The organism is Neoluteolibacter marinus (assembly GCF_014904755.1).
Lineage (GTDB): Bacteria > Verrucomicrobiota > Verrucomicrobiia > Verrucomicrobiales > Akkermansiaceae > Haloferula > Haloferula marina.
Window position 1 is genome coordinate 1 of record NZ_JACZFQ010000035.1, and the last position, 54,636, is coordinate 54,636.

Sequence of the window (54,636 nt, forward strand, 5' to 3'; positions counted from 1 at the left end):
CGTTGCCGCCGGTGATGGCGTAGGTCACGCGGGTGCCGGGATCCGCCCAGTCCTTGGCCTCGAGCGTGGTGACGACCTCGTCGCGGTCGAAGACGGTGACCGAGCGGTCGTCGAGGACGGGGGCGCCGTGGTTGTAGAAGTTCTGGGTGACGTGGGGTGCCCCCAGCATCACCTGGCCGAAGTCGGGGCCGGACCAGGAGACCGCGAGGTTGTCGCCGCCGATGCCTTCCTTGTGAAGTACTTCGATGTAGTAGAACTGGCCGCCGACCAGTGACACCGGGGCGGACTTCTGAGAGGCGAACCTGTCCCACTGGCGCGATCCGGTCGAGCCGTCGACGTGGGCGATCCGCACCTTGTTGGCAGGATTGGTGTTCGAGGACAGCCACAGTTCGCCGTCGTCGTCGGAGGCGATCCAGAACGTGAAACTGCCTGTGTCCGGTGCGCGGAGGTAGCCGCTGAGCTTCTGGCCGTAGTTCTCGGCGCTGTTGGTGGGCGTTTCGAAGAACGGGATGTAGGACGTCGAGTTCGGGCTGTTCGGGTAGCTGGCGAGGTTGGTGAGATTGACGATGTCGTTGCCGCCGACGCCGGTCCAGACCTGGCGTTTCACGGCGCGGGCCTCGACTTCCACGGCGACCTGCGCGGTGGTGGTGAGGCCGCCGTTGTCGGTGACGCGGACGTCGAGGAGGTACTTGGGCAAGGTCGCGAAATCCAGCGTGCCGTTGACGGTGAGGACGCCGGTGGCCGGGTTCAACGCGAAGGCGTTGCCAGTATTGCCGCCGGTGATCGTGAAGGCAGAAAGGGTGGCGCCGGGCTCGAAGTCGCCGGCCGCAAGCGTGCCGACGACGGTGCTGGCGGGGCTGCCCTCGGTGACGCGGAAGGTCATGTTGGCAAGCCACGGCGCGCGGTTGGCGGGAGTGCCGGGGTATTCCAGCGCCTCGTTGGGGATCAGGTGGCGGCCGAGGGTCGGGGTCTGCCAGGCCACGGCGAGGTGATCGGGCCCGGTCTGGTCGCGGTGCAAGACCTCGATGTAGTAGCGCTGGCCGGCGGTCAGCGCGATCGGCGCCGACTGCTGGCTGGCGTCGGCGGTCCAGTTGCCGGCGCCGGAGTTGTAGTTGATGTAGGCGACCCGCACCTTGTTCGCCGGGTTCGCGTCGGTGGACAGCCAGACCTCGCTGGCATCGTCCGACGCGGTCCAGAAGGTGTAGTTGCCGGTTTCGGCTGGAAGCAGGTAGCCGCTGAGCTTTTGCCCGTAGTTGTCGGCCGGGTAGGTCGACTGGAAGGTCGGCGAGAAGAGGGTGAGGTTGGGGCTGTTCGGGTAGGACGGCAGCGAGGTCAGCGGGCCGATGCCGTTGCCGCCGAGGCCGGTCCAGATCTCGCGCTTCAGGCCGCGCACCGCGTCGACGCGGACCGGAACCACCGTCGACGCGGGGGAGCCGCCGGCGGTGTAGGCGATGTTGAGATTGAAGACTGCCTGCGATGGCAAGGCGGCAGGTGTCAGCACGCTGAGGGCGCCGGTCGACGGATTGATCTGGAAGGCGGAGCCGGTGTTGCCGCCGGTGATGGAATAGGACGATCCGCTTCCCGGGGCGACCGTGCCGAGCGGGGCGCCGGCCAGGGCGTTGACGGGCACCGCGAAGGTCCAGGACGGCGAAGGGACGGTGCCGGTGATGGTGAAGGCACCGATGGAGCCATAGTCATCGTAGCCGTCGCTCGCCCAGGAGCCGTTGCCGGTGCCGTCGACGGTCACGGTGTAGGTGCCGGCGGCGAGGCCGACGCTCATGGTGGCACTCAGCTGGTTGGCGGGGCTCGCGGTGGTGATCAGCGTGCCGGCGGCGTTGTAGAGTTTCGCCTCGATGTCGAGGTTGGGGCTGCCCGCGCCGCCGTCGAACTGCAGGTTGAGGGCTCCGCCGCCGGTGGTGAAGGTGAAGGCGTCGACGTCGTCCGGACCTTCGATGACCCCGGGATTGAAGACCGCGCCGCCGGCACCCAGCGACAAGGGCGTCGCCCGTGCGGCGGTCGAGGCATGGTCGTCATGACGACGCGGCGTGGAGCTGCCGATGATCAGCAGGTCGTCCTGGTGCTGGTTGGCGTTGTTGTAGTCGCCCTTGCTCCACTGGCAGACGTTCTGGTTGTACGGCGCGCCCATGATCGGGCCCCAGCTGGTGGCGCCGCTGCCGTGGCCGCCATAGTAGCCGGCGGTGGTGGTGTCGTCGTGGGCGAGGTTGAGGGTGTGGCCGACCTCGTGGGAGATGACGACCGCGCCGGCATTGCCGCTGTAGAAATTCCAGCAAACCGGGTCGCCCGACTGCAGGAAGGTGCCGCTGAAGGCCACTCCGCCGGCGGATGCAAAGTTGTTGGTGGTGGTGATGCAGCGGATTCGCCGCCCCTGCGGTGCCCGCAGGTAGGCCTGGAGGTCGGTGGAAACGTTCACCTCGTAGGGTGCGAAGTCTTCCGAGACCCGGCGCCACATCTCGGTCACATCGGCCGCGCTGAGGTTGTAGGCGGGAGCGACAATGCGCGCGCCGCCTTCCCAGCTGTGGCCCTCGATGACCTCGCCGTCGAAGTCGAGGTAGATGGTCGCCGCCGCGCGCGGCAGGCTGTTGAGGACGGGGATCGCTTCGTAGATCAGTCCAACCGAGCGTCCGCCGTTGTAAATGGCCGCTTCCTCGGGCTTGGGCAGCCCCGCGGTTTCCATCGGCGGGCGGTTGGGATCGGGTTCGCAGACCACTTCGCCGATCGGGCGGCGTGCGACCTGCAGGCGGCCGTCGGCATCGCTCGAGTAAACGTAGGCGATGCGATCCTGCTTCTGGAGGATGAAGCCGCGGTAGCCCCATGGCTCGCGGGCGATTTCGAAGGTGCCGCTGCCATCCGCCAGCGTGCCGCCGGCGGCGGTCGCGGCATTGGGATGGGTGGTGGCGTAGTTGATCTTGCCGTGGGCCGAGGCGCCGCCGGGCAGCGGCAGCATCACCGTGTCACCCTTTTCGAGCTGACCGAGGTTGGTGAAAAGCTGCTCCGGCACCTCACCCGCCGGTTCCGGATCGGTGACAGGGAGAGCCGCGGCTTGCTCCAGAGCGGCGGCCACGGGCGTGGGCGCGGCGGGTTCCCGTGCGGCCTCCGGCGCCGGCGTCTGTCCGATATGAAGGCTCAAAGCCGTCACTCCGACGCTTGAAACGACGACGATGGCGAGGATCCTGGCGTTTTTTTTCATGGGCAGCGGGTCGTGGCGGAGGGCAAGGGATCACAAGAAACCAGTCTTGTTCCATCGTCCGGGTTTGATCCGCCAAACTAGGCCCCCTGCTATACCGCGGGTGACGGGAACGCCACTATGAAATCCGGTTCCATCCTGCTGCCAAATTGTCCCGCTTTCCTTGTATGACACATTGCTGGTCAGGCGGTAAGGAATCGATGCTGTTGGGCGTGCTGCATCGCCAGCTTGAGCAGCGGGGCGGCGTCATCGCCGAGCTCTTTGCCCACGATTTCGTGCTCGTTGCGGAGGTTGGTGTGCACGAGATAGGGGTTGTCGGTGTTGATGCAAAACGGCACGTCATGATCCGCGAGGTCGCGGACAAAGAGGCCGATGGCGGCGAAATCCGGCACCACCCGGGTGACCCGGTTCACCGTGGGGCAGATCTCGAGGCAGATGCCTTCGTCCTGCAGGCGGGCGATCAGCGAGCTGCGCAGCCGTCCCTCGGCGCGGCGGAGTTCGATGCCGTGGCCGATGCGGTCCGGGTGGATCGCGTCGATGACGCTGAGCATGCCCTCGGGGCCGGTGCCTTCGCTTTCGCCGACGTGATAGGTGATCTTCAACCCGGCTTCGCGGGCCTTTTCCATCATGGTGGCGATCTCGCTCATCCACGGTTTGCTGAGTTCCAGAGAGCGCGATTCCGGGCCGGCCATGTCGATGCCGACCACGCCGTTGGCGCCGTTGAGGGAACCCCGGCTGCGCCATTTGATCGCCGCCTCGATGATCTGCCAGTTGGCCGAAAGGGGCAGGTCGCGGCCGAGCGAGAGGATGATCCCGGTGGCGACGCCGTAGTGCAGCGAGGCCCGCTCCAGGCCCTGCATCACGGCGAGGATGATGGCGTCCATGGTGTGGAGGCCGTGGCGGACGCGTTTGTAGGGGTTGAAGCGGAGTTCCAGCGCGGTGACCCGGGCCCGGCGGTGGGCCTTGGCGACGACCTGGTAGGCGGAAACGCTGGCGGCGGAAGGCGATGACTGGATCTCCTCGGTGACCTGGAAATAGCGGCCGAGGAAGTCGTCGAGCGACTTCACTTCATCCGGTCGTGCGGTGAGGGACTCGTGGAACGAGGTGAAGTCGCCGTGTTCCGTCCGCAGCCCGTTGTCGCAGAGGATTTCCCACAGGACCGGCGAGGGCACTGCCCCGCCGAGGTGGATGTGGAGGTCGTGCATGAACGATCTAACACAATCGGCGGGGCCGTGGCAATGCAGCGGGCGCGCCGGGATGAAATCTCCCCCTTGAACCGCCCCGAGCTCCTCGGGAAATGGTTCACGCCCAAGCCGTGGACCACCATCTCCTGTGAGATCGACCTGCGGGCCCGCGGCCTTTACAAGACCACCATGCGCAGCCCTGAGGGCCAGGACCTCACCCTCGAAACCTCGCCAAGCGGTATGATCCGCTACACCGCCCGGGCGGTCTACTGGTCCGCCGAAGCCATTGGAAAGCAGGCCGCGATGGGCTTCCCCGAAGGCTGGGGCGCGGCTTCCGATCAATTCGTCAAACTCGTCAAGAATCCGTAAACCAACCCCTACCATGGCCAGAACCAGCACCTACCTCAACTTCCCGCGCAACACCGGGGAGGCTTTCGAATACTACAAGTCGGTCTTCCAGACCGAATACTGCATGCCGGTCGTCCGCTTCTCCGACGCACCGACTTGCGACGGCCGGCCCCTGGCCGAGGAAGACAAGAACCTCGTCATGCACGTCGAGCTGCCGATCACCGGCGGACATGTTTTGATGGGAACCGACGCGCCCGAGTCGATGGGCTTCAGCTGCACGACGGGAAACAATATCCACCTCAACCTGGAGCCCGACACCCGCGAGGAGGCGGACCGGCTCTTTGCCGCGCTTTCCGACGGCGGCAAGGTCGAGATGCCGATGCAGGACATGTTCTGGGGTGCTTACTTCGGCAGCTTCTCGGACCGCTTCGGCATCAATTGGATGATCAACTGCGCCAACGCGGGCTAGGCCTGCGGTACCAGCTCGATCTCAACGAAAGCGCCGGTGGCATTGGCATTTCCCACGAACTGGGGGATGCCATTCACCACGTCCAGCGAGGCGCGATGGATGTGGCCGGCGAACACCCCGAGCAGGTTGGGCGCAGCAAAGACCTCCCGGTGGAAATCGAGCGTCGTCCGCGTGTGTCCGCCCTCGCGCCACTTGGGCCGGCGCTCGACCTCGAAGCCGGTATCGGACGCGGCGCCCCAGCGGGGGTGCCCGCAGCCGTAGCCGGTGTCACGGCCCGGTGCGAAGAGCGGGATGTGAACGAACAGGACCAGCGGCACGCCGCTGGCGACCTGTTCGCGGAAGAACTCCAGCTGCTCCGGAAGGATCTCGTAGGTGGAGTCGTCGATGGTGACGAAGCGGACGCCGTGCAGCTCCCTCACCGACATCAGCGGCGGGGCCTGCTGATAGAGCGGGGCCAGGCGTTGCCGCGACCAGGTCGCGCGCAGTGAGTCGAGGGGGCCGGGCATGCCCTCGTAGTGCCAGTCGTGGTTGCCGGCGGTGTAAATCCACGGGATCGAGGCCTCGCGGAGCCGCGCCACCGCCCACTCGACTGCCGCCTGCGACGGGAAACTGACGATGTCTCCGACCAGGGCCACCAGCTCCGACTTCGACGTCTTGGCGGCCTGCAGCGCCTCGACGAATCCCTGCTCCGGGTTCGTCGGTTGACCGGTCAGGAAGTGGCGGGTCGAATTGTAGGCTCCGGCCATGCGGCCGCTGAACTGCCGGAATGCCTCGTCCCGTTCGTCGTCGCGGAACAAGTGCGTGTCCGCGATCATCGTCACCGTGAAGCCTTTCGCGATGCGCGGCGAAAACAGCCGCACGCGGTTGCCATCGAGCGCGAAGGAGGAAGGTATCTTGTCCGGTCCTGCCGCCGGCGCCGCCGCGGCGGGGGCCGACAGCGCCGTTGCCGCCAGCAGGGAGCGGCTGATGAAATCGCGACGGTCCGGTTGCATGCCCATGATTGAATCGAGCGGCCGGCGCGACGATCTGTCAAACTTGGAAGACTCCCGTTCCGGATCCGGGCAGTGCGCTACTTCCCTGCCATCCAAGCCAGTGCCGCGACGATCCACAGAATCCACCCCGTTAGGCAAATCATCGCGCCCATCACCATGATCCGTTCAACGGTGTCAGCCGCGAGCCGGGCGGCCCTGGCAATCCCGCGGAGAATCAAGGTCCCTAGTGGAAGTGCGGGAATCGGGAGCAGGTTGAAGGCGGTGAACATCATGGCGATGCCTGCCAGGGATTCGGTGGGCGATGCCCGCGCGAGGAACGCGATCCCGTCCGCCACGTGATATCTGCCGACCGCCAGCGGGCTCCAGGCACCAAGCAGAAGTTTCACCATGCCGGTGACCAGCCATTCCATCGTCCGGCCCGGGCCGGCCAGGAAAGCGGCCGTTGCCAGCAGGAACGCCACGCCGGCGAGCGACGAAAGGGCGGATTTCCAGAAGCTCCAGTCGTCGTAAGGGTGTCGCTCCGGCTCCACGAAGCCGCCGATCGGCAGGCAGCCGACCCGGATCGCGACGTGGCCGAGCTTGGCGGAGTAGACCACCGGTCCCATGAAAAACTGGATGGCCAGCACCCGGTTCCCCAGCAGGGCGGTGGTCGCCGCGATCGCGACGAGCGAAAGCATCAGCACGGCCACGAACTTGATCAGGAATGCGAGGAGGATCATGGCGCCGCGATGGCGCGACCTTGGGGCGCACGGGCGACGGGTGGAACCAAAAAACCGGGGCCGCAAGACGACGGTGCCGGGGGCCCGAAGGGATGAACGTGTCCGGGCGGCGGAATCGGGAGTGGGCTCAGCCGTCGTTGCCGATGCTTTGAGTCGGGCAGCTCTCCATCGCTTCAAGGGCAAGTCGATGATCATCCGGCGAGGCCGGTTGCTTCCAGACGTAGCTGAGTCCCTCGTCATCGTCGCGGGTGAAGACGGAGGGCGCGATCTCACGGCACAGATCGCAATCGATGCAGGTGAGGTCGTTGTAAAAAGAGCCCGCCACATTGAGCGGGTTTTTCTCGTTTGGATCGGCCATGAATTGGTTTGGAGTTGCGGGTTCCCGGCAGGCTGCGATCCGTTTGGGATTGTGTGAAATTCATTGATGGAATGAATTGATGCGTAATGAGCATGAAAGAGGGCGCCGGGAGTTCCCCGGAGATTGATCTCCACGGGCTGCACCTGCTCCGGCTGGTGGCCGGGTTCAGGGGATTTACCGCGGCCTCGAAAGCAGCCGGTCTTTCGCAGAGCGCCCTGACGCGCCAGATCCAGAATCTGGAAGCGAGGCTGGGCTTCGCGGTTTTCGAACGCACGACGCGTTCGGTGACCATCACCGAGGCCGGAGCCATCCTTTTGAGGGAAACCGAAGCACTTCCCAACATCCTTGGTGGGGCGCTGCGGCGGGTGCGGGAAGAATGTCTCGGGGCGAGCCGGCGGATCCGGGTCGGGATCTCACGTGAACTGGCGATCGGCCACATTCCCGGATTGTTCCCCGCCAGCCGAGGCCGGCGGAACGGTGTGAGGATCGCCGTTTCCCAAGCCGACGAGGTCGAGGTGCTCGATCAGGTGGGATCCTCCCGCCTCGATCTCGGCATTCTCACTGTTCCCGCGGTCATCCCCGAAACCATCCGGGTGACCCACCGCATGGAAGACCGCTTCGTGGCGATTGCGGGGAGGGAGCTTTCCCCGCCGGACGTTCCCGGAACGCCGGCGGATTTCCGGAAATGGGCCCTTGGCCAGAACTGGTTGCTGCCTCCGCCGAACTGTCGGTCGCGTGGATTGATCAACGATTGGGCGAAAAGGCAGAAGCTGGACCTGCAAGCCGCGATGGAGCTGGAGAGTTTCGACCTGATGATCCAGCTGGTTTCGACGGAGATGGGTTGCGCGCTGGTGCCCCGTCGTGCCCTCGGTCCCTTTCCAAGAAAGGGCCGAATCCGAAGAATCAAGGTGGCCGGGAAACTTGCCCGGGAGCTGGTCGTCGTGACTCCCCGGCACACACACTGCCCGGAGCATGTCGCCGAATTTGCCGACGGGATTCTATTCTCTTGAGGCATCGGAGCAGCCGGGCGAAGCCACGAAAAAGCCCGCCGACCTGATGGCCGGCGGGCTTGGAAGAAGTGGCGACGGAAACAGGTCCGCCGGCCTCAGATGGCGGCCAGGATGCCGTTGAAGGTCGAGCTCGGGCGCAGGGCGGCGGAGGCCTTGGCGTCGTCGGGCTGGTAGTAACCGCCAATGTCGACGGGCTGGCCTTGCACGGCGATGAGTTCCTCGACGATCTTCGACTCGTTGGCAGCGAGCTGCTCGGCGACCGGGGTGAAGATGGCCTTCAGTTCGGCATCGTCATCCTGGCCGGCGAGCTCCGCGGCCCAGTAGTGGGCGAGGTAGAAGTGGGAGCCGCGGTTGTCGATGGTGCCAAGTTTGCGGCCGGGCGAGCGGTCGTTCTCGAGGAACTTGCCGGTGGCGGCGTCGAGGGTGTCTGCAAGGACCTTGGCCTTGGGCAGGCCGAAGACTTCGCTGATCTGCTCGAAGGACGGCGCCAAGGCGAAGAACTCGCCGAGCGAATCCCAGCGCAGGTAGTTTTCCTCGGTGAACTGCTGCACATGCTTCGGTGCGGAACCGCCGGCGCCGGTTTCGAAGAGGCCGCCGCCGTTCATCAGGGGAACGATCGACAGCATCTTGGCCGAGGTGCCGACCTCGAGGATCGGGAACAGGTCGGTGAGGTAGTCACGCAGGACGTTGCCGGTGACCGAGATGGTGTCCTTGCCCTCGACGATGCGCTGCAGGCTGAACTTGCAGGCTTCCGCCGGTGGCAGGATGCGCAGGTCGAGGCCTTCGGTGTCGTGGTCCTTGAGGTATTTCTCGACCTTGGCGATGATCTGGGCGTCGTGGGCGCGGTTCTTGTCGAGCCAGAACACGGCCGGGTCGCCGGTGGCGCGGGCGCGTTTGACGGCCAGCTTGACCCAGTCCTGGACCGGGGCGTCCTTGGTCTGGCAGGCGCGCCAGACGTCGCCGGTCTCGACATCGTGCTCGAGCAGGATCTTGCCGCTGGCGTCGGTGACGCGGACGGTGCCCTTGGCGGGGATTTCGAAAGTCTTGTTGTGCGAGCCGTATTCCTCGGCGGCCTGGGCCATCAGGCCGACGTTGGGCACCGAACCCATGGTCTTCGGGTCGAGCGCGCCGTTGGCCTTGCAGAAATCGATCGTCGCCTGGTAGACGCCGGCGTAGGAGCTGTCGGGGATCACCGCCAGGGTTTCCTGGGTCTTGCCCGCGGCGTCCCACATCAGGCCGCCGGCGCGGATCATGGCCGGCATGGAGGCGTCGATGATGACGTCGGAGGGAACGTGGAGGTTGGTGATGCCCTTGTCGGAGTTGACCATCGCCAGCGCCGGGCGCTCGGCGTAGACCTTCTGGATGTCGGCCTCGATCGCGGCCTTCTTGTCGGCCGGCAGCTTGTCGAGCTTGGCGACCAGGTCGCCGAAGCCGTTTTTGAAGTCGACGCCGAGTTCGCGCAGGGTCTCGGCGTGTTCGGCGATCAGGTCCTCGAAGAACACCTCGACCGCGCGGCCGAAGATGATGGGGTCGGAGACCTTCATCATGGTGGCCTTCATGTGCAGCGAGAACAGCACGCCGTCTTCCTTGGCCTTGGCGATCTGGGTGGCGAGGAAGTCGACCAGCGCGGCCTTGCTCATGAAGGTCGCGTCGAGGATCTCGCCGGCCTTGAGCGGGGTGCTTTCCTTGAGGACGGTGGCGGTGCCGTCGCGGTCGATGAACTCGATCTTCACGTCGGTGGCTTCATCGACGCAGACCGACTTCTCGTTAGAGAAGAAGTCACCCTTGCCGGCCATGGTGCCGACGGTGGTCTTCGATCCGGCGGTCCATGCGCCCATCGAGTGCGGGTGGGCCTTGGCGTAGTCCTTGACGGCCTTGGGAGCACGGCGATCGGAATTGCCCTCGCGCAGCACCGGGTTGACGGCGGAACCCATCACCTTGGCGTAGCGGGCGCGGGTTTCCTTTTCGCCGTCGGTCTGCGGGTTTTCCGGAAAGTCGGGGAGCGGGTAGCCCTTCGACTGCAACTCGGCGATCGCGGCCTTGAGCTGCGGGACGGAGGCCGAGATGTTGGGCAGCTTGATGATGTTGGCTTCGGGCGTGAGGGTCATCGCCCCGAGCTCGGAAAGGGCGTCGCCGATCTTCTGGTCCTCGCCCAGGATTTCCGGGAACTGGGCGATGATGCGGCCGGCGAGCGAGATGTCGCGGGTTTCCACGGTGATGCCCGAATGCTTGGTGAAGGCCTGGACGATCGGCAGGAGGGAGTAGGTCGCGAGCGCGGGGGCTTCGTCGGTCTTGGTGTAGATGATGGTAGGGACCTTGGACATGAGCGTGGCGGGCATTGACGCCCGGGCGTGCGTTTAGGGCATGGGGCGGGAAGGGTCAAAAGCAATCGGGATGCCGGGCGGCGGCCAACTTGCGGACCGCGGGGCCGCGAGAGGTCCGGGCTAACGGCCTGCCCGGTAGCTCGCAGCGCGCTTCGACTCCCGCTCGATGGTCCGCCATGGCACGCCGAATTTCCGGGCGATCGCCCGGACCCGTTGGTGGAGCGAGCCGTGGGAGTCCGACTTCTGGTCGGGCTCGGTCAGGACCCAGCCGAGGAAGGCCTCGATCCGGTAGCCGGCGGCCATCGCGTAGCGGGCTCCGGTGATGTCGGCCTGGAGTTCGTTCTCCGGGCTGGTCGCGGAGTGGGTGCCGAGGTTTTCGGTGAGGTGGGCGAACTCGTGGCCGAAGAGGAAGGCCCAGGTGTTGGGGGGCACCTTGCGGGCGGCGAGCGGGTGGACGAAGATCGTGCAGTCGTTGACCGTCCCGCGGATCCTCACCAGCGGTCCCGGATTGGCGCCGGGCTGGAGCCGCCAGACGATCTTGTGCCCGGAGGCCCGCGCCACCCTCCCCGCGACCGACTGGAGCTCGGTGAATCCGCGCGGCGGCCGGTAGCTCGAATCGGGTCGCTTCTCCGGCGGCCGCGATTTCTGCGTCGGGCTCGTCCCGGCCCCGCCATGGACCGGGGCGGCCGGCTCGGCGCACGATGGCAACGCCCCGAGGACCAGGAGCACGGCGATGCGTGGCAGCAGGAGGTTGTGGAACGGGCGGGTGGTCATGTGGATGAGGCCGACCAACTCCGTGGTCACGACCACGCATCATCGTCTGATCCGAAACAATCGCAAGTACAGCAGACTTGTTCGAAACCGTGTGAGGGCGGAGGAGACCTGGGAGACACGCGAGACCCGTCCGCTTCGACTAATTGAGGCCGTCTCCACCGACATTCGGCGAAGGTGGTTAGAGCGAGGTTTCGCTTTTGCCGGAGCGTTCCGGAACGATCGAGCTCCGCCCCGCCCACTCCCCGTGTTCCTCGATGGCCCGAAAGCGGAGGGTCGTGAACTGGTGATGAAAGTCCTTGCGGTTCCGCTCGACCATCGCCCTGGCGTGGCGGTCTGCGCCGGGGCTGGAGCCATGGCCATGGACCATCTCCGTCATCTCGTTCTGTGATCACCAGATGGTGAAGGTGCTGAATGTGCGCAGGGGACGGATCGCGGCGAGAGCCAAGGTCGTGCCCGGGTGGTCCCGGACGAGTTCCTCCACGGGTTTCCCCCAGCGGATGAAGCGAGCCAGCTGGCGGAGTTTCAGTCGCGCGAGCGTGACCGCCACCACGGGCTCATTCGGGTCGGAGTCCCCGGCCAGAGGTTGGATGTCATCGAGCTGGGAGAAGTTGCCCCACCGGCGGAGCAGATGAAGTCGGACGTGCCAACCCGTGGACAGGGTTCGTCCCAGTCCGGTGCTTCCCAGGAACGCATCCAAGGCGTCGCTGCTTTGCCATGCGGCAAAAACCGCCAGTTTCCGCAGTTGAAGCCTGGCGGGTGAGAAGACCGGCGCCCCGAGTGTCATTGCCGCCATGTATTCCGCGTGACGAAGGCCGGCCACGTGGTCCGCGGCAGGCGGGCTGGAAAAGGCTTTCGCCGTGGTCACGGGTGACGTTTCGACGAGGTGATAGCTGAAAATCTCCATGGAATGGCGTTCCGGATGTCAAGGAAGCGGGCGACGGGCGGTGCGTAAGGCCGAGTGGGATTGCACGCGCCCCAGGACAAAGGCAAGGAGCCCGATCCCAACATGTCCCACGGCGTTCACGACGCCGTGATACCGGACCATTCCGCCCATGTCGAAGACCGGAGTTCCCCACGCCCAGGCGAGTGCGGGAATCATTGTCACGACCGGGACGGTCAGGGCGAAAACGACGAAGATCCCGGGCCGGCGATCGATACGGAGCGGCCGCCCCTTCAAGACCGCAACCAGCTGGACGAGGAAGATGACTGCGTAGCTCGTTGCCGCCACTTCGTCGCAGTAGGCGTACCCGAGTATACCGGCCGCAGTCACCAAGTAGGCGACAGGATGGACTACCAGCAGCACGCGGAGGACTCTCAGAGCTCGCCGGTTGGAAACCACACGACAGCAGAAGGCGGTCACCGTCAGCGCTCCGAATCCCGCGAATGCAAAGTGAGCGGACGTGATCCAGGTCCACGGTGAGCCGAAGCCAAGCAAGGAGGAGTCGCAGAGGAACACTCCCAGCCAAATCAAGCTGCCGACGACGAAAACCCACGCTGCTGCAAAAGCGATTTCCTCCGGAAGCAGCTTCTCGCGAGCGAACGCCCGCCTCAACAAGATGCAGCCCGCCGCGATCGCCATGAGAGTTGGCACCGCGAGCACCGCGATCGCTGCGCCAGGAGTCATTGGGACTTTTCGGGCATTGCCCTCCTCGTCAGCCGCGTCCCGTCTCTCACCGTGTCCGGCGGGTGGACGAGGACTTCGTCGCCTTCCTCCAGGCCGGCGAGGATCTCGGTGTGGTGGCCGTCACTGTGGCCGGCGTCGACGGTAACGGACCTGGCCTCGCCGTCGTCGTAGCGGAAGGTCTTCCAGACGTTGCCCTCGCGGAACAGGGCGCCGGCCGGGATGACGAGGACCTCGTCCTGATGCCAGACGGCGACGCGGACCTCGACGCGGTAGCGGTCGCCGAGGGTCTGCGCGTCTTCCGGCGGGTCGATGAGGTCGCAGAGGACGTAGACGCGCTGCTCTTCCACGCCGAGGGCGGAGAACTTGGTGAAGGCGGCGGGTTCGATGCGCCGGACGCGGGCGGCCAGCGGCACCGGGCCGCCCCATTGCTCGATGCTCACCGCGTCGCCGGGACGGATGGTGACTGCATCGCGCGACAGGATCTCGGCCTCGATCTCGAGGTCGGCGGGGTCGCCGACCTCGGCGATCGGCATGCCGGCGGCGATGACCGTCTCGCTTTCCTGCATCACGTTGAGAATGCGGCCGGAGACCGGCGAGGTGACCTCGATGAGGTTGCCTTCTGTGGAAACAGCCGGGCGTTCGAGTGCCGCGCGGGCTTGTTCGAGCTGGTGGTCGGCGACCTTCAGGGCGAACTCGGCACCGCGCAGGTCGGCGGCACGCATCGAGGCGTTCATCTCGGTGCGGTCGCGGTCAGCCTTCGACACGCCGCCACCGCGGATGGCGCGGACCCGGTCGCGGTCGGCCTCGGCGAGTTCGAGCGCGCTCTTGGCGGCATTGACCGCTTCGGCGGCGCGGTTGAGTTCGGCTTCGCGGCCGGCGACGACCGCCTGGGCGAGCAGCTTGGCCCGGGGGTCGAGCAGCGGCGCGGCGACCGGTTCGATGGTGGTGATGACGGTCTCGCCGGCCTTCACCTCGTCGCCGGGCTTGAACGGGACGCGGTGCATGCGGCCCGAGACCGGGGCGGCGACGACGTAGCGGTTGCGGATGCGGGTCTTGCCTTCCTCCGAAACGTGGACGGTGAGCGGGGCGCGGGCGACGGCGCCGGTTTCCACCTCGACGGGCTGCGGCCGCAAGCCCCATGCGACCGCGGCGATCACCAGGGCGCCGAGCAGCCACGGCAGGAGGCGGCGCAGGGTTCCTTTGGCGGAGGCGGGGCGCTTTTCGTCCCAAGGCGGGGTTTCGGCGGGCTTGTCGGGGCTGGACATCGGGTTCGGTGGCAGGTTGGAGAATCAATCACGGGCCTTCAAGACGCCGACGAGGTCGAGCTTGGCGAGCATGCGGCTGACGAGGGTGAACGAGAACACCGCGGCAAGCAGCACCACGGCGATGGCGATCGAGTAGGTCGACGGGTTGATGACGATCGGCATGCGGATGGTCTCGGTGCTGAACGACGACATGATCAGCACCACCAGGCCGCGGCCGAACAGCAGGCCGGCGGGCAGGGCGCAGACGACTAGCAGGCCGAGCTCGCCGAGCAGCACGCCGCGCACCTCGGCGAGGTTGAAGCCGACGACCCGCAGCGTGGCGAGTTCGCGGCTGCGCTCGGACAGGGCGATGCGGGCGCTGTTGTAGACGACGCCGAAGGCGACGGTCACGGCGAGGACGAAGTACAGCTTGCGTAGTAGCCCGATGCTCTTGGCGGTGGTCTCGCGGAAGGCGGAAAGCTGGTCCCTTTTCACCATCACCGCCGCGGCGCGCGGGGTGTCCTTGACGTCGCGCATGAACTCGTCCCAGCGGTTGTGGTCGATCAGCAGGAAGGCACCGTTGATGGTGTCGTCCTCGTGCATCAGCCGGCGCAGGGCGCGGATGTCCATGTAGGCGGCGACCCCGGCGAAGTCGGTGACGAGCCCGCGGATCGGGATGGCAAGGACCGGCCGGCGGCCCTCCATGACCTCGACCCGGATCTCGTCGCCGATCCCCGCGCCGAGGATCTCCGCCAGCTTCTCCGACATCAGCAAGCCTTCCTCCGGCAGGATGATCGGGTTGCCCTTGTCGTCCAACAAGCGGTTGAGGTTCGAGCCCGGCGCGATGCCTGTGATCGACAGCCGGCGCTCGTGGTGGGCGTAGCCGAGCCGCGCCGGGACGCTGCGGATCGGCTCGGCGCGGATCACGCCGGGGAGGTTCTCGAGGTCGTGCAGGCCTTTGCCCGAGGCGGGTTCGACGAGGAACACGGCGGCATCCTGGCGCTGCTGGCGGTTCCACTGGAAGGTGAGCAGGTAGTCGATGCTGTCGCTCATCGCCCCGGGCAAGACCATCAGGCCGGTGGCGAGGGTCAGGCCGGCGGCGGTGAAGACCGCTTGCCACGGCCGCCGCTCGATGTTCCGCAGCGCCATCCGGAACGACGGGCTGAACAGGCGGGTCAGGCCCATGCGCTCGATCCGCGAGGGCTTGAAGTCGGCGGGCGGTTCGGGGCGCATGGCCTCGGCGGGCGGCAGCTTCACCGCCTGCCAGACGACCGAAAGCACGCCGAGCATCGAGGTCCCGGCGCTGATGCCGAGGGCGAGCCCGAGCGCGCGGTAGTCCATGCGGAACTCGAGCGAGGGGAAGCGGAAGAACTCGACGTAAAGGTTCACCAGTCCGCCGCCCATCAGCCGTCCCGCGATGCCGCCGATGAGGGTGCCGAGCAGGCCGATCACGATGACGAACTTGAGGAAGTGAACCCCGACTTGCCGCGACGAATAGCCGAGCGCTTTCATTTGCGCGATCTGCTCGCGCTGCAGGCGGACGATCCGGGCCAGTACCGCGTTCGCCATGAAGGCGGCGACGCTGAGGAAGACCAGCGGGTAGACGAAGGACAGCGCGTGCAGTACCCTCAGCTCGTCGTCGAGGCGGATTGCCGAGGCCTGGTCCTTGCGCAGGTAGGCCCCGGCGGCCCCGTAGGGCGCGAGCAGGCGGTCCATTTGCTCGATCACCCCGGCACCTGCGGCTCCGGGCGCGAGGTCGAGGACGATGTTGTTGAACGCTCCGTCGAGGTTGTAGGCCACGGCGAGGGCGCGGTAGTTCATCCACAGCACGCTGAAGCGGCGGTGGTCCGGCAAGGTCTCGCCGGCGCGGGCCTCGAACACGAACTCGGGGGACAGGCCGATGCCGCAGATCTGCAGCGTCTCGCGGCGGCCGTTGATCACCGCGACCAGCGGGTCGCCGGGCTTGAGGCCGTTGGCTTCGGCGAAGGCTTCGCCGACCACCACCTCGCGGCGCGAGTCGGGTTCCGGCATCCGGCCGAGGCGGAGGAAGACGCGGTTGAGCTTGGGATCGCTGCCGTCTTCGGGGAGCGAAACGATGTGGCCGGTCGCCGGTTCCGCCAGCCACGGCAGGTCGAGCGTCACCTGCACCGCGACCCGCGGCTCGGCGACGGAGACGCCCGGCAGCGCGGCGATGCGCTCGGCGACCGCCAGCGGCGCGCGTTTCAGCGATCCGAACACGTCGGCCATCGCATACTGCTGGTAGTAGGCGGCGCGGGTCGACTCGAGCGTGAGGATCAGGCTGCGGGTCATGATCATCATCGCCAGCCCGCAGGCCATGACCAGGCTGACCGCGATGACCTGGCCCTTCATGTGGGACAGGTCGCGCAGCAGCTTGCGGTCGAGGGGATGGAGCATGACGAAGTGCCGAGTGATCAGTGATCAGTGAAAGAGGTTGGTTGTCGCGGGGCTTGGTGCTCGTGTCGGGGCACTGATCACTCGGCACTTCGAGCTACCACTTCAGTTCGCGGGCGGGCAGGCGGGTGGCGTTGTGTTCCTCGCGGATGATCTTGCCGTCGGAAAGGTGGAGGACGCGGTCGGCCATGGCGGCCATGGCGGCGTTGTGGGTGATGACCACGGCGAGGGTGCCGAGTTCGCGGTTGGTGCGTTCGATGGCCTCGAGCACGGTGATGCCGGTGGTGACGTCGAGGGCGCCGGTGGGTTCGTCGCAAAGCAGGACCTCGGGGCGCTTGGCGATGGCGCGGGCGATGGCAACCCGCTGTTGTTCGCCGCCGGAAAGCTGCGACGGGAAGTGGTCCATGCGTTTGGAGAGTCCGACCATTTCCAAGGCTTCCTCCGGGGTCATCGGATCGCGCGAGATGCCGGTGATCAGGGCGACGTTCTCGCGCGCGGTCAGCGACGGGATGAGGTTGTAGAACTGGAAGACGAAGCCGACGCAGTTGCGGCGGAAGCGGGTCAGGGTGCGTTCGTCGGAGCCGTCGAGCGGCCAGCCCTTGTAGTGGAGCTCGCCGGAGCTCGGGACATCGAGACCGCCGAGGATGTTGAGCAGGGTCGACTTGCCGCTGCCGGAGGCGCCGAGCAGGCAGACCAGCTCGCCGGCGCGCATGTCGAGGTCGACGCCGTGCAGCGCGACCACGTCGAGCTCGCCGGTGTGATAGACCTTGCGCAGCTTCCGGGCTTCGAACACGACGCCGGCGGAAACAGGAGGTGAAACGGACGCAGCCATGCTAGGGGATAGTCATGGCATTCGACGAGAACCTAGGCGAGGCCGTCCGTCGGCAATTTTCCAAGCTCGCCATTTCAACCGAGGAGAAGCGGATGATGGGCGGGCTGTGCTTCATGGTGGACGGCAAGATGTGCGTCGGCGTGGTGAAGGACCGGCTGATGCTGCGGCTGGACCCGGGGACCGAGGCGGACGCGCTGTCGCGGCCGGGCTGCGTGCCGATGGACTTCACCGGCCGGCCGATGAAGGGATTTGTCTACGTCCTCCCGGAAGGCCTGCCGACCGACACGGTGCTGGCGGAGTGGCTCGCTCGCGCGCTGGAATTCAATCCGCGGGCGAGGGCGTCGAAGAAAAAACGCGCCGGCTAGGCTCACGTGGAGGTGGATTCCTCCGCCGGCGGGTGTAGGGGTGGGGTTCGTCACATGAAATACGCCCCAAACATCGCCGGAGGTTTACTCGGGTTTCTATTTGTCGCCTCGTCGCTGGTTGTCCTGTTGAACCTCGTGCCCGAGCAGCCGGCGCCGCCGGAGGGCTCGCCGGCGGCGATGTTCATGGGGGCATTCATTCCCACCGGCTACATGACCTTCGTGAAAGTCCTGGAGCTGGCGGGCGGCCTCCTGGTCGCGATCCCGAGGACGCGGAACTTCGGCCTGCTGGTGCTGGGGCCGATCATCCTCAACATCGTCGCCTTCCACGTCTTCATCACCAACGGGGCGGGAATCTTCGAACCGCCGTTCATGATCCCGGTGATCTGCGTGCTGGCCCTTTACTTGCTGTGGGCGGGCCGCAAGGCCTTCGCCGGCCTAGCGCGGCCGGCGTAAGGTCATGGTCCCACGGTCGTTGGCGGACGAGTAGGTCGCGTCGAAGGCGTCGGCGGTCAGCTTGCCTTTCACCCGGTAGGTGCCGAAGCCGCCCGGCAACTCCATGGCGCTGTCCAGGGGCAGCGAACCGTCGGCGGCGGGGGCGGTCTCAACGGGGTGAACGTAGTCGCCGAACTTCAGCGCACCCCAGCCGGCGCGGTAACGGAAGTCGTAGTGGCCCGGCTGGCCGGGGGTGGGATGAACCATGCACCACAAGGGGCCCTCGTGGCCGTTGGCCTTGCTCTTCCAGCGGCCGATCCAAGGGCCCTCGGGGGAGACCGGTGGGTCCGGGAGACCGGCGGTGTCGCGCTTGAAGTCGCGGTGATAGGTGCCCGGGACACAGGAAGTGAGGGCGGCGGTCGCGAACAGCGGGACGAGGAGCTTCATGGCAGTCGGGGTCAAGGGCGGGGCGATGGACAAGGGGCTACGCCGCGGGATCGGGCCGGCTTTCGGGATCATTCGACGTCGCTCCGGACATCCAGCCGGAAGAATTGCCGCGCTCCTGCCGGTGCCGGGATGCGCATCCAGAGGGTGCTGCCGGGAACCGGCTCGGCCCCGCCGGTGATTTCCTGCCAGGGGCTCACCAGATCGGGGGAGGATTCGAGGCGGTGGATGATCGATCCGATTCCCGGGGTGCGGGAGAATTGAATCCACGCGGTCCCTGCTTCCCCGGCAATGATCTGGCACGGCGGGGGATCGGTCTGTGACGAAGGATCGCCACCGGTTGCGTATTCCAGGAAGTTCGAGCGACCGTCTCCGTCGGCGTCCGCGGCCGGCAAGCGGAGCGCGGGATCGGTGATCGTTGGGAAGGACGCGATCCAGCTTTCAAAGCTGCCGCTTTCCGGGGCGGCGGAGGCGGCGATCCGGTCGCTGCCGTAGCGGTTGCCGACGATCACCGCGGCGTCGGCGAGATGAAGCGAAAGGAGGCCTTCGATGCCGGTGTCCGGATCGGCCTCGAGTGCCTGCCCCGCGAAGCGGGCGACCATGAACTCGTCGTCCTGTTGGATCACGATCGTCACCGCCTCGCCGACCAGCGGTCCGTCGCGGAGCACCTGCTTGACCGCGATTTCGAAGCGGCCCGGTTGCTCTTCCGCGCCGTCGCCGATCGTGTGGCTGTCGCCGAAGGGAACGAAGTCCACCAGAAGTGCGGCGAGGCCGCCGGCCGCCGCGGTGTCGAGCACCTCGTCATCGGCCATGCCGGGGAACGCGCCGATCCGGATCGTGGCACCGGTGGTAAGCGGCATGCCGGAGAGTGTCGTCAGCGGGGCGAGCGGATGGCTTTCATCCGGCAGCGATGAGATGACCACCGTGCCCGCGGACAGGGTGCCGGCGGCGATGATAAAGGCGCAGATTTGATGGAACATGGTCAGGGACTCAAGGTGACGTTCAGGCGATAAAAGGCGCGGGTCTGGCCGGCAGGGAGATCGAAGACGGCCTTTCCGCCTCCGACGGACACGTCCTGGGTGACGAGTGTCCAGCTTTGCAGGTCGAGACTGGATTCCACCGATATGATCACTCCGGTCGGGGGGGCGGCGGGAAAGGGCAACTCACCCGCAAGTTGCGGCGCTTCCGGATCCAGCGGCAAATCAAGGACAGGCCCCGGTTCCAGGTTGCCGGTGGCCAGCACGTAACCGGGTCCGCCGTGGCGCCGGAGGACCAGCGTCGACAGGAAGTCGAGGCGCTGGCTGGCACCCGAGGCATCGTTCAAGCCGACTTCCTGCCAGCCATCCCCACCGGCCGTCGTGCGTCGGTAGAACGGCCCCGCTTGGTTGCCACTCGCGGGTTCCTCGAAGGTCAGCAAGTCGGCGCTATTGGCGTTCGGACCTGCGATTACCGGGTGGCTGCCGTCGCCTGCGATCCATTGATCGAGGGAGGCGGAGAGATTGACCGGCAGCGAGAAGACGTTCGCGCCGGGCCTCACGGGGAGCAGGACGGGGTCCGCCGACACTTCGCCGGAAAGCACCATCCACCGGGAGCCGGCCGAGCGGCGGACGACATAACAGCCGAGCGGAACGCGGATGACGTCGTTGCCGGCATCGCCCGTGGAATTCCGTTCCTCCCAGCGTTCATGCAGCGAGTGATAGAAATACACCTTCTCCTGTTGGTTGACCGGGTCCCAGACCACCACGTTGTCAGCTTCCGCCGAGGTCGGTGCCGCGGCGAGGCCGAAGCGGTTGTCGTTGCCAAACACATCGCCGATCCGCGGGTGGGTGCGGATCCTCACCTGGTTGCCCGGGGACATCCACGGCGTGAGTGCTTCGGCACTGACGAAATCAGTGTCGCTGAAACTGACGATGTCCGCGATGAACCCAGCGCCGAGGCCGTTTAGGACCTGCACGTAGAATGAGTATCCCGCCTCGGCGAGAACCGAGGGTTGACCGAGATTTTCGACCTGGAACGAATTGCCTTCTACGGCGGAAACGATTCCAACGAAGCGCGTATCTGGAAGCAGCTGGATGCCCAGGTAGGTCCGCGCCTGCGGGGCGTCGGCGGGTTTTCCGGCCAGCTTGACGGTGTAAATTCCCAGCGGATCCGTGGTGGCGGCGGGCGACGCCGGGGCAAAGGCCGCCGAGGCGAGGATGGACCCTATCAACTTGCGGAAAGACAGAAATGACATGCGGCGAAGGGTGGGGGGAGATGGCAGGCGCCTCGGCATTCGATCGGCAAGTTGAGGGGAGCGGCCCGGCCGGTCAAGTCCCCCGGGCTCCTGCCCCAGTCAAAGCCAGAGCTTCAGGACATAAACCAGCGCCGGGGTGGTGATCAGGCTGATCAGGGTGGTGTAGTAGACCGCCGAGGTGGAGTAAGGAACGTCGCCGCCGAACTCGTGGGCGAGCAGCGCGGTGTTGACGGCGGTCGGGGCGGCGGTGGCGAGGATGAGCGCTGCCGAGACTTCGCGGGAGAAGCCGAAGGCCATGACCAGCAACACCGCGAGGGCCGGTGAGACGAGCAGGCGGAGCACCATCGCCGACAGCAGCGGGGCGCGGAACGGCTCCGGCCGGGTCTGTGACATCTGCACGCCGAGGGTGAGCAGCGCGAAGCCGATCAGGCACGACTGGATCAGGTCGAGCGGTTGCCACAACCAGATCATATGCTGCACCGGCAGGCCGAGGCCGCGGCAGGCGAGGCCGGCGAACAAGGCGTAAAGGGTCGGCTGGCGCAGCACCTTCATCAGGGCGCGGCGATGCGAGCCGGGGCCGTCGCCTTGTCCCTGGGCGAGGAGCAGCCCGATCGTGTAGGTCGAGACGTTCATCGTCGCCAGGACGAAGATCTGCACTTCGCCGGCCGGCGGCCCGAAGGCGAGGATGACCAGCGGCAGCCCGTAGTTGCCGCAGTTGTAGAACATGGCCGCCAGCGAGAGCGCCCGCCGTTGCTGCCGGTGCATCCCGAACAATCGGCCGGCGGCGAGGCTGCCGGCGAACATCAGGGCGATGGTCGAAAGGGTGAAAGCGGCGATCCGCAGGGCTTCCCCGCCGCCGAGCTCCGCGCTGACGACGCGGGTAAAGATGAAAGCGGGAACCAACAGGTAGATGTTGAGCTTCACCAGGCTCTCCAGGTGGATCCGGAACTTGCGGTCCATCCCCCAGCCGGCCGCGACGATCAGGAAGATCGGCGCGCAGACATCGATGAGGATCCGGAGGAACACCGGCGGCGATCAACGGGGCGGGCCGCGGGGATGTCAATGGCCAGCCGCCTCAAGGGGGCACCAGGACGTGCTTCCAAAAGAGCCGCGTCTCGCCGGGATCGACGGCATAGCGGCGCTCGCCGTCGACGCCCGGGGCCGAGGAGTCGGAGATGAGCGACAAGCCGCTGCCGGGCGCGGTGGCAGGCTGCCAGCCGGAGAGGCTGCGGCTGGTCATCAGGTCGACATCGTAACCTTGCGAGAGGGCGAGGCCACTCAGAGGGATGCGCAATTGGCCCTGCGCCAGGAGCGGCAGGCTGCCGGCCAGTTGAGGGTCGCTGCCGAACAGGAATTCGAGGCCGTTGGCCAGGCCGTCGCGGTCGTCGTCGGCGTTGATCAGCGGTTCGACGCCGTGAAACACCGACCAGGCGAGGAAGCCGTCGCCGCCTTGTTTCAGGCGGATGTCGTCGTAGGCGATGCAGCCGCCCCGGTCGGTGACGGTGGAGCGGATCTCGACGGTGAGCGTCCCGGTGGCGGACGCGAGCACGGGGATTTCCCTCAGGGCGTAGCCGGCATTCCAGTTCTGCGCGTAGCTGCGGACGACGGATTCGACGAGGCGGCCGTTGACCCGCACTTCGCCGGTCATGTCCCCGGTTCCCCACGAGGCGTGGCGGGCACAGAGGAAGGACAGGGTGTGGACGGCACCGGGCTGGAGCCCGGTGATGGTCTGGGCGATCGCGCCCGGGCCATTGCCATTGGTGTCGAGGACATGGGTGCCTTCGGGGGGCGCGGCGGTGGTCCCGATCACATCGACGTTTTCCCGGGTGACCAGCCAGCCGGGCAGGGCGAAGTCGCAGATGTGGGGATTGCCGGCGACGCCGGTGATGTCCTGGCTGGTGGACGGGTCGGCGACGGGGCTTTCAAAGCCGCCGTTGGCCAGTTGCCGGCCGCCACGGGCGTCGTTCATCACGGTGAGCGAACTCCAGTCGTGTTGCGGGGGAGGAGCCAGGCTGCCGGTGGTGATCCTGATGGCATCGATCAAAAAGCCCTCCGGACCGGGGCCGAGCGATTCGATCCGCAGCACCGCGCTCGATGTGGCGGGGATGAACTCGAAGCCTTCGCGGTCGATGTAGTCGGAGAGGATGCCATTGTGGATTTCCGCGATGGTATTCCCGTCGATGAGCAGGCGGGCGTGGGAGAGGTTGTAGTCCTGGCCGGTGTTGTTGCGGTAAGCCAGGGCCAGGACATGCGGCGCGCCGGCTTGCAGTCCGGAGATCGTTTGCTGGATGTGGCCGGCCTTGAGCTCGAGGCAGCGGCTGCCGGCATAGGCCTTGGAGTTCTTGATCGAGACGCCGGCGTTTTCCCAACCGTTCAGATTGCTTTCGAAGCCGAGGTTGGTGCCGGTGGGGGCGGCATCGGTCACCCCGCCGAGGGCGGCCGCAACGAGAAGAGCTCCCCTCGCGGGAAGGATGGAAGCTGGGGGCGGCATCGGGGGGTGCGGTTTCCTAGCCCCGGGAGCGGCCGATCGCAAACCGAAAGCCCGCTGGCAAAGGGCCTCGACAGCGTGATGGGTTGACCGCGGCGGGGAGGCGGGGGAACGTAGCCGGCGTGGACCTTCCTCCCAAACGATCATCGTGGATCACCCGGAGCCTGACGCCCCGCGCGGACAAGCCGGAGCTGGAGAAGCATGAAAGCGATGACGAGGTGTTCCTCGATCTCGACCAGCCGGAGCCGGTCGCGGCGTCGGAACCCGAGCCGGAAGCACCGACCCGGGCGTCGGTCGACAAATATGCGGCCGAGCTGGCGGGCTTGCTCGGACCCGGGAAGGTCTCGGTGCGCGAGGTCGATCTCGACGTGCATGCCGCCGACAAGTGGTACGCCCGCGGCCTTCCCGACGTGGTGGTCTTCGCGGAGTCCGTGCAGGATGTCTCGAAGACCCTGCGCTTCGCCTCGATGTCCGGGATTCCCGTCACGACCCGCGGGGCCGGGGTCGGCTATGTCGGCGGCTGCGTGCCGGTCGAGGGCGGGATCGTGCTTTCCGTCGCCCGGATGACCAAGATCGTCGAGCTCAACCCCGCGGACGGGGTGGCGGTGGTGCAGCCCGGCGTAATCACCGGCGATTTGCAAAAGGCGGCGAGGGCGGTTGGCTGGGACTATCCGCCCGACCCGGCGTCGCTCAAGGAGTGCTCGATCGGCGGCAACATCGCCACCAATGCCGGCGGCCCCCGTTGCCTGAAATACGGCGTCACCCGCAACTACGTGCTGGGCCTGGAGGTGGTGCTGGCGGACGGGCAGGTGCTGCGTTGCGGCGGCCGGGTCCACAAGAACAAGACCGGCTTCGACCTGTGCGGCCTCTTCACCGGATCCGAAGGGATGCTCGGCGTGGTCACCGAGGTGACCCTGCGCCTGATCCCCAAGCCGGCGACGCGGGCGATGCTCGCGGCGGTGTTCGACCACTTTCCGGCAGCTGCCGGCGCGGTGCAGGAGATCCTCAACCGCGGCCACCTGCCGTCGGCGCTGGAGATCACCGACGGCTTCACGCTGGCGGCGGCGCGCAAGCGGCTGGGGCCCGAGATGTTGCCCGACGGCCAGGCGCACCTGATCGTCGAGATTGACGGCCGGCCCGCGGCGGTGGACAGCGAGATCGGGGAAATCGACACGCTGCTGCGCGAACTCGGGGCCACCCGGATCGACCGCGCCGCCGACGAGGAAGCCTGCGAGAAGATCTGGCAGCTGCGCCGCGAGTTCTCGTATTCGCTGCGCGACACCGGGATGACCAAGCTCAACGAGGACATCGTGGTGCCGCGCTCGAAGCTGGTGGCGCTGGTCGAGTTCGCGCGGCTGCTGCAGGAGGAAACCGGCATCCCGGTGGCCTGCTTCGGCCATGCCGGGGACGGCAACATCCACACCAACCTGATGGTCGCCGACTACACCGACCCCGCCACCCGCGAGAAGGCCGACCATGCGCTGGACCAGTTGTTCGCGTGGGTGATCGAGCACGACGGCGCGATCACCGGCGAGCACGGCGTCGGGCTGGCGAAGAAGCCGTGGATCCGCAAGGCGCTCGGGCAGGTGTCTTTCGAGACCCACCAAGTGATCAAGGACGCGCTGGATCCGCTGGGGATTCTCAACCCGGGCAAGTTCCTCGACGACTGAGGGACGCAAAAAGGCCCGGCGTGATGCCGGGCCCTTGCGATCGGTCAGTGAAGGGAGCCGGGCGGCTCACTTGTCGACGTCGATCTTCTTGACGTATTTCAGCAGGTCCTGGTGTTCCTTCGGCAGCGGCTTGCCGTTGCCGAGCGAAAGCTGGAACAACTCCGCCAGGGAAGCGGCCTCGTAGAGGTGCTGCTGGCCGGTGGAGTTCGGGCGTTCGTCCTTGGTGCCCCACAGCTTGACCGCGGTCTGGAGTTCCGGGTCCTTCTTGTAGAGCGCCATGGCGTTCAGCGCGGCCTGGCTGGTGATCACTTCCGAGGCGCCGGTGTCGGCGGTCATGGCGATGTTGTAGGCATTGATCGCCGGGAAGATCTTGTCCTGGGCGTCGAGCGCCAGGCCGAGGCAGTAGCCGACCTGGGCGCGCTGGCTGCCGGGCATGCGCTCCTTGAGCCGCTCTTCGCAGATGCTCTGGAGACGGCTCCAGTCCTTGGTCCGGACGGCGTCCCACATGGCGTAGAGCTCGATCTGGCGCAGCTGGTACTCGCGGGTCAGACCTTCCTTGCGGAACTTCTCGAGCGACTTGTTCAGGCCGTCGAGGTCGCCGAGCTTGCGGAGGCATTCCAGCTCCAGGTAGCCGGCGGCGGTGGACGGGTTGTCGGCCAGTTCCTCGATGCCGACGTAGTCGGCCTTGACCTTGGCGAGCTGCTCCTTGGCCTCGGAATACTTCCGTGCCTGGAAGAGCTCGACCGCGGCGGTCATCTCGGGCGGTTCGACGATGTAGATCGACTGGACCTCGCTGATCCGGATGTCCTTGGTATCGACCGCGCGCTCCGTTTCCTTGTAGCGGACGGCGGTGGTGGTGGCGGCGGTGAGCCAGACGCGCTCGATGTCGCCTTCCTCGTAGATCAGGAAGGCTTCGGCATCCTTGGCCGCGACACGCAGGGTGGAAGCGGCGAGCAGGGGCAGCAGGGCGATGGTGAGAAGGGGTTTCATGGCAATGGAATCCGTGAGGGTTGGTTGGCGGGTCACTTCTTGGCGGCTTCCTCCTTGAGCTTGTCCATGGTGGTGATGTCGGCGGAGGCTTCGTACTCCTCGACCAGGCTCTGGATCTGGTTCCACATCTTCCTCTCGTCGTCGGTCATCTTCTCGGTGAAGCGGCTGGTCTGGTCGATGTAGGTCCAGCCTTGCTCGTAGGCTCCCTGGCGGTCGCCCTTGGTCTTCTCGTCACCGGGGTTGTTGCGCTGCCACGACAGCTTCATCCACGACAGCATCGCCGGCGCGGAGATCTTGATCAGGCCCTTGTAGGCGCTCCAGACGCGGACGTAGTTGGCGAGCGCGTCGTTGGTCATGTCGCGCTTCTCGTAGGACTCCGCGAGGGCGAGGCCGACCTCCGGGGCGAATTTGCTGAAGTTCAGGCCGTTGTCCTTCGACAGATACTCCTTGGCGGTTTCGGCGGCGGCCTCGTATTCGCCCTGGGCCATCTGGGTCTTGACGATGCCGTACAGCGCGAGCTCGCGTTGGGGCTTCTCCTGCGAGTCGTTGAAGACGCGGCGGAGATCCTCGATCGCCTTGGCCTGCTCTTCCTTGCTGCCCTCGGCGAGCACCGAGGCGCGGCCGAAGAGCGACGGGAAGAGGTAGCTCTTGTCCTTCCGCTTGAGCGCTTCGTCGTAGTAAGGCAGCGCCTGGCGCGGGGCGGAGGTCTTCTCGCGCAGGAAGTCGCCGGTGCTGACCAAGATGTAGGGCGAGAGGTCCTTCGGGTCGAAGTCGTTCTTCAGCTCCTTGAACAGCACGTCGATGCTGGCCTGGGCCGCGATCTTGGCGTCCCTGTTGTCGCCGGCCTTCTTGAGCTCCTTTTCATAGACGCCGATGATGGCGATGCGGAGCAGGGCGAGCGCGGCCTTGTTGTTGTTCCGGATCTTGGGGAAGGCGTAGTAGTGCTCCTTCAGCTCGTCGGCGCTGTGCTTGGTGAGGTAGACGTCGGTGTAGGAGTTGATCGCTTCCTCGAGGCCCGGCGAACCCGGGATGGTGGCCATTTCGGCGATCACGTCGCGGAGGCGGTTGAGGGCCTCCTCGTCACGGCCGACGGAACCGAGGGCGTGGACCTGGGAGACGGCGACCTGGGTCTTGTAGGGCGAGGTCTCGCCGTATTCCTTCCAGAACTTGTCGGAATAAGGCACCGCGTCCTTCATGCGCGAAGGCTGGTCCTTCTTGGTCGGCTTCTCGCCGAGCATGGCGATCAGGTAGAACAGCGACTCGCCGGCGATCATGTCGTTGTCGCGGCGCTCCGCCAGTTCGAGGGCCTTCTTGTAATAGGTCTCCGCGGCGTCGCGGTCACCGCTGCTCTGGAGGACGTTGCCCTTGAGGTTGTAGGCCATGCCGATCATCTCGGCATTCGGGAACTCCGACTCGAGGCGGTCGAGGTTGGTGAGGGCAGCCTCGTTCTCGCTCTCCGCGTAGTGGCAGTTGGCGCGGTCATAGAGCGCGAACGGCAGGTAGATGTTCTTCGACGGGTCGGGGTACTTGGCGAGGAAGGCGTCGAGCAGCTTGGCGGACTTCTTCCAGAACTGGAGGCGCGAGAGGTTGGACGCTTGGAAGTAGAGCGCGGCCTGCTCGAACTGGCTTTCCGGATACATCTCGACGTGCTGGTCGAGCAACGGCTGGGCCTTGTCGTACTGGCCGGTGTAGTAGTAGCTGCCGCCGAGGACGTGGAGGCAGATGTCGTGCTCCTTGGTCTTCTCCGAGAGCTTCGGCAACATCTCCGAGGCCACCTTGATGCAGGTGAGGTACTCGCCCTCGTAGAACAACGAGGTGAGCATCATGCGCTGCACGGCCGGGACGTACTGCGAATCCGGGTAGGTCTTGAGGAAGCGGCTGCCGTAGGTCTCGGTGTCGAAGACCTCGCCGATGATCGAGCTGGTGCGGACCAGGTTGTAGAGGTTGTCCTCGCGCTTCTTGGCCTTGGGGTAGAGGAGTTCGAGCTGGGTGTAGGCTGCGTAGGCGCCGCGGACGTTGCCGTGCTTCTCGTGGATGAAGGCGGTGGCGCCGAGCTGGATGGTCTCGTTCGGGTTGCCCTCGCGGCGCTGCTTCTCGAGGTTCTCGAGCGAGGCCTGGAGCTTGGCCTTGATCAGCGTGCGGGTGAGTTCCTTCATGCCGTCGCGGCTGCCGAGGCGCTGGATGCGGGACTTGAGGTCCTCGATCATCACTTCGGTGCCAGGCACCAGCTGGTAGAGGGCGATGGCGCCGGCTTCCATGTCCGCGCCCATCGCGTCGGCGGCGAGCTTGAGGAAGAGGCGGGAGTAGATCTCCATCTCGAAGGGATCGATGACGATGTCGGCGCGATTCTTGTCGATGAAGGTGAGCAGGGCCTTCTCATCGCGCTTTTCGGTCACCGCACCGACCAGGGCCTGGAAGCCGGCGACGATGCCGGCGTCCGGGGTGCGGAAGCGGACCTTGTTCTTGATCGCGGTCTCGAGGTGCTCGACGCCTTCGGGGATCTTGTTGATCTTGAGGTGGCAGATCGCGAGGCTGATGTAGAAGGAGCCGGGATCGAAGGTGTCGCGGGTCTTGTCGCGCTCCTCGAGGAACTTCTTGAACATCTTGATCGCCTGCTCGTAGTTCTCGGCGCCTTGGGCGGCTTCGCCCCAGCGCAGCAGCGCGCGCTTGTTGAAGATGTTGCCGGCACCGTCGACCTTGTCGCCCTTGTTGGGGTACTTGCTGTAGCACTTCTCGAAGGACTCGGCGGCGTCGTCCCAGCGCTTCAGCTTCAGCTCGCAGATGCCCTTGCGATACCAGGTGACGCCGAACTGGGGCCCGAAGAGCTGCAGGGCGTTGCGGTCGTAGAGTTCGGTGGCGCGGCTCAGGAGTTTCAGCGCTTCTTCCCAGTTGTTGCCCTTCATCGCGGTGAGGGCGTTGGAATTGAGCGTCTGGGGATCTTCCTGGAGCTGGGCCCCGGCGGGCGGGGCGGAGATCAGGCCGGCGGCCAGGGCGAAGCCGAGCGCCGGGATGAGCGTGAAGCGGGCGGGTTTCATGACGAAAGACGGGACGAACGGATTTTGTGGTGGAATTGGAAAGAGAAGCGCCGGCTCGCTCCTTCCGCAAGGGAGGAACGGGCCGGCGCGGCAATCTCTTAGGGAACCGGGCCGGCGGGCGCGGTGAAACGGGGGGAAATCAGGGATCGACCAGGTCGGTGAAGGTGACGTTGGTGATCTCGACGCTGGCCAGCGCGTTGAGCACGTCGATCACCCGCTGCTGGACGGCGGCGCCATCGACGTAGAGCTGAACCAGCGGCTTGGAGTCGGCCATCTTCGCGGCGCTTGCGTACGACTTGAGGTCGGCGGTGAGAAGCGGGAGATCGCGGGAGTCCGGGTCGGAATCCATCGGGATCTGCGCCGCGCCGGCGCCGACCGAGACCGTGCCGTTGGCGTCGATCGAGATGAACTTGGGGTCGATGTCCGGCGGCGTTTCGCTGGGCGCGGCGGCCGGCAGCGTCATGCCGAGGTCGGTTTCCCGCTTCTGGATCGTCGTGGTGACGAGGAAGTAGATGAGAAGCAGGAAGGTGGCGTCAATGAGCGAGGAGATGTCGAGGGCCGGGGTGTCCTCGTCCTGCTGGGCGGCTTTGGTGTGGCGGGCCATTTCGGGTGAAGCGGGTTTATTTGTCGGTGGCGTAGACCGCGAAGACCACCTGGTCGACCCCGCCCTTGGCCGCGGCCTTGATCACCTTGCGGCTGAACTTGAAAACCGCGTCGCGGTCGCCGCGCAGGTGGAGCTTGGAGGTGTAGCCGAGCAGGTCGTTCTTCTCCTTCTGCTCCTTCACCAGGGTGGTGATCGCCTCGTCGTCCTCGAGCGGTTGCTTGGCCTCGTTGGTGAAGCTGCCTTCCTTGTCGCCGCCGTAGACGTTGACCACGATGCGGCCGTTGCCGTCCTTGGCGACGCGGGAGTTGAAAGCGACCGGAGGGTTCACGTTCGGGTCCTGCTTCACCACGATGATGGTGGCGTTCACCAGGAAGAACAGGAGCAGCAGGAAGACCATGTCGATCATCGGCGACATGTCGATCTTCAGGTCGTCCTCGCCGGAGGACGTGGAATCGCGGAGTTTTGAGGAAGCCATGGACGGGTGGGTGGGTTTGATTGCCGTGCCGGGCGGAACGCGCGCCGCGTCCGCCCGCCATCATGGACCTCAAACGGCGATGCCTTCCGGAATCTTGGCCAGATATGCCTCGGCGTTCACGGTTTGCAGCGAGGCGTTGATCATGTCCTCGGCGGCGTGGTGGCAATCGGCGACCAGGTTGTTGAGCTTGTTCTTGAAGAAGTAGTAGGCGACCAGGCAGGGGATCGCGGTGATCAGGCCCCACAGGGTGGTGAGGAGGGCGACGGAGATGTCGCCGGCGAGCAGGGCGGGGTCGGCCGAGCCGGTAACCGAAAGGGTTCCGAAGGCGTTGACCATCCCGAGCACGGTGCCGAGAAGGCCGAGCATCGGGGCGACCTGGGCGCACAGCGAAATGTAGTTCACCGGCGTCATCAGCTTGCGCATCTCGTTGTTGGTGAAGTCGGCCATCGCGTCCTCGATCTGGTCACGGCCGAGGTCTTCCGGGCGGGTCGCGTCAATGTTCGGCAGCGAGTAGGCCATCATGCGGCCGAGGAAGGAGGGATGGGAGGCGGCCAGCTCGATCGCGGAGCGGACGCGGCAGTTCACCATGTGGTCCATGAGGGCGGCCTTGAGGTCCTCGGGGCAGAACTTCGGCTTGGTGAGGTTGATGAAGTTGAAAACGCTCAGCGCGATGAAGGCGATGACCGCGGCGCCGATGAAGCCCATGGTGCCGCCACCGTCGAGGATCCACTTTTCGAGAGCCGTCTTGTCCTGGGGGGCAGCCGCCTCGCCTTGGGCCATCAGCATGGGGGCGGACACCAGGAGGGTAGTGGTGAATGCGACCACGAAGCGGCCGCTGCGGTTGGTGAGTTTTTGGATCATGGACGTTGATTCGGGATTTCCAAGTAGGTGGGGAGGGATTCTGTGGAAGCTCCTTCACCCGGCAAGGAAAGATTTTGAAAAACACGGTTGCAGGAGCTCGTGTAATTACTGCGGCCTGCGAAGCAGTGTCTGTTGTAACTACAACGCTTCGCGTGGCGTCCGTCTTGGGGGGAAGAGTTCCCGGCAAAGAAGGCATTCGCGGCCGTCGCAACCCCGCGCGGTGCAGTGTTCGCGGCCGTAAAAAATGATCCGCAGGTGGAGCGCGTTCCAGCGGTCGCGGGGGAACAGTTTCTTCAAATCCCGCTCGGTCTGCACCACATTGCGGCCCTCGGTCAGCTTCCAGCGCTTGGCGATGCGGTGGATGTGGGTATCGACCGGGAAGGCGGGGACCCCGAAGGCCTGGGCCATCACCACCGAGGCGGTCTTGTGGCCGACGCCGGGGAGCTTTTCCAGCGCCTCGAAATCCGCCGGGACCTCGCCGCCGTGATGCTCGACGAGGATCTGCGAGAGGTCGCGGATGGCCTGCGACTTGCGCGGCGACAGGCCGCAGGGCCGGATGATGTCGCGGATCGCCTCGACCGCGACCTTCGCCATTTCCCCGGGTGTCGAGGCCAGCTCGAACAGGGCGGGGGTGACGGTGTTGACCCGTGCGTCGGTGCATTGCGCCGACAGCAGCACGGCGACCAGCAGGGTATAGGGATCCCGGTGGTCGAGCGGGACCGGGGTGTCCGGATAGAGTTCCTCAAGCCGCCGGTCGACGTGGGCGGCCCGTTCGGCACGGGTCATGCGGCCGGGAATCAGCGCGAGGCGGTGGCAGCCGTGCGGCCGGAGGTCATCCGGTTGATCGCGGCATACATCTGCGCGCAGTGCGCGTGCTTGGTCCGCTTGGAAAGGATCTCGGCGCTGCGGGCATAGGAGCCCCACTGGACGACGGTCAGTTCGACATTGCGGCGGCCCCAGACCCCCATGTGGGCCTTGCTCGGGGTGTAGATGTCCACGGTGTTGGTGCCGGTGAGGGCGGAGCCGTAGTCATCGACCACGAAGAGCTGCTTCATGCCCTTGATGCGGAAAACGGTGCCGACCGGATAGACCGCCCAGTCGGCGGCGGCGCTGCGGACACGCTCGGTGTAACGGAGCGGGGTGCCGGTCGCGTTGTTGGACCCGTACTCGATGTGATCGTCTTCCGAGCAGGTGTAGGCGGTGGTGCGGACGAGGCGGGTGCGCTCGGACGCGGAGTAGAACGGCATGCCGTGTTTGTCCTTCGGTTTGCCTGCGGCGAGGCTGGTCAGGGAGGGTGAAGGAGCGGCGGTGGTGTAACCCGCGGCGTCGGAAGAATGGCCGCGCAGGGTGGGATTGGAGAGAACCGTCAGGCCGGAGTCGGACGCGCAGCTGGAGAACAAGAGGGCGATGAGGCCGGCGGCGGAAAGGAGACGAAAGGTCATGCGATTTGCTTGGCGAGCTTGATTATTAGGGAATCGCGTCTTTTTTGAGACTCCGGGTTCTACGGATCTCAAACGGGTCCGGCAACCCAAAAATCCTCTTGTTAGGAGACTTTGTTGGAAGTTGTAACTCATTCATCCTGTATGAAACAGGCTAATCGCTGTGATGAAAGGCGGAACCGGGGACGGAGGTCCGTCGATCTAACAAAAGGGGTGCAATGCTGCCCGACCGCGCTTGGCGGCGGCGCGCGGACCAGGCCGAAGTGATCCTTTCGAGCGGGGCCAGGGTGACGCCGCCGCGCGGGAGGGAATCAATTTTCCGCCAGGTAGACCGCCACCTCGGAGGGGACGAAGCTGGCATCGGTCGCTTCTTCCGCGGCGATCCGCATCTGGGCGCGGATGATGGCGGGATCGACCGGCGGGCGGTAGCCGTGGAGGCTGGCGCGCAGGGCCTCGGCCGGGTCGGGCGTGCCGGTTTTGGTCAGCCGGTAGGCCTTGACCGCGAGGGCTTCGGCGGCGCCGGGCGTGAGCCAGGGCGGGATCAGCGGCAACAGCGAGGCCTTCGCCGGGTCGTCGATCACAAGCCCCCTTCGCTTGCACAGCGCGCCTAACAGGATCATGCCTTCCTCGGCGGTGGCGCTGGGGAAAATGGGCACCTTGACGTCGACCCGGCCGGGGCGCTTGAGGTCGACCTCGATCAGGTCCGGCCGGCTGGATGCGAGCACCCAGAGGATCTTGCCGCGGTTGCGGGTGTCGGACATTTCCGCCGCGATCATCGAATAGACCCGGCTCGAGACACCGGAGTCACCGCTGCCCGAGGCGCGCCGGCCGAGCGCCTGGTCGGCTTCGTCGATGAAGACGATGCAGCGGCCGAGCGCGTGCAGCAGGGCGAAGATTTTTTCCAGGTTCGCCTCGGTCGAGCCGACCCAGCGGTCACGGAAATTTCGCAGGGTGACCACCGGCACGCCGGCCTCCCCGGCCAGGCACTCGGCGAGGTAGGTCTTGCCGGTGCCGACCGGGCCGCAGAACAGATAGCCCATGGGCAGGGCGCCGGTCTCGTCCTGTTGCCAAAGCTGGAGGTCCTGGCGCAGGCGGGTTTTCACGCCGTCGAGGCCGATCACGTCGTCGAGGGTGCGGTCGGGCTCGACGAAATCGATCAGCTCGCCGGCGTCGCGCTCGACCAGCGCCTTGCGCAGGTCGCCGAGGTCGGCGTCGTCGAGGCGGTCCCCGGCATGGTTGCGGTGGCGAAGGAACGCTTCCAGGGCGGCGATCGAGGTGCCGGCCAGGCGGGACGCGAGGCGGGTGAAGTCGGTGATGCCTTCCAGGGCGACCGGGCAATCCGGGGCGAGCACCTGCATGGCCCCGGCCAGCTCGGCGGGATCGGGAAGGGGGACCTCGATCTCGGCGGCGCGCGGGTTCTCGGCGACCAGCGGATGGAGGTGGTTGAGCCGGTTGGCCACCAGGAAGACCGCCTGACCCTGGGCGGCGAGGGTGGTGTCGCTGGCCCACGAGCGGATGATCGAGGCGATCGCGCTCAGCTCGTGGTTGAGGCTCTGGGGCAGGACCGGGACGTAGAGCTGGGCATCGCGCAGGACCACCGCGACGCTCACCGGCTTGGCGCCGACGGCGCGCAGGTTGCGGGCGAACTGGAGGTAGCGGGCGAGCACCCGCACCGCGGGCAGCGGCAGCGCGGGCAGGTCGCCGATTTCCTTGAGCGCGGGCCAATCGGCGAAGACCTCGCGGCCGCGTTCGACCCGCAGGCCGAAGCCGGGGTCGTAGCTGAGCACGACCTGGAAGCGCGGCAGCAGCACGTCCAGCAGGTAGTCGTTGATCCGCCCGAGCTTCGGCCCGTCGGCGAGCCGCAGCAGCATCCGGTCGGCGACATTGCCGTGGAGGATGAATTGCCCGGCCGCGCCGCTTTCGTAGCGGGCGACGATCTCGGAGGCCCAGGAGGGAAGGGGAAGCGCTTCAGCCATCAACCGGATGACAAGCGGTGGAAGCCGGCTTGTCGATGCGGGGTTGTCGCGGCATCAACACAAAAAAGGCAGGCCCCCGTGAGGAGGCCTGCCTGTGGAAAGGCAATTCAGCTCACTTCACCTTCACGGTGATCTTGTCCTTGGTCTCGATCTTGAGGCCTTCGACGTCCTTGAAGGCGGCGGCGACCTGGGCCGGGCTCTCGTCCTTCATGGCGTTGAGCTTCTTCATGTTGGCGGGGTCGCCGATGAGCTTGCCGAATTCGATTTCGGCGAGGGTGATGGTGTTGCCGTCGACGTGGGTGGCGGTGGTTTCCCCGATGCCGCCGGCGATCTCCATCTTCAGCGACATCTTCATGTCCTTGAAGAAGCCCTGCATCATCGCCATGGCCTGCGGATCCGGTTCCTCGGCGTCCGGGGCGTCGCCGCCGTCCGCCGGCTTGTCGGCGGCTTCGGCCTTATTGTCGGGGTTCTCCATGGTCAGGACCCCGTCCTCGTATTTGAAGGTCATCGGCTTCTCATCGGACTTGCCGCCGTCCGCTTCGGGTGTGTCGCCGGGAGGGCCCATGTCGTTGCCGGCGTCGGACATGGACTTGCCGAAGTTGTATTTGACCTGGTTGATGTCGGCGAACTTGTAGACGACGCGGCCGCCCTTGCGGCCGTCCTTGTCGATCTTCTCGACCTTCTCGACGCTGACACCCTCGCCCATGGCCTTGGCGTTGTCGGCGGCCTTGCCGGGATCGGACATCTTCGAGAGCGGGTCTTCATCGCCGCCGGCGGCTCCCATCTGGGCCATCATCGCGCTGGCTTCGGCGCTGAACAGGGTCTCTTCGGTGATGGTGCCGCTGCCATCCTTGTTCAACTTGATGGTCGCGGTGTGCTCGAGGCAGGAGGAGGTGAATAGCGCGAGCAGCGCCGCGCAGGCGAGTTTGAGGGTGGATTTCATGGGAACCGGGAGCCTGCACCATCGGCGGGAATTGACAAGATATCCCGCGGGACGAATGCGACAGGAGGCAGGGCTACTCGGACGCCGGTTCGCCGTTTTCAAAGCGCTGCCGCGAGACCTCCTCGCCGTTCCCGTCGAATTTCACGAGTTCGCCGTGGAGGACCCCTTGCCGGTAAGTGGCGGTGAAAGCGGGCTTGCCGTCCCGGTGAAAGCCCTCGGCGCTGCCATCGAAGCGATTCCCCTTCAACAAGAAGCGGCGGGCCAGCTTGCCGTCGGGGTAATGGAATTCCCATTTCCATTCACCCCCGCCTTTCGCTGTCAGAACCTGCTCGCCGGAGCGGTAATCGCCGGGAGGAGGCTCGGTGATGAACAACGGTTCCTTCTCGTCCTCGAGGAAGGAGTAGGCACGTCCGACCTCCTTGCCGTCCCGGTGGAAAACCGTCAGGTTCTCCATCCCGAGCGTGGCATAGCTGCTGCCTTTCGCCGGCGGCTGTAGCACCGAAAAATCGTTGCCATGGGTGACCACTCGCTCGACGGCCGGAATCTCCGCGTCGGGATCCACCTCGAAGGCGAAGTAGTCATAGTAGTAGCGGGTCAGCCCCGCCTCATCGTCCTCCGGCGGGCTGCCGCCGCTGTGTTTCCGCACGCGCGCCACTTCCGCGCCGCTGCGGATGAAGTCAGGAGCCCCGTGCTTGGCCACGATGTCGGCGATCGGCGGGTCGGTGTCGCAGGGCGGAATGGCGATCTGGGTCGTGATGAAGAATCCCCCAGCCATCCGTTTGGTGCTACGGATGCTGAAGAAGGCGGAATCGATGCGGTTTCCCGCGTCCCGGCGCGTGAAAAACTCGTCGTCCAACAGGATGAGGCCGCCGCGGGAATTCAGGGCCGCGACCTGGTCTTCGAGCGGGGCGGGCTTGAGCGCGAGGGCTTCCTCGATGTCGTCGTGGTCCCAGGTCTTGTTCCGGTCGGCCAGCATGGCGAGTCCCCGAAGGTCGGCAGACCCGCCCTTCTTCACCTGACGGAACCACACCACGTACTCGGCGCCCTTGGTGAAATAGTCCCCGGTCAAGGTCTGGAGCACCCTCAGCCGGTCCTTTTCCCCGGGCTTGTCGAGGTCCCGGTAAACCTTGTCGCCGTCGAGCCAGCCGCGGAAAGCCTGGCCGGCCTCGCCGGAGACCGGAAGGATGTACCAGTTCGACCAGTTCTCCGGGGCGTTGAAATACCAGATGAAATCGAGTTTTTCAGGGTCGCCATCGAACTTGAAGCGGAAGCCGTCGAAGACCTCATCCTCGATCTTGACCGGGGTCTCGCCGAGTTTGACCGAAAGCTTGGCGGGAGTCTCCCCGGGCGTGAATGATATGACATCGAAGGCATCCAGCTCGTCGGCAAAGGCCCGTTGCAGGTCTTCCAACCCGAAGTCTTGTCCGTTGCAGGGAACCAGCAGCGCGCCGGCGAGCAGAAGTGATTTCATCATCCGATCCTGGAGCTGGCCGTGCCTCCCGGGCAAGACATGACTGAATCCCGGGCCACATCTCGGAAACGCATTGCTTGGATCGCCGGACCGGGCCCATTGTTTTCGCACGCCGATGGAAAAGGCCGTAGAAATCCAAGATCTGGTGAAGGACTTCCGCACCCCGGGGCGGAAATTGCCGCTGCGCGCGGTCGACCGCGTGTCGCTGACGATCGCGCCCGGCGAGGTCTACGGGCTGATAGGTCCGAACGGCTCCGGGAAGTCGACGACGATGAAGGCGCTGCTCGGGTTGGTGCAGCCGGACGCGGGTACCTGCAAGATTTTCGGCAACGACTCGATGCAGGTCGACTCGCGCCAGGATGTGGGCTTCCTGCCGGAGAATCCGTATTTCTACAAGCATCTCACCGGCGCGGAGACCCTGCGCTACTACGGCAAGCTCTGCGGACTGCGGGGCAAGGCGCTGGAGGGCAAGGTGAAGGAACTGCTCGAGCTGGTCGATCTCGGCGGCGCGTCCGACCGCCGGGTCGGCGGCTACTCGAAGGGCATGCTTCAGCGCATCGGGCTGGCCCAGGCGCTGGTCCAGGAGCCGCGGCTGGTGATCCTCGACGAACCCACCGCCGGCGTGGATCCGGTCGGTTCGCGCGAGATCCGCGACCTGATCTTCGACCTGAAAGAGCGCGGCATCACGGTGTTCCTGTGCTCTCACCTGCTGGAGCAGGTGCAGGAAGTCTGCGACCGCGTCGGGATCATCTACCGCGGCAAGATGGTGAAAGAGGGGCCGCTCGACGACCTGCTGTCGATCGGCGACCAGACCGAGCTGATCCTGCGCGACGCGTCGCCGGAGTTGTTGGAGAAGCTCGAAGCCATGATCCGGTCCGAGGCGGGGACCGAACTGCTGCGCTGCGGCCGGCCGAAGACGACGCTGGAGAAGCTGTTCCTGCAGGAAACCGTCGGCCGCAAGCACCCCTGAGATTTTCCCGCCCATGAGCCGCGTCACCAGGAACCGTCCCCTCAATCCCCGCCGCATCGGGGTGATCACGCTGCACACGTTCACGCAGCTGGTGCGGATGAAAGTGTTCTATTTCCTCGGGTTCTTCGCCTTGATCGTGATGGTGAGCAACCTGCTCAAGATCCAGGACCTCGGCCGGCCTGACCTGAGCGGGGCCGAGGTGCTGCGCTCGATCCGCAGCTGGTCATTGGGGACGATGACCTTATTCTCGGTGGTTCTGGGGGTGGTGGCGACCGCGTTGCTGCTGCCGAAGGACATCGAGGACCGCACGCTCTACACCGTGCTGGCGAAGCCGGTGCCGCGGATCGACTACCTGATCGGCAAGCTCGGCGGGGTGCTGATGCTGTTGTTCGTCTCGCTGCTGGTCATGGACCTGCTGATGAGCGGGGTGCTGGCGCTGCGCACGCACTTCGTGGTGGCCGAGCAGGTGGCAGGCTTGCAGGCGCGCGGGTGGGCGGCGGACCAGATCGAGGCGGTGCGCCTGGAAACGGCAAAGCAAGGACCGACCTGGAGCCTCCAGGGCGCGGTGCTGCTGGTGTTCCTGCGGGCGGCGGTGGTGGCATCCTCCGCACTGCTGTTGTCGGTGCTGTCGACCAGCACCCTTTTCACCACCATCACCGGGGTGCTGGTCTACTTCATCGGCAACTTCCAGGGCGTGGCCCGCAAGATCATGTCGGAAGAGGGGATGGGCTTCGCGGAGCGGGGTGCCGCGCTGGCGATCAGCACGATTTTCCCGGATTTCGGGATCTACAACATGGTGGACATGGTGATCCAGGGTGAGGCCCTGGCGGCGGTGGTTGTCGGCAAGGCGATCGGTCTCACCTGCTTCTACCTGCTCCTGCACGTGTTCGTGTCGTGGCTGGTGTTCGCCAAAAAGGAATTCTGACGATGAAGAAGTGGCGACGTCCCCTGCTCGGCCTGGCGATCTTGTTCGTCGCGGGGGCCGCGCGTCTGCCCTTCGAGATGGCCTTCACCGCCGACCTGCAGCAGCGCGGCCTGTTGTCGGCGCCGCTGGAGCTCGGACTGAAGGAGAAGATCGGCCAGAACAGCACGGCGGTGGCCCTGGCCGGGTTGCAGACGCTGGTGGCCACCTTCACCAACCTGCAGATGACCGACGCCTTCACCTACCAGCAGTGGGACAAGGTCGAGGGCCACGCGGAGACCACTTCCACGCTGGCGCCGCGGACGACCTACTACTGGGACATGGGCGCCTGGCACCAGGCCTACAACGCCTCGTCCTACTACCGGACCGACAGCGGCCTGCCGCCGCTCCTCGCCCGGCTTGAATCGCAGCGCTGGATCGCCAAAGGCCGCGAGTTCTACGAGCGCGGCATCCGCAACAACCCGGACGACTGGCAGCTCTACTCCATGCTGGGCGCCTTGCTGTCCGACCCGAACCGGGCTCCCGATCCGGCGGCTGCGGAAGAGGCCTACGCCAAGGCGATCGCCACCGGCAAGGCGCCGGTATCGCTGGAGCGCTTCCGGCTCTACGCGGCCGCCCGTGCCGGCAAGGACCCCGCCCGGACGCTGGCGGAGATCGAGGACCTGCTCGCGAAGTCCGGCAACCGCTCGCCGTCGCTGCTGAGCCTGCGCTACAGCCTCGAATACCAGCTCGACGAGCCGGACGACCCGCTGGCGCTGGCGCTGTCGATCTTCGGCTCCGAGGAAAAGGCGCTGCGCAACCTGGGAACCTTCTACACCGACGTCCTCAAGCAGTGGCCGACCAGCGGTGTCGAGGCCGCGGTCCGGCTGCTCGAGAAGCGGAAGGGAATTTCCCCGGAAGACGAGCGCAGTTTCATCCGTCAACGTGAAGTGGCCCTCGAAATGCACGGCCTCGCCCGTTGAACCTTGTTTGACTGGACAGCCGGCCGAACCCTCGCCTAAGCCTCTCCAACCCGCCGTTGCACATGCGAATCGCTCTCTTTGGTGACATCCACGCCAACCTCGAAGCCCTCGAGGCGGTGCTGGCTGATGCCGCGGAACAAAGCTGCACCGACTACGTCTGCATGGGCGATGTCGTCGGCTACAACGCCGATCCCGCCGCCTGTTTGGAAAAAGTGCGCGCGATGGACATTCCGGTGGTGAAGGGGAACCACGACGAGGACGCTTCGGGCAGCCATTCGCTCGAGTCGATGAACCCCGTCGCCGCCGCCGCGCTGGAGTGGACCCGGGAGCAGCTCAGCGACGAGCAGCGCACTTGGCTGCGGCGCTTGCGGATGGTCCGCCAGGTCGAGGATTTCACCATCGTCCACAGCACCCTCGACCAGCCGGCGCACTGGAACTACGTGACCAACCGTTTCGACGCGATGTCGAACTTCTCGTACCAGTTCACCCAGGTCTGCTTCCACGGCCACACCCACGTCCCGCGGGTCTACGTGAAGACCGACAAGGTCCAGGAGGTTCCCGCCGAATCGATCGTCATCGAGGAAGGTTCCAAGTATTTCATCAACGTCGGATCCGTCGGTCAGCCGCGCGACGGCGATTGGCGCGCCTGCTATGCGATCTACGACCTCGACCACAAGATGGTCGTCATCCGGCGGGTGGAGTATCCAATCGAGGTGACCCAGCAAAAGATCCTCGATGCCGGCTTGCCGTCGATGCTGGCGGAGCGCCTGGCCGACGGCCGATGATCGACGTCGCCGCCGGCCTGATCGTTGACACGTCGGGACGCGTGCTCGCCTGCCGCAGGCCGGCCGGGAAGCATCTCGGCGGCAAATGGGAGTTTCCCGGCGGCAAGGTGGAGGCGGGCGAAGGTCCGGCGGCCGCCTTGGTCCGCGAACTGGAAGAGGAGCTGGGGATCCGCGTCGAGACCGGCGAAGCCCTCACCCCGGTGATCTGGGACTATGGCCGCGGGCCGATCCGCTTGCACCCCTTCGTGTGCCGCATCGTTTCCGGCAATCCCCATCCGCACGAGCATTCCGAGATCCGCTGGTGCGGGCGGGACGAATTGGCGGGGCTCGACTGGGCCGAGGCCGACGTCCCGATCCTGCGGGAGTGGTTGGGATCCTGACCCGCAGACATGGGTCCGCGGTTCCGATTGCCCCGGGCGAGCGGGCGGCCGGGCTCGAGAAATCGCCGCGAAGGGAGCGCCGGATTCATCCGGCTTGGAGGGTCGGTTGTTGGGGGGCACCTTGGAGTCGCCCAACTGTCGCCGGCGGGGTCCGGGATCATCAGCTTCCCGCCAGCGAGTCGTGAACGAATGGGTCCGCCGCGATCCGACCATCCAAGCCGACTGAAGTCGGCGCTCCGTCATGCCCGCCGCTTGCCAAGACCCGCGGCAATCTATCAGCATGACAAGGTGCCCTTGAAACGAAATGCCGGCCTTGTCCTGGGAATCTGGTTCACCGCCGTGCTACCGGTCTCCGCGGGGATGACGGTCATCACCCTCACCGACATCGCGCGGGCGCGGCTCGACGCGCTGTCGTTCTTCGTGGCCGGCTTCTTCTTCATCTCCTGGGTGGTGAAGTGCTTGTGGAACCATCTCGCCAAGACCTTCACCAAGCTTCCCAGGCTCGACTACCGCCGCGCGCTGGGTCTGGTCCTGCTGAGCGGCCTGATGTTCTACGTGGTGCTGACGATGATTTCCGGCGCACGCGAGCTGCTCACCCCGGGCGCATGGGAGAAGCAGGGCGTCGGCTACCGGACCCGGGAGGGCGGGGTGGCGGAGTTGTCGAAGGACGTGCGCCGGACCGCGCTCCGCGAACTGCAGGAAGGGATCTGGGGCTATGCGAAAGCCCATGACGGCAAGGCACCCGCCGGGCCGCTGGTCGCGGGGATCGAGCCGCGGCTGTGGCGCTTTCCCGGCGGCGGGCTTTACTGCCTGATGCCGGACGTCACGCCTGGCGTCGGCCGTGACGTGCTGGTCTACGAGCCCTCGTCTGCCGGTGGCAGGCGCTTCGTGCTGTTGGCGGACGGCAGCATCGAGGATCGCTCGGAAGGCACGCTCAAGAGGGATTTGGATGAGCAACGGAAGCCATGAGCGGGGACGATCCAGCGGTAAAGCAGGCGAAGATCCGCGTCGGATGGATGCTGAGGGTTTTCGTTTGGACTTCAGTGATTTGTTTCTTCGGTACCATCACCGGCCTGATCACATTGCTGGTCATCCCGCTCCACCTCCTTTTCGGCTGGATGTTGCACGCCTCCCGGATGTTGCCGGGGTTCTTCGGGCAGTGGCAGCAGTCCCTGATCCCTGCGGCCTGTCTCGCCCTGGCGCTCTGGCTGGTCCACCGGTTCATCCGCTGGTGGCTTGCGGCGCGCGGATCTTCGCTTGAATGGAAACCCGGCCACAGCATGGTGGTCACGGCCTTGTTGCTGTCCGGTTCCGCGGCGGCCATCGCGATGAGCGGGGTGGTGCACCAAGCCGTCTGGCTCGCGGACGGATCGTGGTTCCAGCAGGGACCCTCCGGCTACCGCCGGACCGTCGCCCTCAGCAATGCGAAGCAGATCCTGCTCGGCCTGCATGATTTCCAGGAAAAGCACGGGCGCTATCCGGACTCGCTCGGTCAACTGGAGTGGGATCCCGTGGCCAAGGAGCAACTGATCCGGCTGGATGCCGGCGGCCACGGCTTGAAGGAGGAGTTCCTGTTGCTCCGGCCGGGGGCTTTGGCAGACCAGGTGGGGGATGGCCCGGTCATCCTCTCGCCGTTCATCGCGGACGCGGGCAAGTTCGCCGTCGGCTACGGGGACGGCAGCGCCAAGCTGCTGCCGCAGGAAGAACTCGGGCAGGTTTGGGCTACTTTGGAAAGGAGGCCGGGGGATGAGTAAGAAAAACCCGGCCGTGAGAATCCTGGAGCAGTTTCTGGTGGTTATCGCCAGTGTGGTCCTGCTGCTGTTTTTGAGCCCCTTCGTGTTCATGAGTGGAGCGCACCTGGTAATATTCCACCTGCTCTTTGGGAGCGTGATTTTCGTCTGCGAGAACCTCCGGGCGGTCTCGACCGACGCCGGAACCTGGGGGCCCGGACTGGTGGCATTCATCGCCGGGCTGGGAATCCTCCATCGGTTCGCAAGGGCTTGGGCGGGCCGGCGCGGGAAGGTCTGGACGATGGGTAGCACCTTTTGCCTCGGGATGGTATTGCCGGTGGTGTTCGGAATCTCGTTCATCGTTCCGGGGGTGCTGCTGCAGGTGAACGGATTGGCATCTATTCCGTGGCTTTACCGCGATCCGTCCCGTCCGTTTCCGGAATCTTTCGCGCAATGGTTGTCGATCGAGTTGTCTGAGGCCGCAACGAATGATCAGGAGGGGCGATTCCCCGACTCGCTGGAAGATCTGCCACCGGAAACATTGGAACGTCTTCGGCTGCTGAGCCTTTGGAACCGTGACCTGTCGACGGTTCCGGAACCGCTGATTTATCTGGGGAGCGGACTGACCCTCGATTCTGCGGCTGACCTGCCATTGTTTATTTCGGCGGTCTATCGGTTTCGTGGCCGGTCCGTCCGGACGGTCTGCGCGGTTGGAGGGGAAAGATTCGAGATCGACGATGGGGACATCGATGAGTGGATCGACAAGGCCATCGCCGCCCGGTCCGCGGCGGCGGGGCCTTGAAAGGAAAACCGGCCCTCGCCCGGTGCCGGGGAATCGACGGGCGGCCCGCGATCTGCTAGAACGACCGCATGCCCGCGGATCCCCGGTTCATGCAACGCGCCATCGAGCTTGCCCGCGAGGGGATGACGTCCGGTGCCGGCGGGCCCTTCGGAGCGGTGGTGGTGAAGGGCGGCGAGATCATCGGCGAGGGCTACAACCGGGTGGTGGCAAGCAATGACCCGACCGCCCACGGCGAGGTGACGGCGATCCGCGACGCCTGCTCGAGGCTGGGGCATTTCAGCCTCGAGGGCTGTGAGATCCACACCACCGGCGAACCCTGCCCGATGTGCCTGGGGGCGATCCACTGGGCGCGGATCGGGCGGATTTACTATGGTTTCAGTATCGCCGACGCGGCGACGATCGGCTTCGACGACCGCGAGTTCTACCGCCAGTTCGCCATGCCGGTGGAGGAGCGGGAGATCCCGTGTTCGCCGTTGGCACAGGAGCAGGCCAAGGTGCTGCTCGGCGAGTATCTCGCGCTGCCGGAACGGACGGCGTATTGAGCGTAGGCGCGTTGGTGACAACGCGGAACGGTTCCTTGAGGCGGAGCTATCTCCCAACGCGCTCTCACGAGGTCGCCTACGGCAAGGCGACCGCTAGAACAGCCCGAAGAACCACTTCTTCCGGGCGCTGCGCTTGTACTTGCCGTCGCCGACCGACAACACCTTGACCTCGACCTCGGCGAGGCCCTGGTCCTTCATGCCGATCTTGCCGGCGGCGCGGGGCGAGAGGTCGATGATGCGGTTGCCGATGAAGGGCCCGCGGTCGTTGACGCGGCATTTCACCGACTTGCCGTTCTCGAGGTTGGTGACCTTGACCATGCACGGCAGCGGCAGGGTCTTGTGGGCGGCGATCAGGTGCCAGGGCATCACTTTTTCACCCAGCGAGGTCTGGCCGCGCTTGAGGCCGAAGAAGCTCGATTCGTCGTACCAGGAAGCGGTACCGCTTTCGACGTGATGGATGGCCTGGTCGACGCCCATCGGGTGGTAGTTCCCGCCGCGGACGTTGTAAGGGCGGGTCTGGTAGCCTTGGTAATCGCCTCCCGGATAGGCGCAGGAGGCTAACAGAAAGACGGGCCAGCAACGAACGAGCGACTTCCGGATGACGAAACAGGCCCGCGTGACCGCGGGCCCATCATTCGTCATTCCGCATTCCGGATTCGTCATTCCCCTCTCATTTGTCGCGTTCGCGGATCATCGGGAGGGTGCGGGCGACCTGCTCCTTCATCTCCTTGCCGGGCTTGAACTTGACCACGGCGCGGGCGGGGATCGGCACGTCCTTGTCCGGATCCTTGGGGTTGCGGCCGATCTTGGCCTTGGTCTCCTTCACCTGGAACGCGCCGAAGTTGCGCATCACCACCGTGTCACCGTTCGAGAGCGAATCGGTGATCGAGTCGAGGGTCTTCTGGATGACGTCGAAGACCTGCTGCTGGGTCAGACCGGTTTCGTTCGAGATTTTGATGACGAGCTCGCGTTTGGTGATGGTTGCCATGGCTTTACGGGTGAAAGGAATAGTGCGTCGGGCGCGGGGATTGGAAGCCACAGGATGTGGGTTTTGTCCCGCGAAAAATGGAATTTCATGCGGAATCCGTGCCAGAGGTGTTTGAAATCCCTGTGACGGCGGCGGTGGTTTTGAAGTGCAGTTTGGCCGTCTTGGCGAGCCCGGCCATGCCGTGGCGGGCGAGCACCGCGCGGGCGGCCTCGACGACCGCGGCGGAGGCTCCCAGGGGCAGGGTGACCCCGCCGGCGGCGGAGGTTTTGTCGATCCAGTCGATGAAACGCTCGCGGGCGAGGATGGAGGCGGCGGCGACCGCGACGTCGGACTCGCCCTTGGTCCGCTGGTCGAGCTGGATCTCCACGCCCTGCTGCTTGAGGGCCCGGGCGAGCACCTCGGGGCGGGCGAACTGGTCGCTGAGGGCGCGCGGGCAGTCGGGGCGCTGGGTGGCGAGGTTGCCGATGACCTTGGCGTGGCCCCAGGCGAGCAGGCGGTTGAGGTTGCCGAAGGAGGAAAACATCTCGTTGTAGCGCTCCGGGCCGATGGCGACGACGGAGGTGGCGATGCCGGGGATCTCGCGGATTTTCGCGGCCAGGTCGCGGATCCGCTTGGCGCTGGAGATGCGCTTGGAATCCATGACCCCGGCGGCTTTCAGGGCCCGGGCGACGGGGGCGTCGGTGTAAGCCCCGGCGATGACCAGCGGGCCGAAGTAGTCGCCTTTGCCGCTTTCATCGATGCCGAAATGGGGCGCGAACATCTCCGGATCGAGCTCCTCCTCGTAGCCGAGCTTGGCCTCGCCGAGGATCTCGGGTTCCAGCAGGAAAGTGATGAAATCCTCCGTCTCCTTGCCCTGGACCAGCACCTTGGGGCCCTTTTCGTAGACCGCGACGCTGAGCTTGCCCTTGCGGGCAGCGTAGAGGGTGTAGGGCTTGTCCACGAACTCGTAGCCGCGTTCTTCCAGCACCTCGCGCAGGCGGGCGGCTTGGGCGGGGGTGAGAGCTGCGGTGTGGGAGGTGAGAGCCACGGGTGCATGCCAAACCGGAATCGGGGTGGCGGGAAGCGGAAATTTGTAATCCGCGGAATCGCGGTCATGCTCGCCGCGTGCTGAAACCGATCGCCCGCCGGACCCCGCTTGAAACGCCGGCCGATTTCCGTGCCGCGCTGCGCGATTGGTTTGTGAAAAATGGCAAGGATTACCCGTGGCGGCGGACCCGCGACCCCTACGCGGTGCTGGTTTCCGAGGTGATGCTGCAGCAGACGCAGATCGCGACCGTTCTGGGCCGGGGCTTCTACACGAGGTTCCTGGAGGCCTTTCCGGATGTCGGGACGCTGGCGGCGGCCGATGACGACACGTTGCTCAAGGCCTGGGAAGGGCTCGGCTACTACCGCCGGGCGAGGATGCTGCGGGAGGCCGCGAAGGCGGTGATCGAGGGCCATGGCGGGGAGTTTCCCGCGGAGCTGGAGGGGCTGCTGGCCTTGCCCGGGGTCGGCCGCTACACGGCGGGTGCGGTGCTTTCGTTCGCCTTCGACCGGCCCGCGCCGATCGTCGACGGCAACGTGGCCCGGGTGCTGGCGCGTTTGTTCGACCGGGCCGACCCGGTGGATGGCGGGCCGATGCAGAAGTGGCTGTGGGAAACCGCCGCCGGGTTGTTGGATCACGATCACCCGCGGATCCATAACTCCGCGCTGATGGAGTTGGGGCAGACGTGTTGCCGCCCCGGTGTGCCGGATTGCCTCGGCTGCCCGGTGGCCGCCTTCTGCGCCGCGCGGGAGCCGGCGGCGCTGCCGGTGAAAGCCAAGCGGCAGGTGGTCGAGAAGATCGACGAGCACGCCATCTGTGCCATTTCCGGGGGCCGCATCCTGCTGACGCGCCAGGGCCGCGGGCGCCGGGAAGGGATGTGGCGGCTGCCGGTGCGGGAAAAGGCGGAGCTGGCCGGATGCCCGCTGCTGCACCGGCGGAAATATGGCATCACCCGCTATCAAGTGACGCTCCATCTCCACGATTGCGCGGCCGTTCATCCGGCAGCCACCGCCCGCGAGGGCGATGCCTGGGTCGAGTTGAGGGAACTTCCGGATCTGGTCATCCCGCCCGCCGACCGAGCGGCGCTCGAGGCGGTTCTGGAGGATCGGGAAGAAATCGCGTGAGCCGCGGCAAGTCTTTTGCTTCATTTCTTTCCGGATGCTCACAATCGCCCGTCTGTCCATGGCCCTCGCGGCCGCGTTCGCATTGTCAGCATGCTCCACCGCACCGCCGGCACCGCTGGTGGATGCCCCGCCGCCGGGCCCGTCGGTCAAGCGGCTGGCGGCGAGCCGGCTGACCGCCATCGTGGTGTCCGGAAAAGCGGAACTGGACCCATGGGTGAAGAGCCGCTTCACGCGGGGAATCGGCCCGGACGATGCCGACGGGGGGTCGGCGGTCCCGATCTCCCCCGACGGCTACTTCATCACCGCCGACCACGTGCTGACCCATTCCGAAGGTCGCAATGTCTTCGTGCTCCACGGCCAGCAGGGTAGCCTGCGTTCGACCAAGGCGCGCATCGTCTGGCGCTCCGCCGCGACGGATCTGGCACTGTTGCACATCCCGATCGCGACCCCGCGCTACTACGCCTGGACGCCGCCCGACCAATGGCTGGCGGCAGGCACCACGGTGATCCACTCGGGGATCGCCACCGGCTTCCGCAGCGAGCCGGGCAAGCTGATCACCGCCATCCCGCCCGACCACGGCCGCGGCACCCGCTTCAAGCACGACATCCCGCTGGAACCGGGCGACAGCGGCGGCGCGGTGGTCGATGCCAACGGCCAGCTGGTCGGGATCAATTCCGCGGTCGAATTCCTGGTCCCGCTGGACACCGCCTTTTTCATTGAATCCGAAGCAAACCGGCCGAACGTGAAAGCGCTGGAGCGGGTGATCAACGCCGACCGCCGGCGCAACAATCTGCCGAAGCCCGCCGTATCGTCCGCCCCATGAGATTGCTGATGCTCGTTCCTTTCCTGCTGGTCGCCTGCGGCCCGGTGCGCCGGGGATGGGACCAGGGCTGGAGCGCGCACGCCGCCCAGGACCGGATCATGCTGGTGCGGCAGGAGCCGGAAACCCTCGGTCACCGCCGGCTGGTCTATCAATCGACCGATCACCCGGATCTCGGCGCCTTCCTCGGCAAGCGGGGCTTTCCGGACTTCATCGCGGAAACCTCCACGGACGACCGCGAGTACCTGATCCTCTACTACCTCGACTCCCGCCGCGCCTTCGCCTGCCGCACCCATCGCGGGGCCGGCAAGGCCATCGATTTCGCCGGGCCCTACCCGATGACCGAGCGCGAGACCAACCTGCTCAAGGACATGAAGCGGAACAGCCGGGTGGATGGCTGAGTGGCCGGCGGGGACTCCGGGGGAGATCCCCGCTACGTGAGTTTCCGTCCGATTTTGACGAAGCCGCTCACCGCCTTCGCGCCGAGCAGGAGGGAAGCCATCCAGAGCAAGATATCAAGGCTTCCGGGCAGGAGATAAGTGTCCACGGCGATCCAGGCGAAGACGAGGAAACGGGGCCTGAATAGCCACGAGTAGGGCAGCGCCATGGCATTGCGGACCAGCGCGAAGCCGACGACCAGGGTGTAGAGGAAGAGATAGAGCCCGCCCGACCAGACCCCGGCCTGGCTGCCGTGGATGAGGGCGAGCGTGGTGACCGTGACCACCGCCTGATCCGCCATGGTGTCGATGAAGGACCCGCGGTTGGAGGCGTCGTCGCGGAAACGGGCGAGCGGCCCGTCGAGGCCGTCGAGAAGCACATGGAAGAGCAGCAAGGCCAGCGCGACCGCCGGCTGGCCCGCGATGAAGAAGGGGCAGAAAGCCAGGCCCGAAACCAGCGACAGCGCGGTGATGTGGTTCGCCCGGCAGCCGGTTCCCGCCAGGTTGGCGAGCAAGGGGCGGAGCAGCCGGCCGCGCAAGGCCTGCGACCATTCCATGAACTTCCCCTCGTGGCCGGAGTAGCAGGTGACGCGGCTCTTCATGGGACGGTGGCGGTATCCGGAACCCAGCGGAACGCCAGGGGCAGGAAGCCCATGCCGCGGATCGCCGAGCCCGTGTTCGAGAAATTCACCCCCCGGAACACGGCGCTTTCGAAGGGCCGGTGGGTGTGACCGAAGAAGCAATGCGATACCCGCTGGTCCCAGCCGGGGTCGGTGAGGTCGAGATGGTGGGCGAGACGGCGGACGGTGGTTCTCTCCGGGAAATACCAATCGTGGAAGCGGCGGCTCAGGCCGATGGCATCGATCGCGCCGTAAGCAGCCGCCGCGACCTGCCCGCGCTGCCGGTCGCGGCTCCATGCATCCCGGAACCGCGCCAGCCGGTCGTGGTCCATCCGCCGGTTGGTGCAGTCGCCGTGGAGGAACAGGCAGTTGCCGAGCTGCAGCCGGAATTCGTGGCAATGCAGCCGCGGGTGCCGCCCGCCGAGGTCTTCCAGCCGGCGGCGGAATCCGGCGTGGCAGTCGTGGTTGCCGAGGAGGAAATGGATCTCCCGTCGCGGCCCCCTTTCCAGCACCCCGGCGAGCCAGCGGACCGCGGCATCGATCGTTGACGCCTCGTCCTGCAGCGTGCTCCAGCGGAAATCAAAGGTGTCGCCGTTCAAGACCAGCGTCTCGTCCGGCGCAAGCTGCGGCTCGAGGGACCGGAACAAGGCCTCGCCGTCCGAGCGACGGGAAAACAAATGGAGATCGGAAACGACCCTGCCGGAACGGACGGGGGTGGGAATCATCGCCCCGCATGACAAGGGATCGCCCCGCGCATTCACAATCGAAAATGATTCGCGGAACATCGCTTCCCCTGATGGCCGGGGCGGTTCGTCCGGACAAAAAAAAGACGGGGCGCCAGATGACGCCCCGTCCCGGATTCACGCGAGCCGGGTCACGGGTCGACGTCGCGCACCTGATAGAAACGCTTGGTCCGCAAGGCCGGGTCGAAGGGCGCACTGTCGAGGAAGGTCGCGGTGCCCGTGGCATCCCCGACGACCTTGGCGCCGCCGATGGTCCAGTTGATGAGGTCCGAGGAGATGAACAGCTGGTAGCTGATGTTCTCGGTCAGGCCGCCGGCATCGACGTAGGGATAGCCCGTGCCGTTGTCGGTGCCGTGGCCGCTCACGAAGAACGGATTGATGACCTGGACCAGGAAGGTGAGCGTCTGGCCGTCCACGTTCAGGGTGTAGAGCGTGTCGGTCACCGGTGACACGACGACGCTGCCCGGAGCCCCCAGGGTGACGGTCCCGACGCCGTTGTCGATGCTGCCTGCGGTCGCGGAGCCGCCCGTCTTGTAGAACAGCTCACCGCTATCCCCCGCCACGATGCGGGCGGTGCCGGCCAGCGCCAGCGGTCCGGTGGCGTCGGCGCAGAACGCCTGGTAGTGGTTGCTGATCTCCACGTCGGAGAGCGCGCGGGCGTAAATCGCCGCTTCGTCGAGCAAGCCGTCGAAGAAGGCGCCGGCCTGGCGGGTTTTGTGCGAACCGATCACCCAGTTGCCGGTCGCGGACTCCGGCGCGACGGGGACACCCGCGGTGGTCTGCATCACCTGCTCCGTCACCAAGCTGCCGTCCATGTAGAAGCGCAGCGTGTAGGTGTTGTCCCCCGGGTTGTTGGTGCAGGTCATCACCACATGGATCCAGTCGGCATCGCCGACCTTGGTCTGGATATTCAGGCCGGCCAGGCCGTTGGGACTCGTCAGGTTGCCGGTGAAGGAGGCCAGGCGGCCGTTGGCGTCCAGGTAGAGCACGCTGCGACCCGTTCCGGTGCCGTTGCCGTTGGCAAAGAGGTGCTGGAAACTGGGCGAACGGGCCGCGACGTCGGGCTTGGCCAGGATTTCCACGCTCCAGCCTTCGTCGCCGTCGGGATCGACATCGCCGGGTCCGTCGTCGCCATCGGGATCCTGCGGGTTGAGGGTGACGCCGGTGGTGACGGTTTCGTTGTCGTTGAAGCCGCCACAGGTGCCGAGCGGGCCGGTGGCACCGCGGGTGAGGTTGCCGATGATCGAAATACTATGATTACCGTTCGTCGACGAGTCGTAGGCGACCGGCGACCCGGCGTTCTCCTCGAAGCGGTAATAGCCGACCGGCCCCGAGGCGAGGACCTGCTCCGGGTAGCTGTTGCCGCTTCCGCCGACGGTGACCTTGGCGCTGTCGACGGCGTCGGCGGTGCTGCCCGTGATCGATGCCGTGGCGGTGAAGGTGGTGGTCGCGGTCGGGCCGGGGTCGAGCGTCAGCGAACCGGATGCGATGCGGGCCGGGTCGGTGATGGTCTCGATGTCGCCGGAGCCGTCGTTGATCACGATCTTGTCCGTGCCGGAGAGGGTGAGGATCGTGAAGTTGCCGGACCACGAGAATTCGTTCGCCCAGGTGTCGCCATCGGCGATGCGGAGGTAGCCGGCACCCGCATCGTAGGCGAGGACCTCGCTGAGTTCGCCGGCGATGGTGCCGCTGTCGGCGCGCATGAAGTAGGTGGATCCGGGAGCCAGCAGCGAGTAGTCGAAGTCGCCCGGGTCGAAGGCGCCGAGCTCGTTGTTGCCGCGGCCGAAATCGGTGACCTGGCCGGAGCCGACCACGGCTTGGATGACCGTCGCGTTCCAGAGTAGGGTCACCGGGTCGCCCGACTGGGTGAACGGCGGCGAAACGTGGAGCGTGAAGTCGGGGGCGGGCTGGACCTCGACGGTGATTTGTTCCTGGCTGGAGTCGCCGCTGCCGGCTTCATCGAGCCAGGCAGTGAGGGTGTAGGTGGTGCTGGCCGTGATGGCGCCCGGCGCGAGGGTCCCGGCGTCGAGATAGGCCTGGCCGTCCGCGCTGGTGGTGCAGGTCAGCGAGAAGCCGGCACCGTCGGTGATCTCGAGGCGCCGTGCTTCGGTCGTGCTCCAGCTGAGCAGCGGGGCTCCGGTGCCGTAGATGAGCCTGGGATTGGACGCGAAGGCGTTGATGTCGGGGCTGGTCTTGACGGTGATCGTGACCGCCCGGGTCTCCACCCGCGCCCCGCCGTCGGCCGTCGCCGTCATGGTGTAGGTGGTGGTGGCGGACGGCGAGACCGGGACGCTGCCCGCTCCCGCATTGGAAAGGGCGGCGGCATCGATCACCGTGGCATCCTGGTCGTTGGTGATGACGAGGGTGTCGTAGAGCAGTTCGAAGGTGTAGATTTCGAAGGACCCGTTCCAGGAAGTGTCGGCGGCCAGTTCATCGCCGCCGTCGACGGTGAAGGTCATCGCGCCGGCGTCGAAGGACGTCACCTCGAACACCTGGCCGTTGGATGCCCCGTTGTTCGGGCGGAGATAGTAGGTGGGCCCCGGGGTCAACGTGGCGAAGTTGAAGGCCGAGGCCCCGAGCTGGTCGGAACCGAGGCCGAAGTTGTCGACGCTGCCGGTGGCGATGACGCTGCGCTCGGTGGCTCCTTCCCACTGGAGGTCGGAGGAGTTCCCGAGGATGATCTCGTCGTCGGTGGTGGTGAAGGTGCGGGCGAGGTTGCCGGCGTCGAACAGCGCCTGGATGGCGGGCTGGTCGAGTGCGGTGTCGTAGATGCGGACATCGTCGAGTAGTCCTTCCACGTCGCGGTCGCCGCCGGTGTTCGGGCTGTCGCCGAGCCGGGTGATGGCGGTGGCGGTGACGAGTTCGGTCTCGGAAGTGCTCGCGTTGGGGACCGCCTTGCCGTCGATGTAGAAGAGCAGGTCCTTCATCTTGGACGCGGCGAGCGGGGCGACCACGGCGACGTGGTGCCAGCGGTCGGTGTTGATGCGGGTCGCGGTGGTCTGGCCGCCGCCCTGGACTTCCACGCGGAAGAAGCTGCCGCCGTCGACCTTGAGGTCGAAGCGGGTGCCGGTCGAGTTGGTGCCGGCACCGAAGAGCGTGGCGTTGGCTTCCTGTGCGGGAGTCAGGCGAACCCACATGGCAACGGTACGGGTGTCGCCGTTGGCGAAGGCCGACCAGTTGATCGGGCTGTTGGAAACTGCACCGCCGTCGGTGGGAGCACCCGCGGCGGTGAGAACGAGGGCACCGTCGCCGGTGGGCGAACTGCCGCTGCCGAGCGATGCGTTGGACTTCAGCGACAGGGGATTGGCACCGCTGCCGGTGTCACTGGTATCGCCTTCGAAGTCCCATTGGTGGACCAGGTCGGCGCGGGTGGCATTGGTAGCAAGCAGGATGCCTGCGGAGATCGATCCGAAGATCGCTGCGATACGTCGGGTTTTCATGGTTGATCGAGCCGCCCGTTGGATTTCCATCCGGCAGGATGCCGGACAGCGGGTCGTCTCGATCAACGCATGGCCATGAGAGACAGGTTATTAGGGGAAAAGTCGCGCGTTGTGAAAAAAACACGCGCGAACTCCTAGATTTATCGTAGCGAAAGGCTCGGGCCCGCGATCTGGTTGTGCTTGTAGAGCTGGTAGATCTGCTCCGGGGTGAGGGCGACAGGAAAGATGTAGAGCTCGTCGAGCGATCCCTTGAAGGTACGGAAGATGGCGTCGGACTCGAGTCGACGGCCGATGGTCAGGGGAAAGGAGTCGGGGCTGTTGACGAGGGTGTCGACGGGGGCGTCCTTCGAGGCGCTGCAGCTTTCCAGGCGGCCGTCGACGTAGTGGCGGATGTGGGTGGCCACGCGGGCGTCCTTGCCGCCGTGGAAGACCGAGACGACATGGTGCCAGCGGCCGTCGCGGAGATCGGTGGAGCCGACGTTGAAGGCGTGCCCCGCTTCGGTGCGGATGGCTCCGCGTGTGCCCTGGTTGTCGCCGGCGGTGTTCCAGCCGATCTGCCATTTGTGGCCGGCCTCGGTGGCCTTGGGATCGCCCCACGAGACGATGGCGTAGGCGTGGGCGAGCGGGGTGTTGGGCGGGATCTTGATCCAGAAGGCGATGCTGCGCGCCTCCGATCCGGCGATGCCGGGAAACGAAGTGTCGAGGAAGGCGCCGAAGCCGTTGAGTTTGACGGCATTCCCGAAGCGTCCGGTGACCAGCGAATGGGACGATTCCTTGTTGCGGCTGCGGGCGCGGGCCGGGAAGCCGGTTTCCCTGTCTCCGATGAATCCCGTATTCCGGAAGGTCTCCTCGCCGGTGCTGGCGGAATTGAAATCCCAGTGCAGCAATCCGGTGGGATTGAACAGCGGGTTGGGCGGCAAGCGGGACGGGAATTCGTTCGGCCGGTAGTTGGTCGAGCCGGCGGTCAGCAGCTTGTCCTCCTCGAGCCGGATCGGTTGGTTCCGCGCAATGAGCATCGGCTGGATGTCGCCGCGTTTCGGGTCGAGCTCCAGGAAGCCCTCGGTCACGTGGATCTCCGTTTCGCCGAGGAGATCGACGGCGATGCCGAAGCGGGTGCCTTGTTCGCTGACCGTGGCCTTGGGGGTTTCGAGGACGAAGCCGGCGGCCTGCTCGGGGATGTGGACGGTGGCCTTGCCGGAGGCTAGCAGGGCGTGGCTGGCGGAGGTGATGGTCAGCGTCGCGGGGGCCTTGATCCGGATTTCCGTGCCGCTGTCGAAGGTGATTTCCGCGGACCCTTTCAACAGTTCGAAGTCGCCGGGTTGAAGCCAGTCGCCGGTCTTCACCGGCGTGGAACTCCAGATGGCGCTTTCATCGTGGGTGAGCCGGGCGACGGAAATCGCGGCGGCCGGGGGGGGGGCGGGCGGGG

The 54,636-nt window shown here is 66.0% G+C and carries 53 protein-coding genes; 18 read left to right on the forward strand and 35 right to left on the reverse strand.

What is annotated here, in order from left to right:
• The coding region (locus tag IG178_RS08680; protein WP_193212148.1) for a PA14 domain-containing protein at positions 1–3,208 on the reverse strand (3,208 nt) is incomplete at its 3' end.
• Between the two features lie 179 nt (positions 3,209–3,387).
• Positions 3,388–4,410 carry an adenosine deaminase family protein gene (locus tag IG178_RS08685; protein ID WP_193212149.1) on the reverse strand — a complete coding sequence of 341 codons (1,023 nt, stop codon included), beginning with the start codon at positions 4,408–4,410 and terminating at the stop codon, positions 3,388–3,390.
• Between the two features lie 66 nt (positions 4,411–4,476).
• Between IG178_RS08685 and IG178_RS08690 the strand changes: the two genes are divergently transcribed.
• Together IG178_RS08690 and IG178_RS08695 are read left to right on the forward strand one after the other, a co-directional pair.
• A complete protein-coding gene (locus IG178_RS08690; RefSeq protein ID WP_193212150.1) occupies positions 4,477–4,758 on the forward strand; it encodes an SRPBCC family protein in 282 nt (93 codons plus the stop codon).
• A gap of 13 nt (positions 4,759–4,771) precedes the next feature.
• Positions 4,772–5,206: a VOC family protein gene (locus tag IG178_RS08695; RefSeq protein WP_193212151.1), complete on the forward strand. Its 435-nt coding sequence runs from the start codon at positions 4,772–4,774 to the stop codon at positions 5,204–5,206.
• Here IG178_RS08695 and IG178_RS08700 read toward each other — a convergent pair.
• The 3 genes from IG178_RS08700 to IG178_RS08710 all read right to left on the reverse strand — a co-directional run bounded on the left by IG178_RS08700 (position 5,203) and on the right by IG178_RS08710 (position 7,275).
• Complete coding sequence (locus IG178_RS08700; RefSeq protein ID WP_193212152.1) at positions 5,203–6,198, reverse strand: metallophosphoesterase family protein; 996 nt, start codon at positions 6,196–6,198, stop codon at positions 5,203–5,205. The genes IG178_RS08695 and IG178_RS08700 overlap by 4 nt on opposite strands.
• Positions 6,199–6,275: 77 nt before the next feature.
• Complete coding sequence (locus IG178_RS08705; RefSeq protein ID WP_193212153.1) at positions 6,276–6,917, reverse strand: site-2 protease family protein; 642 nt, start codon at positions 6,915–6,917, stop codon at positions 6,276–6,278.
• 127 nt (positions 6,918–7,044) lie between these two features.
• Complete coding sequence (locus IG178_RS08710) at positions 7,045–7,275, reverse strand: ferredoxin (RefSeq protein WP_193212154.1); 231 nt, start codon at positions 7,273–7,275, stop codon at positions 7,045–7,047.
• A 92-nt stretch (positions 7,276–7,367) separates the two neighbouring features.
• Here IG178_RS08710 and IG178_RS08715 point away from each other — a divergent pair, with 92 nt between their 5' ends.
• Positions 7,368–8,285 carry a LysR family transcriptional regulator gene (locus IG178_RS08715; RefSeq protein ID WP_193212155.1) on the forward strand — a complete coding sequence of 306 codons (918 nt, stop codon included), beginning with the start codon at positions 7,368–7,370 and terminating at the stop codon, positions 8,283–8,285.
• A gap of 95 nt (positions 8,286–8,380) precedes the next feature.
• Here the strand turns inward: IG178_RS08715 and IG178_RS08720 are convergent, their stop codons facing one another.
• From IG178_RS08720 to IG178_RS08750, 8 genes are all read right to left on the reverse strand, one after another.
• On the reverse strand, positions 8,381–10,609 hold the full coding sequence (locus IG178_RS08720) for an NADP-dependent isocitrate dehydrogenase (RefSeq protein ID WP_193212156.1): 2,229 nt from the start codon (positions 10,607–10,609) through the stop codon (positions 8,381–8,383).
• A 120-nt stretch (positions 10,610–10,729) separates the two neighbouring features.
• The gene (locus IG178_RS08725) at positions 10,730–11,413 is read right to left on the reverse strand and encodes a M48 family metalloprotease (RefSeq protein WP_193212157.1); all 684 of its coding nucleotides are present in this window, start codon (positions 11,411–11,413) and stop codon (positions 10,730–10,732) included.
• Between the two features lie 148 nt (positions 11,414–11,561).
• Positions 11,562–11,759 carry a hypothetical protein gene (locus IG178_RS25450; protein ID WP_226895191.1) on the reverse strand — a complete coding sequence of 66 codons (198 nt, stop codon included), beginning with the start codon at positions 11,757–11,759 and terminating at the stop codon, positions 11,562–11,564.
• A gap of 12 nt (positions 11,760–11,771) precedes the next feature.
• Positions 11,772–12,287, reverse strand: a complete 516-nt coding sequence (locus IG178_RS08730; protein WP_226895193.1) for a hypothetical protein — start codon at positions 12,285–12,287, stop codon at positions 11,772–11,774.
• An 18-nt stretch (positions 12,288–12,305) separates the two neighbouring features.
• Complete coding sequence (locus tag IG178_RS08735) at positions 12,306–13,007, reverse strand: YndJ family transporter (RefSeq protein ID WP_193212158.1); 702 nt, start codon at positions 13,005–13,007, stop codon at positions 12,306–12,308.
• The gene (locus IG178_RS08740) at positions 13,004–14,272 is read right to left on the reverse strand and encodes an efflux RND transporter periplasmic adaptor subunit (protein ID WP_193212159.1); all 1,269 of its coding nucleotides are present in this window, start codon (positions 14,270–14,272) and stop codon (positions 13,004–13,006) included. Before IG178_RS08740 ends, IG178_RS08735 begins: the two co-directional genes overlap by 4 nt.
• A gap of 24 nt (positions 14,273–14,296) precedes the next feature.
• Positions 14,297–16,666 carry an ABC transporter permease gene (locus IG178_RS08745; protein ID WP_193212160.1) on the reverse strand — a complete coding sequence of 790 codons (2,370 nt, stop codon included), beginning with the start codon at positions 16,664–16,666 and terminating at the stop codon, positions 14,297–14,299.
• Between the two features lie 94 nt (positions 16,667–16,760).
• A complete protein-coding gene (locus tag IG178_RS08750) occupies positions 16,761–17,495 on the reverse strand; it encodes an ABC transporter ATP-binding protein (protein ID WP_193212161.1) in 735 nt (244 codons plus the stop codon).
• Between the two features lie 14 nt (positions 17,496–17,509).
• Here IG178_RS08750 and IG178_RS08755 point away from each other — a divergent pair, with 14 nt between their 5' ends.
• Positions 17,510–17,860 carry a TfoX/Sxy family protein gene (locus tag IG178_RS08755; RefSeq protein ID WP_193212162.1) on the forward strand — a complete coding sequence of 117 codons (351 nt, stop codon included), beginning with the start codon at positions 17,510–17,512 and terminating at the stop codon, positions 17,858–17,860.
• A 54-nt stretch (positions 17,861–17,914) separates the two neighbouring features.
• Positions 17,915–18,313 (forward strand): hypothetical protein, encoded by a 399-nt coding sequence (locus tag IG178_RS08760; protein WP_193212163.1) that lies wholly within the window; start codon positions 17,915–17,917, stop codon positions 18,311–18,313.
• On the opposite strand, the gene IG178_RS08765 is transcribed toward IG178_RS08760, so the two are convergent.
• The 5 genes from IG178_RS08765 to IG178_RS08785 all read right to left on the reverse strand — a co-directional run bounded on the left by IG178_RS08765 (position 18,296) and on the right by IG178_RS08785 (position 23,460).
• Positions 18,296–18,739 carry a hypothetical protein gene (locus IG178_RS08765; RefSeq protein WP_193212164.1) on the reverse strand — a complete coding sequence of 148 codons (444 nt, stop codon included), beginning with the start codon at positions 18,737–18,739 and terminating at the stop codon, positions 18,296–18,298. The two genes, IG178_RS08760 and IG178_RS08765, sit on opposite strands and share 18 nt — an antisense overlap.
• Before the next feature lie 68 nt (positions 18,740–18,807).
• Positions 18,808–19,716: a hypothetical protein gene (locus tag IG178_RS08770; protein WP_193212165.1), complete on the reverse strand. Its 909-nt coding sequence runs from the start codon at positions 19,714–19,716 to the stop codon at positions 18,808–18,810.
• Between the two features lie 2 nt (positions 19,717–19,718).
• Entirely contained in the window at positions 19,719–20,969 is a 1,251-nt protein-coding gene (locus IG178_RS08775; protein WP_193212166.1) for a hypothetical protein, read from the reverse strand.
• 99 nt (positions 20,970–21,068) lie between these two features.
• Positions 21,069–21,995, reverse strand: coding sequence for an AEC family transporter (locus tag IG178_RS26165; RefSeq protein ID WP_193212167.1), 927 nt, complete (start codon positions 21,993–21,995; stop codon positions 21,069–21,071).
• Positions 21,996–22,044: 49 nt separating this feature from the next.
• Positions 22,045–23,460, reverse strand: coding sequence for a carbohydrate binding domain-containing protein (locus IG178_RS08785; protein ID WP_193212168.1), 1,416 nt, complete (start codon positions 23,458–23,460; stop codon positions 22,045–22,047).
• 119 nt (positions 23,461–23,579) lie between these two features.
• Here IG178_RS08785 and IG178_RS08790 point away from each other — a divergent pair, with 119 nt between their 5' ends.
• Positions 23,580–25,127 carry an FAD-binding oxidoreductase gene (locus IG178_RS08790; RefSeq protein ID WP_343225951.1) on the forward strand — a complete coding sequence of 516 codons (1,548 nt, stop codon included), beginning with the start codon at positions 23,580–23,582 and terminating at the stop codon, positions 25,125–25,127.
• Positions 25,128–25,193: 66 nt separating this feature from the next.
• On the opposite strand, the gene IG178_RS08795 is transcribed toward IG178_RS08790, so the two are convergent.
• From IG178_RS08795 to IG178_RS08840, 10 genes are all read right to left on the reverse strand, one after another.
• On the reverse strand, positions 25,194–26,117 hold the full coding sequence (locus IG178_RS08795) for a Mul1B family putative transporter subunit (RefSeq protein WP_193212169.1): 924 nt from the start codon (positions 26,115–26,117) through the stop codon (positions 25,194–25,196).
• Positions 26,118–26,149: 32 nt separating this feature from the next.
• Complete coding sequence (locus IG178_RS08800) at positions 26,150–29,152, reverse strand: tetratricopeptide repeat protein (protein WP_193212170.1); 3,003 nt, start codon at positions 29,150–29,152, stop codon at positions 26,150–26,152.
• Between the two features lie 139 nt (positions 29,153–29,291).
• On the reverse strand, positions 29,292–29,756 hold the full coding sequence (locus tag IG178_RS08805) for an ExbD/TolR family protein (protein WP_193212171.1): 465 nt from the start codon (positions 29,754–29,756) through the stop codon (positions 29,292–29,294).
• 16 nt (positions 29,757–29,772) lie between these two features.
• Entirely contained in the window at positions 29,773–30,231 is a 459-nt protein-coding gene (locus IG178_RS08810) for a biopolymer transporter ExbD (RefSeq protein WP_193212172.1), read from the reverse strand.
• 69 nt (positions 30,232–30,300) lie between these two features.
• Positions 30,301–31,092, reverse strand: coding sequence for a MotA/TolQ/ExbB proton channel family protein (locus IG178_RS08815; protein WP_193212173.1), 792 nt, complete (start codon positions 31,090–31,092; stop codon positions 30,301–30,303).
• Between the two features lie 138 nt (positions 31,093–31,230).
• Entirely contained in the window at positions 31,231–31,878 is a 648-nt protein-coding gene (gene nth, locus IG178_RS08820) for an endonuclease III (RefSeq protein ID WP_193212174.1), read from the reverse strand.
• Positions 31,879–31,889: 11 nt separating this feature from the next.
• Entirely contained in the window at positions 31,890–32,534 is a 645-nt protein-coding gene (locus tag IG178_RS08825) for a 3D domain-containing protein (protein ID WP_226895195.1), read from the reverse strand.
• Positions 32,535–32,842: 308 nt separating this feature from the next.
• Entirely contained in the window at positions 32,843–34,507 is a 1,665-nt protein-coding gene (locus IG178_RS08830) for an AAA family ATPase (RefSeq protein WP_193212175.1), read from the reverse strand.
• A 112-nt stretch (positions 34,508–34,619) separates the two neighbouring features.
• Positions 34,620–35,450 carry a hypothetical protein gene (locus IG178_RS08835; protein WP_193212176.1) on the reverse strand — a complete coding sequence of 277 codons (831 nt, stop codon included), beginning with the start codon at positions 35,448–35,450 and terminating at the stop codon, positions 34,620–34,622.
• A gap of 73 nt (positions 35,451–35,523) precedes the next feature.
• The gene (locus tag IG178_RS08840; RefSeq protein WP_193212177.1) at positions 35,524–36,921 is read right to left on the reverse strand and encodes a toxin-antitoxin system YwqK family antitoxin; all 1,398 of its coding nucleotides are present in this window, start codon (positions 36,919–36,921) and stop codon (positions 35,524–35,526) included.
• A 115-nt stretch (positions 36,922–37,036) separates the two neighbouring features.
• On the opposite strand from IG178_RS08840, the gene IG178_RS08845 reads away from it, so the two are divergent.
• The 9 genes from IG178_RS08845 to IG178_RS08885 all read left to right on the forward strand — a co-directional run bounded on the left by IG178_RS08845 (position 37,037) and on the right by IG178_RS08885 (position 44,014).
• Complete coding sequence (locus IG178_RS08845) at positions 37,037–37,891, forward strand: ABC transporter ATP-binding protein (RefSeq protein WP_193212178.1); 855 nt, start codon at positions 37,037–37,039, stop codon at positions 37,889–37,891.
• 13 nt (positions 37,892–37,904) lie between these two features.
• On the forward strand, positions 37,905–38,816 hold the full coding sequence (locus IG178_RS08850; RefSeq protein WP_193212179.1) for an ABC transporter permease: 912 nt from the start codon (positions 37,905–37,907) through the stop codon (positions 38,814–38,816).
• Positions 38,817–38,818: 2 nt separating this feature from the next.
• The gene (locus IG178_RS08855; protein WP_193212180.1) at positions 38,819–39,775 is read left to right on the forward strand and encodes a hypothetical protein; all 957 of its coding nucleotides are present in this window, start codon (positions 38,819–38,821) and stop codon (positions 39,773–39,775) included.
• 62 nt (positions 39,776–39,837) lie between these two features.
• The gene (locus IG178_RS08860) at positions 39,838–40,560 is read left to right on the forward strand and encodes a metallophosphoesterase family protein (RefSeq protein ID WP_193212181.1); all 723 of its coding nucleotides are present in this window, start codon (positions 39,838–39,840) and stop codon (positions 40,558–40,560) included.
• Positions 40,557–40,940, forward strand: coding sequence for a (deoxy)nucleoside triphosphate pyrophosphohydrolase (locus IG178_RS08865; RefSeq protein WP_193212182.1), 384 nt, complete (start codon positions 40,557–40,559; stop codon positions 40,938–40,940). The genes IG178_RS08860 and IG178_RS08865 overlap by 4 nt, the downstream gene beginning before the upstream one ends.
• Before the next feature lie 288 nt (positions 40,941–41,228).
• On the forward strand, positions 41,229–41,909 hold the full coding sequence (locus IG178_RS08870; protein ID WP_193212183.1) for a hypothetical protein: 681 nt from the start codon (positions 41,229–41,231) through the stop codon (positions 41,907–41,909).
• Between the two features lie 74 nt (positions 41,910–41,983).
• On the forward strand, positions 41,984–42,694 hold the full coding sequence (locus tag IG178_RS08875; protein ID WP_226895197.1) for a hypothetical protein: 711 nt from the start codon (positions 41,984–41,986) through the stop codon (positions 42,692–42,694).
• Positions 42,687–43,472: a hypothetical protein gene (locus tag IG178_RS08880; protein WP_193212185.1), complete on the forward strand. Its 786-nt coding sequence runs from the start codon at positions 42,687–42,689 to the stop codon at positions 43,470–43,472. Before IG178_RS08875 ends, IG178_RS08880 begins: the two co-directional genes overlap by 8 nt.
• 89 nt (positions 43,473–43,561) lie before the next feature.
• A complete protein-coding gene (locus tag IG178_RS08885) occupies positions 43,562–44,014 on the forward strand; it encodes a nucleoside deaminase (RefSeq protein ID WP_193212186.1) in 453 nt (150 codons plus the stop codon).
• 93 nt (positions 44,015–44,107) lie between these two features.
• Here the strand turns inward: IG178_RS08885 and IG178_RS08890 are convergent, their stop codons facing one another.
• The 3 genes from IG178_RS08890 to rnhC form a co-directional block, all read right to left on the reverse strand.
• A complete protein-coding gene (locus tag IG178_RS08890) occupies positions 44,108–44,656 on the reverse strand; it encodes a septal ring lytic transglycosylase RlpA family protein (RefSeq protein ID WP_305067824.1) in 549 nt (182 codons plus the stop codon).
• A gap of 28 nt (positions 44,657–44,684) precedes the next feature.
• Positions 44,685–45,002, reverse strand: a complete 318-nt coding sequence (locus IG178_RS08895; protein ID WP_193212187.1) for an HU family DNA-binding protein — start codon at positions 45,000–45,002, stop codon at positions 44,685–44,687.
• 85 nt (positions 45,003–45,087) lie between these two features.
• Positions 45,088–46,029: a ribonuclease HIII gene (rnhC, locus tag IG178_RS08900; protein WP_193212188.1), complete on the reverse strand. Its 942-nt coding sequence runs from the start codon at positions 46,027–46,029 to the stop codon at positions 45,088–45,090.
• 77 nt (positions 46,030–46,106) lie between these two features.
• On the opposite strand from rnhC, the gene IG178_RS08905 reads away from it, so the two are divergent.
• From IG178_RS08905 to IG178_RS08915, 3 genes are read left to right on the forward strand one after another with little or no spacing between them, the layout of a single operon-like run.
• Complete coding sequence (locus IG178_RS08905; protein WP_193212189.1) at positions 46,107–47,150, forward strand: HhH-GPD family protein; 1,044 nt, start codon at positions 46,107–46,109, stop codon at positions 47,148–47,150.
• A 58-nt stretch (positions 47,151–47,208) separates the two neighbouring features.
• Entirely contained in the window at positions 47,209–47,973 is a 765-nt protein-coding gene (locus IG178_RS08910; protein ID WP_226895198.1) for a S1 family peptidase, read from the forward strand.
• Positions 47,970–48,371, forward strand: a complete 402-nt coding sequence (locus IG178_RS08915) for a hypothetical protein (RefSeq protein ID WP_193212191.1) — start codon at positions 47,970–47,972, stop codon at positions 48,369–48,371. Before IG178_RS08910 ends, IG178_RS08915 begins: the two co-directional genes overlap by 4 nt.
• A 32-nt stretch (positions 48,372–48,403) precedes the next feature.
• On the opposite strand, the gene IG178_RS08920 is transcribed toward IG178_RS08915, so the two are convergent.
• The 4 genes from IG178_RS08920 to IG178_RS08935 form a co-directional block, all read right to left on the reverse strand.
• Positions 48,404–49,009 carry a CDP-alcohol phosphatidyltransferase family protein gene (locus IG178_RS08920; RefSeq protein ID WP_193212192.1) on the reverse strand — a complete coding sequence of 202 codons (606 nt, stop codon included), beginning with the start codon at positions 49,007–49,009 and terminating at the stop codon, positions 48,404–48,406.
• Positions 49,006–49,752 (reverse strand): metallophosphoesterase, encoded by a 747-nt coding sequence (locus tag IG178_RS08925; protein WP_193212193.1) that lies wholly within the window; start codon positions 49,750–49,752, stop codon positions 49,006–49,008. The genes IG178_RS08920 and IG178_RS08925 overlap by 4 nt, the downstream gene beginning before the upstream one ends.
• Positions 49,753–49,901: 149 nt before the next feature.
• On the reverse strand, positions 49,902–53,210 hold the full coding sequence (locus IG178_RS08930) for a LamG domain-containing protein (protein ID WP_193212194.1): 3,309 nt from the start codon (positions 53,208–53,210) through the stop codon (positions 49,902–49,904).
• A 140-nt stretch (positions 53,211–53,350) separates the two neighbouring features.
• The coding region (locus tag IG178_RS08935; RefSeq protein WP_193212195.1) for a LamG-like jellyroll fold domain-containing protein at positions 53,351–54,636 on the reverse strand (1,286 nt) is incomplete at its 5' end.

What these genes read in the sequence shown, in the direction of transcription:
- IG178_RS08735 (WP_193212158.1), bottom strand. Translation starts at nt 13,007, where the DNA reads ATGACTCCTGGCGCAGCGATCGCGGTGCTCGCGGTGCCAACTCTCATG.
- IG178_RS08700 (WP_193212152.1), bottom strand. Translation starts at nt 6,198, where the DNA reads ATGCAACCGGACCGTCGCGATTTCATCAGCCGCTCCCTGCTGGCGGCA.
- IG178_RS08890 (WP_305067824.1), bottom strand. Translation starts at nt 44,656, where the DNA reads ATGACGAATGATGGGCCCGCGGTCACGCGGGCCTGTTTCGTCATCCGG.
- IG178_RS08785 (WP_193212168.1), bottom strand. Translation starts at nt 23,460, where the DNA reads ATGCCGCCCCCAGCTTCCATCCTTCCCGCGAGGGGAGCTCTTCTCGTT.
- IG178_RS08850 (WP_193212179.1), top strand. Translation starts at nt 37,905, where the DNA reads ATGAGCCGCGTCACCAGGAACCGTCCCCTCAATCCCCGCCGCATCGGG.
- IG178_RS08835 (WP_193212176.1), bottom strand. Translation starts at nt 35,450, where the DNA reads ATGAAATCCACCCTCAAACTCGCCTGCGCGGCGCTGCTCGCGCTATTC.
- IG178_RS08860 (WP_193212181.1), top strand. Translation starts at nt 39,838, where the DNA reads ATGCGAATCGCTCTCTTTGGTGACATCCACGCCAACCTCGAAGCCCTC.
- IG178_RS08685 (WP_193212149.1), bottom strand. Translation starts at nt 4,410, where the DNA reads ATGCACGACCTCCACATCCACCTCGGCGGGGCAGTGCCCTCGCCGGTC.
- IG178_RS25450 (WP_226895191.1), bottom strand. Translation starts at nt 11,759, where the DNA reads ATGACGGAGATGGTCCATGGCCATGGCTCCAGCCCCGGCGCAGACCGC.
- IG178_RS08845 (WP_193212178.1), top strand. Translation starts at nt 37,037, where the DNA reads ATGGAAAAGGCCGTAGAAATCCAAGATCTGGTGAAGGACTTCCGCACC.
- IG178_RS08810 (WP_193212172.1), bottom strand. Translation starts at nt 30,231, where the DNA reads ATGGCTTCCTCAAAACTCCGCGATTCCACGTCCTCCGGCGAGGACGAC.
- IG178_RS08770 (WP_193212165.1), bottom strand. Translation starts at nt 19,716, where the DNA reads ATGTTCCATCAAATCTGCGCCTTTATCATCGCCGCCGGCACCCTGTCC.
- IG178_RS08800 (WP_193212170.1), bottom strand. Translation starts at nt 29,152, where the DNA reads ATGAAACCCGCCCGCTTCACGCTCATCCCGGCGCTCGGCTTCGCCCTG.
- IG178_RS08715 (WP_193212155.1), top strand. Translation starts at nt 7,368, where the DNA reads ATGAAAGAGGGCGCCGGGAGTTCCCCGGAGATTGATCTCCACGGGCTG.
- IG178_RS08880 (WP_193212185.1), top strand. Translation starts at nt 42,687, where the DNA reads ATGAGTAAGAAAAACCCGGCCGTGAGAATCCTGGAGCAGTTTCTGGTG.
- IG178_RS08865 (WP_193212182.1), top strand. Translation starts at nt 40,557, where the DNA reads ATGATCGACGTCGCCGCCGGCCTGATCGTTGACACGTCGGGACGCGTG.
- IG178_RS08925 (WP_193212193.1), bottom strand. Translation starts at nt 49,752, where the DNA reads ATGATTCCCACCCCCGTCCGTTCCGGCAGGGTCGTTTCCGATCTCCAT.
- IG178_RS08730 (WP_226895193.1), bottom strand. Translation starts at nt 12,287, where the DNA reads ATGGAGATTTTCAGCTATCACCTCGTCGAAACGTCACCCGTGACCACG.
- IG178_RS08895 (WP_193212187.1), bottom strand. Translation starts at nt 45,002, where the DNA reads ATGGCAACCATCACCAAACGCGAGCTCGTCATCAAAATCTCGAACGAA.
- IG178_RS08815 (WP_193212173.1), bottom strand. Translation starts at nt 31,092, where the DNA reads ATGATCCAAAAACTCACCAACCGCAGCGGCCGCTTCGTGGTCGCATTC.
- IG178_RS08710 (WP_193212154.1), bottom strand. Translation starts at nt 7,275, where the DNA reads ATGGCCGATCCAAACGAGAAAAACCCGCTCAATGTGGCGGGCTCTTTT.
- IG178_RS08705 (WP_193212153.1), bottom strand. Translation starts at nt 6,917, where the DNA reads ATGATCCTCCTCGCATTCCTGATCAAGTTCGTGGCCGTGCTGATGCTT.
- IG178_RS08775 (WP_193212166.1), bottom strand. Translation starts at nt 20,969, where the DNA reads ATGTCATTTCTGTCTTTCCGCAAGTTGATAGGGTCCATCCTCGCCTCG.
- IG178_RS08745 (WP_193212160.1), bottom strand. Translation starts at nt 16,666, where the DNA reads ATGCTCCATCCCCTCGACCGCAAGCTGCTGCGCGACCTGTCCCACATG.
- IG178_RS08825 (WP_226895195.1), bottom strand. Translation starts at nt 32,534, where the DNA reads ATGACCTTTCGTCTCCTTTCCGCCGCCGGCCTCATCGCCCTCTTGTTC.
- IG178_RS08930 (WP_193212194.1), bottom strand. Translation starts at nt 53,210, where the DNA reads ATGAAAACCCGACGTATCGCAGCGATCTTCGGATCGATCTCCGCAGGC.
- IG178_RS08920 (WP_193212192.1), bottom strand. Translation starts at nt 49,009, where the DNA reads ATGAAGAGCCGCGTCACCTGCTACTCCGGCCACGAGGGGAAGTTCATG.
- nth (WP_193212174.1), bottom strand. Translation starts at nt 31,878, where the DNA reads ATGACCCGTGCCGAACGGGCCGCCCACGTCGACCGGCGGCTTGAGGAA.
- IG178_RS08760 (WP_193212163.1), top strand. Translation starts at nt 17,915, where the DNA reads ATGAAATACGCCCCAAACATCGCCGGAGGTTTACTCGGGTTTCTATTT.
- IG178_RS08805 (WP_193212171.1), bottom strand. Translation starts at nt 29,756, where the DNA reads ATGGCCCGCCACACCAAAGCCGCCCAGCAGGACGAGGACACCCCGGCC.
- IG178_RS08830 (WP_193212175.1), bottom strand. Translation starts at nt 34,507, where the DNA reads ATGGCTGAAGCGCTTCCCCTTCCCTCCTGGGCCTCCGAGATCGTCGCC.
- IG178_RS08885 (WP_193212186.1), top strand. Translation starts at nt 43,562, where the DNA reads ATGCAACGCGCCATCGAGCTTGCCCGCGAGGGGATGACGTCCGGTGCC.
- IG178_RS08915 (WP_193212191.1), top strand. Translation starts at nt 47,970, where the DNA reads ATGAGATTGCTGATGCTCGTTCCTTTCCTGCTGGTCGCCTGCGGCCCG.
- IG178_RS08855 (WP_193212180.1), top strand. Translation starts at nt 38,819, where the DNA reads ATGAAGAAGTGGCGACGTCCCCTGCTCGGCCTGGCGATCTTGTTCGTC.
- IG178_RS08695 (WP_193212151.1), top strand. Translation starts at nt 4,772, where the DNA reads ATGGCCAGAACCAGCACCTACCTCAACTTCCCGCGCAACACCGGGGAG.
- IG178_RS08840 (WP_193212177.1), bottom strand. Translation starts at nt 36,921, where the DNA reads ATGAAATCACTTCTGCTCGCCGGCGCGCTGCTGGTTCCCTGCAACGGA.
- IG178_RS08910 (WP_226895198.1), top strand. Translation starts at nt 47,209, where the DNA reads ATGGCCCTCGCGGCCGCGTTCGCATTGTCAGCATGCTCCACCGCACCG.
- IG178_RS08720 (WP_193212156.1), bottom strand. Translation starts at nt 10,609, where the DNA reads ATGTCCAAGGTCCCTACCATCATCTACACCAAGACCGACGAAGCCCCC.
- IG178_RS08740 (WP_193212159.1), bottom strand. Translation starts at nt 14,272, where the DNA reads ATGTCCAGCCCCGACAAGCCCGCCGAAACCCCGCCTTGGGACGAAAAG.
- IG178_RS08755 (WP_193212162.1), top strand. Translation starts at nt 17,510, where the DNA reads ATGGCATTCGACGAGAACCTAGGCGAGGCCGTCCGTCGGCAATTTTCC.
- IG178_RS08795 (WP_193212169.1), bottom strand. Translation starts at nt 26,117, where the DNA reads ATGAAACCCCTTCTCACCATCGCCCTGCTGCCCCTGCTCGCCGCTTCC.
- IG178_RS08765 (WP_193212164.1), bottom strand. Translation starts at nt 18,739, where the DNA reads ATGAAGCTCCTCGTCCCGCTGTTCGCGACCGCCGCCCTCACTTCCTGT.
- IG178_RS08750 (WP_193212161.1), bottom strand. Translation starts at nt 17,495, where the DNA reads ATGGCTGCGTCCGTTTCACCTCCTGTTTCCGCCGGCGTCGTGTTCGAA.